The organism is Salinicoccus sp. Marseille-QA3875 (assembly GCF_054950095.1).
Map to the genome: position 1 here is coordinate 286,480 of NZ_CM143103.1, position 56,782 is coordinate 343,261.

At 42.8% G+C, this 56,782-nt stretch carries 65 protein-coding genes (2 of these 65 running past the window's edge); 22 read left to right on the forward strand and 43 right to left on the reverse strand.

Annotated elements, in window-relative coordinates; all coding sequences use genetic code 11:
* The 3 genes in view from map to ACY8DT_RS01610 are tightly spaced (at most 55 nt apart) and all read right to left on the reverse strand, a layout consistent with a single transcriptional unit that may run on beyond the window.
* Positions 1-521: the 5' portion of a type I methionyl aminopeptidase gene (map, locus tag ACY8DT_RS01600; RefSeq protein WP_462421198.1), read on the reverse strand. It extends 235 nt beyond the left edge of the window; 521 of the gene's 756 nt are visible here — the first part of the coding sequence; it begins with the start codon at positions 519-521; its stop codon lies beyond the left edge, outside the window.
* 43 nt (positions 522-564) lie between these two features.
* The gene (dinB, locus tag ACY8DT_RS01605) at positions 565-1,632 is read right to left on the reverse strand and encodes a DNA polymerase IV (RefSeq protein WP_462421199.1); all 1,068 of its coding nucleotides are present in this window, start codon (positions 1,630-1,632) and stop codon (positions 565-567) included.
* A 55-nt stretch (positions 1,633-1,687) separates the two neighbouring features.
* The gene (locus ACY8DT_RS01610) at positions 1,688-2,251 is read right to left on the reverse strand and encodes a DUF3267 domain-containing protein (protein ID WP_462421200.1); all 564 of its coding nucleotides are present in this window, start codon (positions 2,249-2,251) and stop codon (positions 1,688-1,690) included.
* Between the two features lie 74 nt (positions 2,252-2,325).
* Here ACY8DT_RS01610 and ACY8DT_RS01615 point away from each other — a divergent pair, with 74 nt between their 5' ends.
* Positions 2,326-3,372, forward strand: a complete 1,047-nt coding sequence (locus tag ACY8DT_RS01615; RefSeq protein WP_462421201.1) for an NAD(P)/FAD-dependent oxidoreductase — start codon at positions 2,326-2,328, stop codon at positions 3,370-3,372.
* Positions 3,373-3,417: 45 nt separating this feature from the next.
* Here ACY8DT_RS01615 and ACY8DT_RS01620 read toward each other — a convergent pair whose 3' ends face one another.
* The 8 genes from ACY8DT_RS01620 to ACY8DT_RS01655 form a co-directional block, all read right to left on the reverse strand.
* A complete protein-coding gene (locus ACY8DT_RS01620) occupies positions 3,418-3,645 on the reverse strand; it encodes a hypothetical protein (protein WP_462421202.1) in 228 nt (75 codons plus the stop codon).
* A gap of 86 nt (positions 3,646-3,731) precedes the next feature.
* On the reverse strand, positions 3,732-4,256 hold the full coding sequence (locus ACY8DT_RS01625; RefSeq protein WP_462421203.1) for a hypothetical protein: 525 nt from the start codon (positions 4,254-4,256) through the stop codon (positions 3,732-3,734).
* Positions 4,257-4,385: 129 nt separating this feature from the next.
* Positions 4,386-5,789, reverse strand: coding sequence for a 23S rRNA (uracil(1939)-C(5))-methyltransferase RlmD (gene rlmD, locus ACY8DT_RS01630; RefSeq protein ID WP_462421204.1), 1,404 nt, complete (start codon positions 5,787-5,789; stop codon positions 4,386-4,388).
* A gap of 18 nt (positions 5,790-5,807) precedes the next feature.
* On the reverse strand, positions 5,808-6,806 hold the full coding sequence (locus tag ACY8DT_RS01635; protein WP_462421205.1) for a FecCD family ABC transporter permease: 999 nt from the start codon (positions 6,804-6,806) through the stop codon (positions 5,808-5,810).
* Positions 6,796-7,782 carry a FecCD family ABC transporter permease gene (locus tag ACY8DT_RS01640; RefSeq protein ID WP_462421206.1) on the reverse strand — a complete coding sequence of 329 codons (987 nt, stop codon included), beginning with the start codon at positions 7,780-7,782 and terminating at the stop codon, positions 6,796-6,798. Before ACY8DT_RS01640 ends, ACY8DT_RS01635 begins: the two co-directional genes overlap by 11 nt.
* Positions 7,783-7,787: 5 nt before the next feature.
* Positions 7,788-8,573: an ABC transporter ATP-binding protein gene (locus ACY8DT_RS01645; RefSeq protein ID WP_462421207.1), complete on the reverse strand. Its 786-nt coding sequence runs from the start codon at positions 8,571-8,573 to the stop codon at positions 7,788-7,790.
* 5 nt (positions 8,574-8,578) lie between these two features.
* Positions 8,579-9,520: a VOC family protein gene (locus tag ACY8DT_RS01650; protein WP_462421208.1), complete on the reverse strand. Its 942-nt coding sequence runs from the start codon at positions 9,518-9,520 to the stop codon at positions 8,579-8,581.
* A gap of 18 nt (positions 9,521-9,538) precedes the next feature.
* On the reverse strand, positions 9,539-10,201 hold the full coding sequence (locus ACY8DT_RS01655; protein ID WP_462421209.1) for a copper homeostasis protein CutC: 663 nt from the start codon (positions 10,199-10,201) through the stop codon (positions 9,539-9,541).
* 102 nt (positions 10,202-10,303) lie between these two features.
* Here ACY8DT_RS01655 and ACY8DT_RS01660 point away from each other — a divergent pair, with 102 nt between their 5' ends.
* A complete protein-coding gene (locus ACY8DT_RS01660; RefSeq protein WP_462421210.1) occupies positions 10,304-11,185 on the forward strand; it encodes an EamA family transporter in 882 nt (293 codons plus the stop codon).
* A 111-nt stretch (positions 11,186-11,296) separates the two neighbouring features.
* Here the strand turns inward: ACY8DT_RS01660 and ACY8DT_RS01665 are convergent, their stop codons facing one another.
* The 5 genes from ACY8DT_RS01665 to ACY8DT_RS01685 form a co-directional block, all read right to left on the reverse strand.
* Entirely contained in the window at positions 11,297-12,277 is a 981-nt protein-coding gene (locus ACY8DT_RS01665; RefSeq protein ID WP_462421211.1) for a DUF4097 family beta strand repeat-containing protein, read from the reverse strand.
* A gap of 20 nt (positions 12,278-12,297) precedes the next feature.
* Positions 12,298-12,612, reverse strand: coding sequence for a PadR family transcriptional regulator (locus tag ACY8DT_RS01670; RefSeq protein ID WP_462421212.1), 315 nt, complete (start codon positions 12,610-12,612; stop codon positions 12,298-12,300).
* A gap of 215 nt (positions 12,613-12,827) precedes the next feature.
* Positions 12,828-13,424: an alpha/beta hydrolase gene (locus ACY8DT_RS01675; protein WP_462421213.1), complete on the reverse strand. Its 597-nt coding sequence runs from the start codon at positions 13,422-13,424 to the stop codon at positions 12,828-12,830.
* Positions 13,425-13,464: 40 nt separating this feature from the next.
* Positions 13,465-14,424 (reverse strand): VOC family protein, encoded by a 960-nt coding sequence (locus tag ACY8DT_RS01680; protein ID WP_462421214.1) that lies wholly within the window; start codon positions 14,422-14,424, stop codon positions 13,465-13,467.
* A 74-nt stretch (positions 14,425-14,498) separates the two neighbouring features.
* Positions 14,499-14,936: a MarR family winged helix-turn-helix transcriptional regulator gene (locus tag ACY8DT_RS01685; RefSeq protein ID WP_462421215.1), complete on the reverse strand. Its 438-nt coding sequence runs from the start codon at positions 14,934-14,936 to the stop codon at positions 14,499-14,501.
* Positions 14,937-15,049: 113 nt separating this feature from the next.
* Here ACY8DT_RS01685 and ACY8DT_RS01690 point away from each other — a divergent pair, with 113 nt between their 5' ends.
* The 6 genes from ACY8DT_RS01690 (at position 15,050) to ACY8DT_RS01715 (ending at position 19,365) form a co-directional block, all read left to right on the forward strand.
* Entirely contained in the window at positions 15,050-16,006 is a 957-nt protein-coding gene (locus ACY8DT_RS01690) for a threonine ammonia-lyase (protein WP_462421216.1), read from the forward strand.
* A 493-nt stretch (positions 16,007-16,499) separates the two neighbouring features.
* Positions 16,500-16,886 (forward strand): GntR family transcriptional regulator, encoded by a 387-nt coding sequence (locus tag ACY8DT_RS01695; RefSeq protein WP_462421217.1) that lies wholly within the window; start codon positions 16,500-16,502, stop codon positions 16,884-16,886.
* Positions 16,883-17,755 (forward strand): ABC transporter ATP-binding protein, encoded by an 873-nt coding sequence (locus ACY8DT_RS01700; protein WP_462421218.1) that lies wholly within the window; start codon positions 16,883-16,885, stop codon positions 17,753-17,755. The genes ACY8DT_RS01695 and ACY8DT_RS01700 overlap by 4 nt, the downstream gene beginning before the upstream one ends.
* Positions 17,748-18,404 (forward strand): ABC-2 transporter permease, encoded by a 657-nt coding sequence (locus ACY8DT_RS01705; RefSeq protein ID WP_462421219.1) that lies wholly within the window; start codon positions 17,748-17,750, stop codon positions 18,402-18,404. Before ACY8DT_RS01700 ends, ACY8DT_RS01705 begins: the two co-directional genes overlap by 8 nt.
* 99 nt (positions 18,405-18,503) lie before the next feature.
* On the forward strand, positions 18,504-19,001 hold the full coding sequence (locus tag ACY8DT_RS01710; protein ID WP_462421220.1) for a DUF1648 domain-containing protein: 498 nt from the start codon (positions 18,504-18,506) through the stop codon (positions 18,999-19,001).
* An 82-nt stretch (positions 19,002-19,083) separates the two neighbouring features.
* Positions 19,084-19,365 carry a hypothetical protein gene (locus ACY8DT_RS01715; protein ID WP_462421221.1) on the forward strand — a complete coding sequence of 94 codons (282 nt, stop codon included), beginning with the start codon at positions 19,084-19,086 and terminating at the stop codon, positions 19,363-19,365.
* A gap of 63 nt (positions 19,366-19,428) precedes the next feature.
* Here the strand turns inward: ACY8DT_RS01715 and ACY8DT_RS01720 are convergent, their stop codons facing one another.
* Together ACY8DT_RS01720 and ACY8DT_RS01725 are read right to left on the reverse strand one after the other, a co-directional pair.
* A complete protein-coding gene (locus ACY8DT_RS01720; RefSeq protein WP_462421222.1) occupies positions 19,429-21,564 on the reverse strand; it encodes an ATP-dependent Clp protease ATP-binding subunit in 2,136 nt (711 codons plus the stop codon).
* A 167-nt stretch (positions 21,565-21,731) separates the two neighbouring features.
* Positions 21,732-22,910, reverse strand: coding sequence for a hypothetical protein (locus ACY8DT_RS01725; RefSeq protein WP_462421223.1), 1,179 nt, complete (start codon positions 22,908-22,910; stop codon positions 21,732-21,734).
* A gap of 78 nt (positions 22,911-22,988) precedes the next feature.
* Between ACY8DT_RS01725 and ACY8DT_RS01730 the strand changes: the two genes are divergently transcribed.
* On the forward strand, positions 22,989-23,387 hold the full coding sequence (locus ACY8DT_RS01730; RefSeq protein ID WP_462421224.1) for a hypothetical protein: 399 nt from the start codon (positions 22,989-22,991) through the stop codon (positions 23,385-23,387).
* A gap of 56 nt (positions 23,388-23,443) precedes the next feature.
* Here ACY8DT_RS01730 and ACY8DT_RS01735 read toward each other — a convergent pair whose 3' ends face one another.
* The 14 genes from ACY8DT_RS01735 to ACY8DT_RS01800 form a co-directional block, all read right to left on the reverse strand.
* Positions 23,444-23,719, reverse strand: coding sequence for a hypothetical protein (locus tag ACY8DT_RS01735; RefSeq protein ID WP_462421225.1), 276 nt, complete (start codon positions 23,717-23,719; stop codon positions 23,444-23,446).
* Complete coding sequence (locus tag ACY8DT_RS01740; protein WP_462421226.1) at positions 23,719-23,946, reverse strand: hypothetical protein; 228 nt, start codon at positions 23,944-23,946, stop codon at positions 23,719-23,721. Before ACY8DT_RS01740 ends, ACY8DT_RS01735 begins: the two co-directional genes overlap by 1 nt.
* Positions 23,947-23,962: 16 nt before the next feature.
* Positions 23,963-25,081, reverse strand: coding sequence for a serine hydrolase domain-containing protein (locus tag ACY8DT_RS01745; RefSeq protein WP_462421227.1), 1,119 nt, complete (start codon positions 25,079-25,081; stop codon positions 23,963-23,965).
* A 12-nt stretch (positions 25,082-25,093) separates the two neighbouring features.
* Positions 25,094-25,318 (reverse strand): hypothetical protein, encoded by a 225-nt coding sequence (locus tag ACY8DT_RS01750; protein WP_462421228.1) that lies wholly within the window; start codon positions 25,316-25,318, stop codon positions 25,094-25,096.
* Positions 25,319-25,414: 96 nt separating this feature from the next.
* On the reverse strand, positions 25,415-26,872 hold the full coding sequence (abc-f, locus tag ACY8DT_RS01755; protein WP_462421229.1) for a ribosomal protection-like ABC-F family protein: 1,458 nt from the start codon (positions 26,870-26,872) through the stop codon (positions 25,415-25,417).
* A gap of 411 nt (positions 26,873-27,283) precedes the next feature.
* Positions 27,284-28,237 (reverse strand): hypothetical protein, encoded by a 954-nt coding sequence (locus ACY8DT_RS01760; RefSeq protein ID WP_462421230.1) that lies wholly within the window; start codon positions 28,235-28,237, stop codon positions 27,284-27,286.
* Between the two features lie 652 nt (positions 28,238-28,889).
* Positions 28,890-29,357, reverse strand: a complete 468-nt coding sequence (locus tag ACY8DT_RS01765) for an SRPBCC domain-containing protein (RefSeq protein ID WP_462421231.1) — start codon at positions 29,355-29,357, stop codon at positions 28,890-28,892.
* 40 nt (positions 29,358-29,397) lie between these two features.
* Entirely contained in the window at positions 29,398-29,997 is a 600-nt protein-coding gene (locus ACY8DT_RS01770; RefSeq protein WP_462421232.1) for a response regulator, read from the reverse strand.
* Between the two features lies 1 nt (position 29,998).
* Positions 29,999-31,123, reverse strand: coding sequence for a sensor histidine kinase (locus tag ACY8DT_RS01775; protein ID WP_462421233.1), 1,125 nt, complete (start codon positions 31,121-31,123; stop codon positions 29,999-30,001).
* Between the two features lie 273 nt (positions 31,124-31,396).
* On the reverse strand, positions 31,397-32,425 hold the full coding sequence (gene desA / locus ACY8DT_RS01780) for a Delta(5) desaturase DesA (RefSeq protein WP_462421234.1): 1,029 nt from the start codon (positions 32,423-32,425) through the stop codon (positions 31,397-31,399).
* A 111-nt stretch (positions 32,426-32,536) separates the two neighbouring features.
* Complete coding sequence (locus ACY8DT_RS01785) at positions 32,537-33,817, reverse strand: amidohydrolase (RefSeq protein ID WP_462421235.1); 1,281 nt, start codon at positions 33,815-33,817, stop codon at positions 32,537-32,539.
* A 24-nt stretch (positions 33,818-33,841) separates the two neighbouring features.
* The gene (locus ACY8DT_RS01790) at positions 33,842-35,032 is read right to left on the reverse strand and encodes a MalY/PatB family protein (protein WP_462421236.1); all 1,191 of its coding nucleotides are present in this window, start codon (positions 35,030-35,032) and stop codon (positions 33,842-33,844) included.
* Between the two features lie 478 nt (positions 35,033-35,510).
* Positions 35,511-35,939, reverse strand: a complete 429-nt coding sequence (locus ACY8DT_RS01795) for a hypothetical protein (protein WP_462421237.1) — start codon at positions 35,937-35,939, stop codon at positions 35,511-35,513.
* A gap of 14 nt (positions 35,940-35,953) precedes the next feature.
* Positions 35,954-36,400, reverse strand: coding sequence for a hypothetical protein (locus ACY8DT_RS01800; protein WP_462421238.1), 447 nt, complete (start codon positions 36,398-36,400; stop codon positions 35,954-35,956).
* Between the two features lie 196 nt (positions 36,401-36,596).
* Here ACY8DT_RS01800 and ACY8DT_RS01805 point away from each other — a divergent pair, with 196 nt between their 5' ends.
* On the forward strand, positions 36,597-37,628 hold the full coding sequence (locus ACY8DT_RS01805; RefSeq protein ID WP_462421239.1) for a S66 family peptidase: 1,032 nt from the start codon (positions 36,597-36,599) through the stop codon (positions 37,626-37,628).
* A gap of 35 nt (positions 37,629-37,663) precedes the next feature.
* On the opposite strand, the gene ACY8DT_RS01810 is transcribed toward ACY8DT_RS01805, so the two are convergent.
* From ACY8DT_RS01810 to ACY8DT_RS01820, 3 genes are all read right to left on the reverse strand, one after another.
* The gene (locus tag ACY8DT_RS01810; protein ID WP_462421240.1) at positions 37,664-38,245 is read right to left on the reverse strand and encodes a TetR/AcrR family transcriptional regulator; all 582 of its coding nucleotides are present in this window, start codon (positions 38,243-38,245) and stop codon (positions 37,664-37,666) included.
* A gap of 9 nt (positions 38,246-38,254) precedes the next feature.
* Entirely contained in the window at positions 38,255-38,653 is a 399-nt protein-coding gene (locus ACY8DT_RS01815) for a VOC family protein (protein ID WP_462421241.1), read from the reverse strand.
* Positions 38,654-38,989: 336 nt separating this feature from the next.
* Positions 38,990-39,535, reverse strand: a complete 546-nt coding sequence (locus ACY8DT_RS01820) for a hypothetical protein (protein ID WP_462421242.1) — start codon at positions 39,533-39,535, stop codon at positions 38,990-38,992.
* 203 nt (positions 39,536-39,738) lie between these two features.
* Between ACY8DT_RS01820 and ACY8DT_RS01825 the strand changes: the two genes are divergently transcribed.
* From ACY8DT_RS01825 to ACY8DT_RS01835, 3 genes are all read left to right on the forward strand, one after another.
* Positions 39,739-40,959 carry a M20 metallopeptidase family protein gene (locus ACY8DT_RS01825; protein WP_462421243.1) on the forward strand — a complete coding sequence of 407 codons (1,221 nt, stop codon included), beginning with the start codon at positions 39,739-39,741 and terminating at the stop codon, positions 40,957-40,959.
* A complete protein-coding gene (locus ACY8DT_RS01830; RefSeq protein WP_462421244.1) occupies positions 40,952-42,361 on the forward strand; it encodes a YfcC family protein in 1,410 nt (469 codons plus the stop codon). Before ACY8DT_RS01825 ends, ACY8DT_RS01830 begins: the two co-directional genes overlap by 8 nt.
* Positions 42,362-42,453: 92 nt before the next feature.
* Positions 42,454-42,783, forward strand: a complete 330-nt coding sequence (locus ACY8DT_RS01835) for a hypothetical protein (protein ID WP_462421245.1) — start codon at positions 42,454-42,456, stop codon at positions 42,781-42,783.
* 37 nt (positions 42,784-42,820) lie between these two features.
* On the opposite strand, the gene ACY8DT_RS01840 is transcribed toward ACY8DT_RS01835, so the two are convergent.
* Entirely contained in the window at positions 42,821-43,675 is an 855-nt protein-coding gene (locus ACY8DT_RS01840) for an alpha/beta fold hydrolase (RefSeq protein ID WP_462421246.1), read from the reverse strand.
* 361 nt (positions 43,676-44,036) lie between these two features.
* Between ACY8DT_RS01840 and ACY8DT_RS01845 the strand changes: the two genes are divergently transcribed.
* The 4 genes from ACY8DT_RS01845 to ACY8DT_RS01860 all read left to right on the forward strand — a co-directional run bounded on the left by ACY8DT_RS01845 (position 44,037) and on the right by ACY8DT_RS01860 (position 46,520).
* On the forward strand, positions 44,037-44,804 hold the full coding sequence (locus tag ACY8DT_RS01845; protein ID WP_462421247.1) for a glucose 1-dehydrogenase: 768 nt from the start codon (positions 44,037-44,039) through the stop codon (positions 44,802-44,804).
* A gap of 152 nt (positions 44,805-44,956) precedes the next feature.
* Positions 44,957-45,352: a hypothetical protein gene (locus tag ACY8DT_RS01850; RefSeq protein ID WP_462421248.1), complete on the forward strand. Its 396-nt coding sequence runs from the start codon at positions 44,957-44,959 to the stop codon at positions 45,350-45,352.
* 65 nt (positions 45,353-45,417) lie between these two features.
* A complete protein-coding gene (locus ACY8DT_RS01855; RefSeq protein ID WP_462421249.1) occupies positions 45,418-46,107 on the forward strand; it encodes a DUF998 domain-containing protein in 690 nt (229 codons plus the stop codon).
* An 83-nt stretch (positions 46,108-46,190) separates the two neighbouring features.
* A complete protein-coding gene (locus ACY8DT_RS01860) occupies positions 46,191-46,520 on the forward strand; it encodes a hypothetical protein (RefSeq protein WP_462421250.1) in 330 nt (109 codons plus the stop codon).
* An 81-nt stretch (positions 46,521-46,601) separates the two neighbouring features.
* Here the strand turns inward: ACY8DT_RS01860 and ACY8DT_RS01865 are convergent, their stop codons facing one another.
* From ACY8DT_RS01865 to ACY8DT_RS01880, 4 genes are all read right to left on the reverse strand, one after another.
* Complete coding sequence (locus ACY8DT_RS01865) at positions 46,602-46,772, reverse strand: hypothetical protein (protein WP_462421251.1); 171 nt, start codon at positions 46,770-46,772, stop codon at positions 46,602-46,604.
* A 4-nt stretch (positions 46,773-46,776) separates the two neighbouring features.
* Positions 46,777-47,730, reverse strand: coding sequence for a GAF domain-containing protein (locus ACY8DT_RS01870; protein ID WP_462421252.1), 954 nt, complete (start codon positions 47,728-47,730; stop codon positions 46,777-46,779).
* A gap of 172 nt (positions 47,731-47,902) precedes the next feature.
* The gene (locus ACY8DT_RS01875) at positions 47,903-48,247 is read right to left on the reverse strand and encodes an ASCH domain-containing protein (protein ID WP_462421253.1); all 345 of its coding nucleotides are present in this window, start codon (positions 48,245-48,247) and stop codon (positions 47,903-47,905) included.
* Positions 48,248-48,269: 22 nt separating this feature from the next.
* Complete coding sequence (locus ACY8DT_RS01880) at positions 48,270-48,830, reverse strand: DUF7010 family protein (RefSeq protein WP_462421254.1); 561 nt, start codon at positions 48,828-48,830, stop codon at positions 48,270-48,272.
* A gap of 167 nt (positions 48,831-48,997) precedes the next feature.
* Between ACY8DT_RS01880 and ACY8DT_RS01885 the strand changes: the two genes are divergently transcribed.
* From ACY8DT_RS01885 to ACY8DT_RS01895, 3 genes are all read left to right on the forward strand, one after another.
* On the forward strand, positions 48,998-49,624 hold the full coding sequence (locus tag ACY8DT_RS01885) for an SDR family oxidoreductase (RefSeq protein ID WP_462421255.1): 627 nt from the start codon (positions 48,998-49,000) through the stop codon (positions 49,622-49,624).
* Between the two features lie 222 nt (positions 49,625-49,846).
* Positions 49,847-50,824, forward strand: a complete 978-nt coding sequence (locus ACY8DT_RS01890) for a M23 family metallopeptidase (protein ID WP_462421256.1) — start codon at positions 49,847-49,849, stop codon at positions 50,822-50,824.
* A gap of 283 nt (positions 50,825-51,107) precedes the next feature.
* Positions 51,108-51,185: a putative holin-like toxin gene (locus ACY8DT_RS01895; protein WP_462422205.1), complete on the forward strand. Its 78-nt coding sequence runs from the start codon at positions 51,108-51,110 to the stop codon at positions 51,183-51,185.
* 152 nt (positions 51,186-51,337) lie between these two features.
* Here ACY8DT_RS01895 and ACY8DT_RS01900 read toward each other — a convergent pair whose 3' ends face one another.
* The 3 genes from ACY8DT_RS01900 to ACY8DT_RS01910 form a co-directional block, all read right to left on the reverse strand.
* Positions 51,338-51,481, reverse strand: coding sequence for a hypothetical protein (locus ACY8DT_RS01900; RefSeq protein WP_462421257.1), 144 nt, complete (start codon positions 51,479-51,481; stop codon positions 51,338-51,340).
* Between the two features lie 30 nt (positions 51,482-51,511).
* Positions 51,512-52,156, reverse strand: coding sequence for a putative periplasmic lipoprotein (locus ACY8DT_RS01905; protein ID WP_462421258.1), 645 nt, complete (start codon positions 52,154-52,156; stop codon positions 51,512-51,514).
* 119 nt (positions 52,157-52,275) lie between these two features.
* Entirely contained in the window at positions 52,276-52,617 is a 342-nt protein-coding gene (locus tag ACY8DT_RS01910) for a toxin-antitoxin system HicB family antitoxin (protein WP_462421259.1), read from the reverse strand.
* A 242-nt stretch (positions 52,618-52,859) separates the two neighbouring features.
* On the opposite strand from ACY8DT_RS01910, the gene ACY8DT_RS01915 reads away from it, so the two are divergent.
* Together ACY8DT_RS01915 and ACY8DT_RS01920 are read left to right on the forward strand one after the other, a co-directional pair.
* On the forward strand, positions 52,860-55,421 hold the full coding sequence (locus tag ACY8DT_RS01915; RefSeq protein ID WP_462421260.1) for a CBS domain-containing protein: 2,562 nt from the start codon (positions 52,860-52,862) through the stop codon (positions 55,419-55,421).
* A gap of 131 nt (positions 55,422-55,552) precedes the next feature.
* Positions 55,553-56,782: the 5' portion of a cation:proton antiporter gene (locus ACY8DT_RS01920; RefSeq protein ID WP_462421261.1), read on the forward strand. The gene runs 555 nt beyond the window's last position; only the first 1,230 of its 1,785 coding nucleotides appear in the window; the start codon lies at positions 55,553-55,555; its stop codon lies beyond the right edge, outside the window.

Genomic DNA, 56,782 nt, shown 5'->3' on the forward strand with positions numbered 1-56,782 from the left:
AGAGTTTCACCGATGCCGTGGCCGGTCAGGTTTTTGATGACTGTCAGTCCGTTTTGACGTGCGACGTTATGGACTGCGCGTCCTATCTGGCTGACTTTGCCGCCGACTTTGACTTTTTCCATTGCTGCATCGAATGCTTGTGCGCATACGTCGATGACTTTCTGTTTCAGCTCTTCATCTGTTTTTCCGATGACGAATGAAATACCCGTATCAGAAAAGTATCCATTTTTCTTGGCACTTACATCGATGTTGACGAGATCTCCGTCATTCAGAACACGCGTGCCCGGGATCCCGTGCGCAACCTCTTCATTGACACTGATACATGTGTACCCGGGAAAATCGTATTCGCTGATTGGTGCGCTTTCTGCACCGTATTCTTTAAGCAGACGTCCCGCTTCTTCGTCTATCTCTTTTGTCGTCATACCGACTTCCGCATATTCGACGACTGCATTTAAAACTTTCCCGCAAATTTGACCAATCTCTTCCAATGCTTTTAGTTCTTCATCTGTTTTAATTATCATAAGTCATTGTCTTCCTTTTAAAAAATTTATTAAATCCATACTATTATAAAAAATCATATATCGTCAAATTACGATAACTTCTTTCTTCCAGGTGTGATACTGTCACACCGATTAGACGTATCGGCTCTTCGGGTGATTTCACTTCGTGATATAAATTATATGCATAATGAAATATCTCTTCTCCGGAGAATATCGGGTTTGTCGTCATCATCTGCTTCGTATGTGTTTTAAAGTCATGTGTTTTCAATTTGACTGTGACGACCCTGCCTGCAAACTGGCGGCGTTCCATCCTCTCACTGACTTTATCACTTAAGTCTTCAAGAACCTTGAGTATGTACTCATCCTCATTGATATCATGGTCGAATGTCGTCTCTTTGCCGACAGACTTCCTGACCCGGTCGACACTCAGCTCGTTTGTGCCGATTCCACGCGCCTTCTTATAGAGAGACGTTCCTCTCTTGCCAAATTCGCGGGTCAGATCGAGTTCTGTCCATCCATAAAGATCGGCACCATCAAATATTTTCAAAGACTTCATCTTCTCTTCGGTAACGACGCCGACACCCGGAAACTTCCCGATCGGCATGGCCAGCAGTATATCCATCACATTGTTATAATGTATGACCGTAGTCCCTTTCGGCTTGTTCATGCCGGAGGCGATTTTCGCCAGGTACTTATTATATGAAATACCGCTTGAAGACGTCAATCTGGTTTTTTCAAAAATATCCCTCTGGATATTCAGCGCCACGGACTTTGCCGTTCGTTCCCTTGATACGAGATGCGTAATGTCCAAGTATGCCTCATCCAGACTGAGCGGTTCAACGACTTCAGAATACGACAGGAATATTTCCATGATCTCTTCTGATACTGATTTATACACTTCAAAACGCGGCCTGACATATATGCCGTCAGGGCAAAGCTTGTGTGCCGTTTTTGTAGGCATCGCAGAATGCACACCGTATTTACGCGCCTCGTAACTCGCTGTCGCAACGACACCCCTGCCGAAAGAACGCCCCCCGACGATCACTGGTCTGCCTCTGTACTCCGGATGGTCCCGCTGTTCAATCTGAGCATAAAAAGCGTCCATATCTATATGAATGATTCTTCTTTCCATAGTATCACCTATAACTTATCATTAAGTCCATCATATCATGATACGAACAAACGTTCTAATTTTCAGGAAGCTTTTCATACATCGTCATGCCCACATTTGTATCTTCGACATATTTCATATCAGGGTGTTTATTCAACAGATATAAATAATAAAAATCACCTGCACATGCGCCCGTATGAAGGGCCAGGAAGAATTTGATCGAAGCATGTGGTAAGATAAACCACATGATGAGCATAAATGAAGTGATGATGATAAACGGCATGATGATAATGATGCTGAACTGCTTACGGTCGAAAAACTCACCGGGAGAAGTCGCATAAAACATGCCTTTGCTATAACCGAATTTAACATTGCCGTCCGGTTTGAATATTTTAAAAAATAAGCCGTGAATCGCTTCATGTACTGTAATGATGAAGAATAGTATGACGATGATCAGCAGCACAGATAATAAGATCTCTGTCAATGACCATCCTAAAATTGCCGAACCGGAAGTATTTGTGAAAAACACTTCAAATAAGTAAAATACTATAAAAGAGCCCATCGTAATTAAAATGGACCATTTGTTTAAAGTTTTTAAAGCTTCCTGATCTTTGAATATATTCAAAACGTATTTTTCCATGAATAAAACTCCCCATCATTGATCAATAAACAGTTTATCACATTTTTTTATATATTAACGCTCGGAGGGATAGAATGTCACAATTCACAGTAATCGGCGGCGGCATCATCGGTGCATCGACCGCCTACCATCTGGTCAAGAAAGGCCATGACGTCACAGTCTATGACCGGAATGACAGAGGGAACGCTACCGGCGCATCAGCCGGAATCATCAACCCATGGGTATCGCAGAGAAGAAATAAGAAATGGTACCGTCTGGTGACACAGGCTGCCAGGTATTATCCAGCCTTCATAAAGCAGCTGGAAGATGAAACGGGGGCGGAAACCGGCTATATCAGACGCGGATCGATCTCTTTATTCAAAGATGATGATGTACAGGAACTCGCCTTCAACCGTATCAGTAAGAAAAAACCAGACGCACCGGAAATGGGAGAAGTAAAAATGGTGTCGCGGGAGGAAATTAAAAATTACCATCCTCATCTGAGTGACAAGTATTCCGGTGTCTATGTGGAAGGGGGCGCCCAGGTCAAAGGTGCCCTTCTGAGAAAAGCACTGAAGACTGCATTCATCAAGGCCGGCGGCACATGGCTGGAAGAAACTGCGCCGGAAAAGACCAACGGCATGACAATATATGCAACAGGCGCCTGGGGCTCGGAACAAGGTTACGATCCGGCAATTACACACCAGCGTTCAGAAGTTCTTCATTTTAAAGTCGAGGAATCCGAAGTCGTGAAAACACCTGTAGTGATGGCACTCGGCCCCATCTATATCGTTGAAATGGGGGATAATGAATTTGCGGTCGGCACAACGCACCAAAAAACCGACTCATATGATGTCACGCCTTCCGAGGAAAATTATCAGTATTTAAGAGGACTTGCCGAACGGTATTTCCCTGATTCCGAGCTTACAGACATCAGGATGATGGTCGGATTCAAGCCGTATACAAGAGATTTTCTTCCATTTATCGGCCATGTGGATGATAATACATTCGTCATCAACGGTGCCGGTGCGACCGGTCTCACAGCAGGACCGCTCATCGGACATGAAGTCGCAGAATTTTTAAGCGGTGAAGCGACCGGACTCGATCTGAACGACTACAGTTATATCGAACCGGAAAATTGAAGCACAAAAAAAGGGCTCTACAAGCCCTGACCCCTTTGTGCGCACTTATGAAAAGTGCAGTACGGTATATACTACTGTAAAGATGAACATTCCCAGATTCAGTGCGAGCAGCCCCCATGCTAATGGGTTTACTCTGAATTTCAGATTGATGAAACTGAATAAAAAACCCAGCAATCCAAATAATAATGAAATCAACCACAACAACGTATCATCAAATATTAAATGGAATACTAAAATTGCTACCGGTATCGCAATACATAACAACCTTAGCATATGATTCCCCCTTAATGTTTCAATAATTTGATTTTACACCTTCCCCCTTGAATTTTCAAAACTTTTTTACAAATCGCACAATTTTATCATAATGCCCGCTCTATGTACCAGTCTTCCCTCTTATATGTTTTATACATGAAGAACATCAGAACACCGATTATGAAACTGAGGGAATCCACTTCAAATTTTTCTCCAAGAAAGATTGTCGTCTCACCGCTGACAGGATCTTCAATGATGGTCACTACATGACTGGCGTGATAATAAACTTCCAGGTTCCCCTTCCAATCTTCTGCCAGAGTGATGTATCTATTATCGAATTTACCATCCACTTTGAAGTAAAGAAGGTTGCTGCCAGGACGCTCTTTCAATTTGAATTCATAGTTTTCCGACTGTACGATATAGCTCGCCACATTCAAATCCCGGAACCGTCTTTTCTTCATACCGACAACTACCTTATCGCCGGAATTGCTGATGAATTGGAAAGTGCTTCTTTTATCGCAGTTTCTCAGCACACTACGCTGAATGGACCCGTAAACTTTGTCGTCATCGTCGATAATTACAACATTTTGTTTTTTGTTCTGGATTTGAATCTTGTATGTAAATTGTTCCATTCTACACCCTCTTTTCTTACTTCCATTATATACATTTGTAAAGAATCTATAAAGATTAAAATACACAATCATCAAAAAATTAAGAGTTACTGCAGTATATTTCACCTGTGTGTAACTCTTAATACAATATTATTCCTTTTCCAATTCCAAGATCGAAACAATTTCGACGTGTGCGCTGTGCGGGAACAAGTCGACAGGCTGAACCTGCTTGAGTGTGTAGCCGAACGCTCTCAGCCATGTTATGTCATCAGCAAATGACTCCGGATTACATGAAACATAGACAACTCTGTCCGTCGCCAGTCTGCCGATACGACGCATCACTTTGCCGCCGGCACCTGAACGCGGCGGATCAAGCAGCAGCAGGTCCGGTATACCCCATGTTTCAAGAATTTCAGACATTCCGCGTCTTGCATCCCGCGCGAGGAAATACGTATTGTGTATATCATTATCCTCTGCATTCCTTTTTGCAGATTCAATTGAGGATTCAACGATTTCAATACCGGCCAGCGACTTCACCCTGCCTGCGAAGGGCAGTGAAAAAGTACCGACACCGCAGAATAGATCAATCATCGTTTCATGCTCTTTGACATCTGCCATCTCTGTTGCGAGTTCCACCAGCTTCTCGGCCTGCGTCGGATTCGTCTGGAAGAAAGTATCGTACCAGACACGGTAGCTGTAGCCGCTCATCTCTTCATGGATATATGTTCTGCCGTGAAGAAGATGGATGTCCTCGTCCTCTGCCTGGGCAACATCCGCAATTTCCCTGTTTTCCATCCACATCAGACTTTCCAGCGACTCAATCTCGGTTGTTAAGCGCACAACTAGTGCATTGACCGCTTCACTCAGCTCACCCTGCGGCGCCTCTGTTGCAAATAAAGCCATCATCAGCTCACCGGTGATCTGTGACTGTCTGACCATCAGATGGCGGAGCAGGCCGGTATGATTCTCTTTATCATATCCTGTGAGCTCAAAATCTTTCGCCCACCGGGATACGATTTTCATGACGCTTACCATATCCCTGCTCGAAATCAGGCACGTCTCCAGGTCGATGATATTTCTGAAATTGCCGAGCTCGTGAAGACCGAGATGCCCTTCTTTTGAAAATGTGAATTCCATCTTATTTCTGAATTCAAAAGGATTTTCCATACCGATTGTATCTTTGACCACTGAAGTATCAAAATCATGCTTTTTCAAAAATGATTTCACGAGATCAGTTTTATAATTCAACTGTCCATTATACTCCCAGTGCTGCCAGACACAGCCGCCACACATCTCAAAGTGCGGACACGGTGGAGTCACCCGTTCTGCGTGAGGGGTGAGTATTTTATTCGGCATGACTGTCGCACGCCTTCTGCCGTCTGCATTCGGCACATCGACTTCCACTTCTTCACCGATCAGCGTCTGTGGAATATTCAACTTCAACTTGCGCGGTTTATTGCCGCCGTGATCTCTGTATTCCAACGCCATGCCGGACCCTTTTTTATCAAGACTGTGAATCGTCGTCGTTAAATTAACACTTTTTTGTTCAAACAATTTATAACCTCCAAAATATCAATCTTCCGTACTCATCAACAGATATATAAAATACGGCGTACCGATGATTGCAACGATGACACCTGCCGGCAGTGCCGCCGGAAAAAATAAAGTCCGGCCGATCGTATCTGCAGCCAGGACGAGCAGCCCGCCGGAAAGTGCGCTGAGCGGCAGGACGAATTTATGATCGACACCGATGAGCCGGCGGCTCAGATGAGGCGCAATCAGACCAACAAATGCAATGCCGCCGCTGACGGAAACACTCACCGCACTGAGGCCGACCGCAGCAACAAGCAGTATCGTCCGTTCCTTTTTCAAGTCCACTCCCAGACTGACTGCATTCAAAGTATCCATGCTCAATATATCCAGTACTGAAATCTTTAAAAATACAATGGGCATGATAAGAAACAGCCCGACAGCAATGATCAATACGTGCGCCCATGAAGCGCCCCATACCGTCCCCGCCATAAAGCCGGCCGCAAACTGATATGTCTCATGCGACATCAAGAGTGAAAGGACAATCATCAGCGCACTGACCCCTGCCCCGACCGCAACACCATTCAATACAAGCCGTATTGGACGTGCTCCAAAACTGTTTCCATATGATAGGAAAAGCACCACAATCGCCACCAGCAGTCCGCCGGTAAATGCAGCCACCGGAATGATGAACAGACTGTAGTCAAAACCTTCCAGTAAAAATAAAACCAGTACAACGAAGAGTCCGGCGCCTGAATTGATGCCCATTATCCCCGAATCTGCGAGTGAATTCTGCATCACACTTTGCAGCAGCACACCGCTTACAGCAAGTGAAATACCTGAAAGAATGGCGACCAGAATACGCGGCAGCCGGATGCCGAACAGTATGTTTTCGGTCGCGCTGTCACCCTGCCCAAACAACACTCCCATTGTATCCGTCAGACTGATATACGTAAAGCCGCTGTGTAAACTGAATATGGATGCGCTCACGAGAAGTATTGAGGCAGCCGCAATGATGAATATCCGTCTTTTAAATATCATGACGCACCCTCCCCGCCAAATATAAAAAGAAAGGGACACCGATCAATGCAATCAGGGCTGCGACCGGTATTTCCACAGGTGCAAACAGTGTCTTTGCCGCGAGATCGCTGTAGACGACGAGCACTGCACCAAGGATACCGCTTAACGGCAGTATCATCTTATAATCCGCTCCGGCAATCTTCCGTGCAATATGCGGTGTAATCAGACCGACAAATGCAACAGCACCGATGACAGATACCGACAGACCCGCTAAAATCACCACAGCAGTCAGCCCAATGATACGGGTCTTTGTCATATGGACACCCAGACTGATTGCTGTCTCTTCATCGAAGCTGATGGCTGTGAGATCTGAAGATATCATCATCACCATGATCATACCGATGATGAACCAGGGTGTGAGAATCAAAAGATTATTCCAGTCAACATTTTGAATCGCGCCGGCAAACCAGAATGCGATATCCTGTCCAATGTTAAAGTAAAGCTGGAGTGCCGCGCTCAACGAGCTGAAAAACAGAGTCACTGCAACACCTGCCAAAATCAATTTGAGCGGCGTCATTCTGCTCTTTGAAAAGAAGACTGCAGAAAAGACGATCAGTGCACTGAACAATGCACCTGCAAATGACAGAAGGACCATATTTGGATAGGACAGGTGCGGGAAGAAGCTGAAAGCGATCGTCAGGAAAAAAAGCGCCCCGGCATTTATTCCAAGAAGCCCGGGTTCTGCCAGAGGATTTCTGGTCATCGCCTGCATGACTGCCCCGCTCACACTGAATGCCGCACCGACAATCGTTGCAGCAAGCACCCTCGGCAGACGTATTTCATTTATGATGACATGTTTATTGTTTGAAGCATCAAAGTTGAATAGAGCCGCCCGTATATCGCCTGCCGTTATATCTGCAGCCCCTGAATACATGCTGAGAAATATTCCGGATATCAGTACGGTGATCGAAATGGCGTATATTATGATATACCGCATGAGGACTATCCTTTCAGCTGATATGATGTGATGACCGGCCGCGATGTGAACGGACATTCATTGATGACTGCATCAATTTCAAATATCTCTTCCAATACACTTTCGGTCATGACCGCTTCAGGCGTACCGAGTTTCACGATGCTGCCTTCTTTCATCGCAATCATGTGATCTGAAAATCTTGAAGCATGGTTGATGTCGTGCAAAACCATGACGATGGTGCTGTCAGCAGTTTCATTCAGTTCTTTCAATAGATTCAATATCTCCATCTGAAATTTCATATCCAGATATGTTGTCGGTTCATCAAGCAGTATGATTTCCGTATTCTGAGCCAGTGCCATGGCGAGCCATACCCGCTGCTTCTGTCCGCCCGACAGTTCGCTTACCCGTCTGTCTGTGAACGCTTTGATACCGGTCACATCAACCGCCCGGTCAATATTGTCCAGGTCCTGCCGATTCATACCCTCGAGCGGCCCTTTATGCGGATGTCTGCCGTAACTGATGAGTTCACGGACCGTGAGGCCATCGGGTGCATTTGATGACTGTGGCAGCAGGCTCAGACGTTTGGCGACATCTTTAGTATTCATGGTGAATATGTCTTTCCCGTCCAAAAGAACCTTACCGCTCTTTACTTTCAGCACCCGGGATAAAGTATGCAGCAGTGTCGTTTTACCGCAGCCATTCGGACCGACGATGGAGATGATCTGCCCTCTTGGAAGCGTCATGTTGAAGTTCTCGAGCACCAGCTTCTTCCCATAGCCCGTCATCACGTCCTGCAGTTCGAATATGTCCATTCCGCCTACGTCCAATCGCTTATCCTCGTGAGCCTGCTTTCAATTTCAGCACGTTTTTCTTCAAGAGCCGGCGGCAGATCGAGTCGTGTGCCGAGTTCACTTTCATCTGCATCTACTGTAAAACCTTTGGCCTCCGGACCGACAATTTCAAACATCACACCGTTATCTTCACGGAAATAAAGACTCTCGAAATAATGCCGGTCGATGACCCCCGTCGTCTGGTAGCCCCGCTCCTTCAATATTTTATCCACTTCCTCCAGAACTGTATCTTCTGTCTGGATGGCCAGATGATGAATGGTGCCTCGTCCCTGAACTTCAATCCTGCCCTCTTTTTGACAGATGATGATTTCACCGGTCAGCCGGTTTTTATTTGCCCGGAGAATGGCATGGTCCGGTGTGTTTTCAATGACTGCATATTTAAAAATTTCCATCAGCATATCCAACATTTTCTCTTTGTCACGCACATTGATCTGAACAGGTCCCATGCCCTGGATCAGATGTTCCTCATCTATATCATTATCCGTCCACGATTCCCATTCCGGCGGGAGCGTTTCGCCCTCGGCACTGAAAAGTATAAGTTTTAATGTATCAGCATCTTCAAACTCCAGTACATTGCGCCCGAAATATTCTTTTTTTGTGCTGCCACAGCCGAATTTTTTCAAGCGTTCCTCCCAGTAGTCGAAGCTGCCCTCGGTTTTTACAAGCAACCCGAGCGCATGGTGCGCATTGGTGCCTTTTTTCCTGTCTGAGACAAATGGCATATCAAAATATGTGATATCGTTGCCTGCAGAACCGAGCCTATCGCCGTAAAATACATGATACATCGACGTATCGTTCTGGTTGACCGACACTTTGACACGTCTTAAACCAAGAATTTCTGTGTAGAAATGATTATTTTTTTTTAAGTTTTTTGTATACATTGAAATATGATGATGGCGTTTAATCATTGCACTTCATCCTTCCGATTATAAAAATGCATGAACCAGACGCTGCGACATCCCTGTTTTAAAAGTGCCGTCGAGACGCACGCCGCTTCCTACATGGATATACTCGAACTCATCCAAAAACTGCCTGACGTTATTTTCGTTGATTCCGCTTCCAGGCATGATGACTTTATTTTTCTCTTTGGCAAATTTGTTCATCTCTATTAGAAGCGGCAGATTTTCACTCGCATACCCTTCCCCTCCGGAAGTCAGGATCGTCTGTACTTCTTCATATTTCAATAAAGTCTGAAGCGCTTCAAACTGGATGCGTGCCGAGTCGAATGCGCGGTGGAATGTAATATTCAACCCTTCTGCATGTCCGATGACTTTCTTTAAGAAATACTCATCGACAACCCCTTCATATGTCAGCATCCCGATGACGATGCCTGTCGCATTAGTCTTTTTGATATAATTGATGTCACTCAGCATTTCCTGCTGGTCGAGTGCGTTATAGACAAAACCCCGATTGTGTGTTCTGACCATTACATGTATGGGTATGCGTGACAGTTTCGATGCTTCCTCGATCAGTCCGATGCTCGGCGTCAAACCATCTTCATCCATATTTGCACACAGTTCAATTCTGTCAGCTCCGTACTGATTGGCATCGATGACATCCTGTATGTTTGTTGCAATCACTTCTAACATAACACCCACTCCACTCAAGTCATTTTATTGTTATAATCTTTGAAATTACCTATATTATATCTTATATAGGGTTTGTATGTAATTATTTTAGGAGAGATTGAAATGAGACAAAGTTTAGCACCTTTCATGATTTTATTTGCAGCGATGCTCTGGGGGACTGCAGGGACGGCGAAGGCTTTCGCAAGTGAAGTCGACAGCATATCAATGGGTGTCGCAAGACTTGTGATCGGCGGAGTCATGCTGATGGCGATTGCCGTATTGACTAAAAAAATGACATTCAAAGACTGGCCGGTAAAACCTCTGATTATCGGGGGTATTGCGATGGCTCTATTCCAGCCGTTCTTTTTCAGTGCAGTAGAACTGACGGGAATTGCCGTCGGTACGGTCGTTTCAATAGGAAGCGCCCCTGTATTCTCCGGAATGATTGAATGGCTGGTTTTTAAAATCAGACCTGCCCGTGTATGGTGGTTGTCCACATTCCTCGCCATTACAGGCTGTATCATTTTAATGTTCAACACAAACGCTGTAACCGTGGACACTGCAGGCGTTCTGGCCGGACTCGGTGCAGGTATTTCATTCGCCAGCTTTACGATGTCGAACTCAAGACTGGTCCAATCACACGAACCCATTGCATCGGTTGCAATGATATTCTGTCTGAGTGCACTTCTTCTTTCGCCGTTCATATTCATCAATGATATGACATGGCTCGGTGAGACGAACGGACTTCTGGTTGCCTTACATATCGGAGTACTCGCAACCACTTTGGCATACTTTTTATTCTCAAACGGGTTGAGACACGTCAAATCTTCAACAGCAGTCACTTTATCCCTCGCAGAGCCGCTGACCGCCTCCCTGCTCGGCGTATTTCTCGTCGGCGAAACATTGGACAGCCTGTCATGGCTCGGCCTGATCATGCTGCTTGCAGGAATCGTCATACTCGTACTGCAGTCAAGAGGCGCCAGGAAACAGGCTGTGAATGTGTGACTTGGTGAAGTTCCTGGTGCCATGACCGTTCTCAAAACATATGACTTGCAGCAGCCATTCATATCAGTAAAAGCAGCAACTCAAATCCCGCAAGAGTTGCTGCTTATCTATTTAATGGACACTGACCGACCCCATTGAAGTCGTGAACCTTGCTGTATATTCCGGGTTTTCAACGATATAATTATCCATCTTATTTGCCACACTGCCCATTTTAGTCGTTGCAATAACTTGAGTGGCAGCCGGTTTATTTTTGTAAATGACATTGATTGAGCCCATATCGGTATGCGCTGTAATATTTGAATCCGGCTGTGCATTTTTAATATCGATTGCACCCATGTCTGTTGAATAGGATTGATAATTTGCGACGACATTATCCGCTTTTACTCTGCCCATGTCGGTTGACAGTTTAACGTCGTCAAAACCACTGTCTTTAACAGTTATAGATCCCATATCGCTGCTGAATTCACCTTTCACTGCGACGATGTTGTCTGAATTGACACCCCCTAGATCGGCTTCAACATTAAAAGTTTTGGCTGTGAGACCGCTCAGTTTCACCGCCCCTTTTTCTGTTTTGATTTTTAAATCAGTCAAAGTTTCCGGCCAGACGATTGTTAACTTGTCGCTTCGATAATTTCTGTTGCGCAGAAAACCCAATATATTGAAATGAACTTTCTTTGCATTTTTATTCTTATGTCTGAATATGAGTTTGTCACCATCGGTTTCATGTGAAAATTCACTCTGCTCACCAGGGCTCTCATAATTCATTTCGAACTTGGTGCCGCTTTTGATGTCGACTGTTAAAAAGTCGCCTTGTATATCGATGACATCTATCTCTATAGGGTTGATATCCTGCAGCAGGTTTGACTCCAGAGTCTTGTAATCTGCTTCTTCATCCACGTCTTCAACAGATAGGATCTCGTCAGCAATATCAGAAGGCTTGCCTAAAGACGCAACAACCGCCTCTTCACTTTCCCCTTCTTCCAACCCTTCATTGATATGGTTTTCATACTCGTTTAAAATATCGTTTCTGATTGTGCTTGAAAGTGACATCAATTCATTTTCAAGTGCCTTTAAAAATTCATTCCTTGTCATAATAAATTTCTCCCCTTTGTTTAATGTGTATCTTTCAGCAATTGATTGACCGCTTTAGTATAAATTTTCCATTCCTCATGAATATTCTCCAAATGCGCTTTCCCTTCAGCCGTCAAAGTATAGTATTTTCTTGCAGGACCGCCGGTCGACTCTTTGAAATATGTATCGACGTGGCCTTCCTTGACCAGCCGCCTGAGCAGCGGATACAAAGTGCCATCTGCAATATTGATATAATTCCCGATATTTTGTGCAAGCTGATAGCCGTACTGTTCCCCCTGGTTGATAAAAGACAGAACACAAAGTTCCAATGACCCCTTTTTAAACTGTGCATTCATCCGGTAACCCCCTTTACTGTCGCTGCTAATCTAAATTCACTACTGTTCATTGTTCAGTACTTATTTATAGTATATTACTCACTAGTGAATAATGCAAGGTATTTTGTCTTAACTATGAAATATAATACTGCCAGAATAATTTCTATTCCTGACAAACAGAAAAATCCCGCCTCAGCTCCATGAGCCAAGGCAGGATTCCAAAATGAAATATAAGATTATTGATTCAGCCATTCTCTCGCTTCTTGAGCAACTTCCTGAGGCAGGCTGTGACCGTTCACCCAGCTGTATTTCACATCTGCTCCGCGTTCCTTAAAGATTTCAACGACTTTTTCACTTTCAGCTTCAGGTACGATCGGGTCACCTTTACCAAGTGACAGGAACACTTTGGCATCGCTCAGATCTTTATTGTTATCAGAAAGATCTACCGGGTAGAGCGGTGCGAATAAAAGTGCTTTTTTGAAGTCTGCTTCATCTCTTAACATCATGTTGATCGCAATGTTTGAACCGTTGGAAAATCCGATCGGAATCGCATCTTCTGTTTTAAAATCATATTTTTCTGCCGATTCTTTAATGAAGTCAAGCAGCTCCTGCCCCCTGAATTCAAGGTCCTCCATATCATACTGTCCTTCTCCGTGACGTTTGAAATAACGGTTCATGCCGCCTTCCTGAACATTTCCGCGGATCGATAGTATGCTGTAGTCACTGTTCAGCAGCTCTGCAAGCGGGATTAGATCGTGTTCCGTACCTCCCGTTCCGTGCAATACTACAAATACCGGCGAACCTTTTTTACCTTCTTTAAAAATGTGCAACATAAAATAATTCCTCCTGATTTATCTTCTTAATTAATTGTAATTACTGACTGCGTGTTGTATCAAATGGTCTGATCTGTGATTCTATATACTCTCTCTCTGGTTCTAAAAATGGCGGCAGTGCCAGTGATTCACCCAGTGTTTCATAAGGTTCATCATCCATGAAGCCCGGACCGTCCGTCGACAGCTCGATCAATATGTGACCGACTCTCGAGTACAACGCTTCAAAATAGAAACGATCTACGTTCCCCGAGTGACTGAGACCCAGTTCATTATATTTCTCTTCCCATTTTTTTATCGATTCATGATCTTTTACTCTGAACGATACATGGTGGACTTCACCGTAGCCCTGCATCGCTGACTGCGAGCCATCTTTACGCACAATCACCCGGCCGCCGTTCCCGCCTTCGCCTACATCTAAAACAACCACGTCTTCCTCCTCGACAACCGGCTTCATGTTGTAGACACCGGTTAAGTTCTCCACAAATTTATCCAAATAAGATATTGTGATTTCAATCGGACCGAGCCCGTAAATGGCTTTGTCCGCAGGTACCGGGCCATTTTTCCATGGTGTCCCCGGGGCAACGCCTTCGTTGTTCTCATCCGAGAACAGCTGGTACCTCTGTCCGTCCGCTTCTTCAAAAGGCAGCACCTTTTTGCCAAACAGATCCTGGATACCTTCATGCTTGACATTAAATTCATCAAAACGCTTCTGATAATATTCCAATGCTGCATCATCCGGTACCCGGAGGCCGATACGGCTGATTGAATTCGAGCCTCTCTGTCCCTGTGGTATATTTGGAAAATCAAAGAATGTTAAATCCGTACCCGGACTGCCGACATCATCCGCAAAAAATGTATGGTATGTGTGAATGTCATCCTGGTTGACAGTTTTCTTAACGAGCCTCATTCCTAAAACCTCAGTAATGAAGTGATAGTTTCTTACTGCATCGTCTGTAATTGCAGTCACGTGGTGAATACCCAATAACTCATGATTTACCATTTTCAACACTCCTTTAGCCAATATAACCATATTATATTTCGAAATCGAGATTATTTTCAAAAAGTATGCTCAAACTAATTAGTCTGAGCTGTCTTTACCGATATTTTTTTCAATGTTTTTCTGAATGCAGCCAGCTCTTCATCCGTCAGTTCTTCAAATAACTCCTTGATGAGTTCCGCATGCGGCGGAAAAATTTCAACCATAAGTTCGCGGCCTTCTTCAGTCAGATAAGCATAGCTGATCCGTCTGTCATTCGTATCCGGACGTCTGTTTACATATCCTTTGTCAACGAGTTTATCAACAACATAGGTTGTACTGCTGCTAGCAATTAAAATGCGATTTTTAATATGCTGTATCGGCTGGTCACCTTTGTTGTATAATAGTTCCAGTACAGCAAATTCGGTAATGTTCAAACCGTAATGTGAAACATCCTTTTTAACATTGCTTTCCAAATACTCGTTTGTACGTTTTACGCCTACAAATGCCTTTAAAGATTCTTTTGTCCGATCCATTGTTTCACCTTCTATCTTAAACCGAATTCATTTCAGTTTCGAGATAATTCTAATATGATTTGTTGTTTTTGTCAAATTCTTTGTTTAATTTTAATAGAAAAGAGGTTTTATTTATGATATCCGTTAATAGTATATACCAAGCCAGAGAACAGATTAAACCTTATATTGTAAAGACGCCTTTGATCAGACTTCAAAATCTTGATGAGTATGCAGGATGTGAAGTATACGCAAAGCTCGAGAATATGCAAAATACTAAAGCCTTTAAACTCCGGGGCGCGATGAATAAAATTCTCAGTCTGACCGACGCGGAAAAAGATGCAGGAATCATCTGCTCAAGCTCAGGCAACCACGGACAGGCTGTAAGCTTCGCATCAAAGCTGCTTGGCATAAAAGCGACCATCGTCATCCCTGAAACCGCACCGGAGTTTAAAGTCGAAGCGATCAGACAGCACGGTGCCTCGACTGAATTTTGTACAGTGGATGACCGTTTCATCGTGACAGAGCAGTTGGCCGAAAAGCATGGATATACAATTGTCCCACCATTTGAGGATGATATGGTAATGGCAGGCCAGGGCACTGTCGGACTGGAAATCATTGAAGAAGAGATAACATTTGATCATGTGCTCGTTCCTGCAAGCGGCGGCGGACTGGTCGGCGGCATATCCACTGCATTAAAAGAATCCGGTTTTGCAGGCAAAGTCATCGGTGTCGAACCTGAGAGACTGCCGAGATACACTGAAAGTCTGGAAGCCGGAAAGCCTGTCCAGCTTGAATCACAGAAGACGATTGCCGATGCTTTAGTCGTCAACCGCCCGGGTACATTGAACTTCGAGGCCGTCCAAAGACATGTCGATGAATTTTTGACAGTATCTGATGAAACGATGTTGAAAGCTCAGAAAATGCTGTTGATGGAAGGCAAAGTGCTGGCAGAAGTATCTTCAGCCATCGGCCTCGGTGCCCTGATTGATAAAAAGTTGGATGTTAAAAAAGATGAGAAAGTATGTCTCGTCGTTTCGGGCGGAAACCTCGGTTTCAACCAGCTCGAGCTGCTTAAGGACATAGAATATTGATTATCTGAGTCTGGTAAACATTTTGTTTGCCGGACTTTTTTTGCATGATTGCGATTAAGTATATTATTTTGTTGAAGATAATCGGTTCTTTATTTTGGAAGCTGGTATAACTGGAATTTTAGGAGTCTTAATCGTTTTCCACAGTCAATTTCCGAGTATATCAAAACTTCTACTCGACTTACTCGTTTTCACACTCTCAATACCGAGCACCTCTACACTATTACACATCATGCTCGTTTTGTACTTCCCGAATACGAGCACATATATATTTTCGATTGATTTGCTCGTTTCCTCACCGGAAATTCGATTCTATTCCATTTTTCACCCTGCCTACTCGTTTTAAAGCAAACCTGGAATCTACTTCTACACTGATCACCGCCACCATTAAAAAGACCTCATTTTCCAGAACCTTTATATAATGGATTTTCTAAAAAAGGTTTGACACTTCCGGGCATAGTGTATATATTAAGTATACACACTATATAAAGTGGAGGTGTTCCAGCTGAACATTAAAATATCCAATACCATTGACGTCCCTATTTACGCGCAGGTCAAAGATGAGATTATACGGTTGATCATGAATGGCGAACTGAATCCAGGTGATTCACTCCTATCCATGAGGCAGCTGGCAAAGGAACTCGGCATCAGCATTATTACAACAAAGCGCGCATACCGTGATTTGGAAACAGCAGGATATGTCCATTCTGTTGTCGGCAAAGGCACATACGTCAGTGAACAAAATTCTGAACTCCAAAGAGAACGTGTTTTAACAGAGATCGAAGATTACATTGAAGCCATGCTGAAAGCTTCTTATAAAATAAATTTATCAAGAACCGAGCTGGATGACATGATTTCAATAATCGAGGAGGATTTGAAATGACAGCAATTCAACTGAAAAATATCAGCAAAGTACAGGGTGATTTCAAGTTAAACAATATTAACCTGAACATTGAAAAAGGGTTCATCACAGGGTTGATCGGTGAAAATGGTGCTGGTAAATCCTCTTTGATCAATCTGATTCTGGGGTTGAAGAAAGCCGACAGCGGAGTAATTTCCATTTTCAGCGAGCAGGATATTGAAACACACAGAGATGAAATTTTGAATCGTATCGGCTTCGTTTTCGCAGAAGACAGATTCCCTGAGAATAAAACCCTTAAGGAGCTCGCTAAGATTTTAAATCAATTTTATACGCATTTCGATGAAGAGGCATTCAGCCACTATATCAACAAATTTAAAATCAGACAGAATCAGGCGATCAGAAATTTTTCAACCGGTGAAAAGATGAAGTTATCACTGTCAATCGCAATGAGTCACCATGCGGAACTTTTAGTACTCGATGAACCGACTTCGAATCTCGATCCGAATTTTCGCATCGAATTTTTAGAGATACTTCAGGAATTGATGATGGACGACAATATGACCATCCTTTTCAGTACCCATATCACGACAGACCTTGAATCCATCGCCGACTACATCATCCTGATCGATGAAGGTGAGATCGTCTTTCACGAGGAGAAAGATCTTTTATTGGAAAAGTATAAGAAAATAAAAGGGCCCTCCGATATTTTAGATGATGAAACCCGGCCATTATTAACAGGAACGAAAAAAACATCAGTCGGTTTTGAGGCAATTTCAGCCGATCATCAGGCATTGACGGAATTATACGGTTCGCAAATTTTAGTTGAGCAATTACGTATTGACGAGCTTATGTACTACCTCAAAAAAGAAAGGGTGTCGCAAAATGAATAAACATTTTTATCTGAAACTGAATTACTCCAGATGGACATTGATCTTTACAGCAGTCGTCATCATATTGAATTTAGCAGCCGCATTGTTTTCAGGATTGGATCATCCCGCTTTCATATCGGTAATCAGCATTGCCAATTTGTTCATAGTGATGTATTTGACCGCAAACTATATAAATGTGCATATGCTGATGTCTTACAATAAAAGCCACGATTTCTATATGGCACTGCCCGGCAATAAAAAAGATATCATCAAGTCAGATTATATGTTTCATTTACTGATGACGTTGCTCTCAATCATCGTTATTTTCACTTACAGTCTGGCTGTCGGGGAATTCTACAACTTGTTCGGCATGGTTATGATCACCGGCGTCAACCTTCTTATTGCGAGTGTTTATTACGCATTATTCGCAAAAGAATGGTTTAAAAACGTCAATGTGAAAGTAGTATTGTATCTGGTACCGATGGGCTTCACGTATATGTTCTACTACATGCCGCTGATCAATGTGACGGAAGGGCATCTCCAGATGGGTACGATGTGGAACTTCATCCTCTATGTTCTGCCGTACATTATTCTAGGACTTGGCATACTGGCATATGGCATCACTTACTTTACTACGCAGAAGAGAGCTGTCAGACACGATGTGATATAATATTTAAAGAGCACAGGTTTTCTGTGCTCATTTTTGTGTGTAAAATTATATCGTATTATGGGATAATTAAATAAATAAAATTTATAAGAGGTAATCAAAATGCAATCACGACCAAAGCTGGATATTCCTAAAACAGCTGCAGAAAAACTCGCCAACATCATCGGCTACAGCATATTCACCGGAGCTCTTCTATATGTCATCATCACTTTCCCCTTTCTCGACCCGGAAGTGCCCATGCACTTTGGTTCGGGCGGTGAAGTAAACAGGTACGGGTCGAAGTATGAAATGATCATTTTAGTTGTCATACCTTTTTTTATGATTCCCATACTCGAAGCGCTTGAAAAACGCCCTGAAATGCATAACTATCCCCGTCGGCTGAACGAAACCAATATCGAAGCTTTTTATTTGAACAGCCGTAAGCTGATGAATTTTACTAAAAATGGCGTTTTGATCATCTTCGCTGTGATATTTATAGAAATCATCAACTATGGATTGCTTGAAACATCTACATTCTGTGTTTTTATGATACCTTTGATTCTGGTATTGGCCCTGGGTCCAATGGTCTGGATACTATTCGAACGCAGGAAAATAAAATGATGACTTTCAGACATGACTCACTAAAAATTCAGTGGATTATGTCTTTTTATATTTGCCGGTGGCACCAAATCAGAAAATCCATATGGTTCGTGCCATTTTTCATGTGCCAGTGGCACCAATTCAGAAAATTCATATGGTTCGTGTCATTTTTCATGTATCTGTGGCACCAAACAAGATAATCCATATGGCTCGTGCCATTTTTCATGTGCCGGTGACACCAAACCAGATAATCCATATGGTTCGTGCCATTTTTCATGTGCCAGTGGCACCAATTCAGAAAATTCATATGGTTCGTGTCATTTTTCATGTATCTGTGGCACCAATTCAGAAAATCCATATGGTTCATGCCACCCAGACAGAATAGTATGCTGAAAATCTTCATAGAAAAAGCACAACCCGCCCCCTGGGTTGTGCTTTCAAACTCAGTTTATACTTTTTCAACTACAATAGCGTCGCCTACGACTTTCGCAATGACTTCGTCTACAGTATCTTCTTCAAGAATCAAGTCTGTCAACTGATCTTCAATTTTATCCTGGATGACGCGTCTCAGTGGTCTTGCACCGAAGCGTTTGTCATAACCCATTTTGACCAGTTTCTTTTTCGCTGCATCAGTTACCTTCATTTCAATGTCATTCTCTTTGACCATTTCATTCAGTTCCTCAAGCATCAGGTCAATGATCAGAAGCAGATTGTCTTCTGACAATTCATTGAAGTTGATGATTGCGTCAAATCTGTTCAAGAATTCCGGTTTGAAGAAGTCACTCAGATTTTCTAACGTCGACACTGCGTCACTTTCATCCTTGCCGAATCCTACACTGTTGTTGTTGACGCCGGTTCCAGCGTTACTTGTCATAATGATGACAGTTTCTTTGAAGCTGACTGTTCTGCCGTGGGAATCTGTCAGGTGTCCATCTTCCATGATCTGCAGGAACATGTTCTGCACATCAGGGTGTGCTTTTTCGATTTCATCCAGCAGGACGATGTTATAAGGGTTGTGTCTCACTGTTTCAGTAAGTTGTCCTGCGTCATCATGGCCGACATATCCCGGCGGTGAACCGATGATCTTGGACACACTGTGACTTTCCATGTACTCACTCATATCGAGACGGATCAGTGATTCACGTGTACCGAACAGTTCTTCAGCCAGTGCCTTTGTCAGTTCTGTCTTACCGACACCTGTCGGGCCGACAAAGAGGAATGAGCCGATTGGACGGTATTTGGACTTGAGTCCTGCTCTCGATCTGCGGACCGCTTTCGCGACTTTTTCAACCGCTTCTTCCTGGCCGATGACTTTTGAGCTGAGATTACTTTGGATTTCACGCATTTTTTCCTGCTCATCAGTCTGGAGTTTAGTTACAGGGATACCTGTTTTTTCTTCGACGATCAACTGCACGTCAGAGATATCTACATCAATGATTTGCTCGATATCCTCAGACTGTGATTTCTCAAGCTGCTTTTCAAGCTGCATTTCCTGATATCTCAAGTTTGCCGCTTTTTCATAGTCTTCTTCTTCCGCTGCCGCTTTTTTATCGATTCTGACTTTTTCAAGCTGCATTTCAATGGAGCCTGAATCTTTTTCAGCATTCGCAAGGTTCAGCCTTGAACCGACCTCATCCATCAGGTCAATCGCTTTATCCGGCAGGAATCTGTCCTGGATGTAACGGTGCGATAGATTGACGAATGATTTTACCACTTCATCCGAGTACTTCACTTCATGGAACTTTTCATATCTGTCTTTAATTCCGTTAAGGATCTGTTCCGCTTCTTCAAGCGTCGGCTCCTTGACGGTAATTGGCTGCAGACGGCGTTCCAGCGCTGCATCTTTTTCGATTTGACGGTACTCTTTTAATGTTGTTGCACCAATCAGCTGCATCTCACCGCGTGCGAGTGCAGGTTTTAATATGTTACCTGCGTCCATTTGTGAACTTTCCGCACTGCCGGCACCGACAATCAGATGAATTTCATCGACGAATAAAATAACATCATCGCGCTGCTTAAGCTCTTCAATCAGCTGCTTCATGCGCTCTTCGAACTGTCCTCTGATGCCCGTGTTTGCAACAAGTGAAGCCACATCCAAAATGTACACTTCTTTATTCATCAATTTTGCCGGTACGTTGCCCTCGATGATCTTCACCGCAAGCCCTTCAGCAATTGCTGTTTTACCGACACCGGGCTCACCGATGAGTACGGGGTTATTTTTATTGCGTCTGTTAAGTGTTTCTATTACACGCTTGACTTCCTGATCACGGCCGATAACCGGATCGATCTGATTTCCGCGTGCTTTATCTGATAGGTTGGTACCCAGTTCATCCAGTAGACCATCTTTGCCGGGTTCTTTCACCTGTGTTCTCGTACCTGCTTTTTGGCCGCCATTTGCCTGGTTGAAGTTATGATTTTCCTGTCCGCCAAATCCGCCTCCATTGAAGAAGTTATTTGGGTTCATTGATTGTGATTTTATTTCCTGGAAGCATGCATTACATAAATGTACTTGCATTTTCTGGTTATTTATATTCATTGCTAAATTGACATTTGCATCATTTACACCACAATTTTGACATTTCATGATTAAATGCCTCCTCTTTTTTATTAATACAAAGCAAGTCTTTTTTGACTTTGACTATCTTTGACTATAGTTATATTATAATGCCCCCCGGCCATAAAATCAACACTGATGCTCACAATGAAAAAAGCCTTTACTGAGGTGTGTCAGTAAAGGCTTTTGAGGCATTTCTACTCTGCCGGTCCGTCATTTAATTCTTCAAAATCCATCACTTTAAAACCTTTTGCCGTACTGTATATTTCATATTGGACAACCGTTTCACGCACGCCGGCTGATGTTGCATGAGAGTACTCGCGGGACACGGTAACATAATATACGGAATCCTCTTCTTCCATACTCAATACTTCTATATTATGGTTCTCGTGATCACTGAAGTTGCCGCTTTCTTTATTATCGATGATTATTGACCCGTTCTCCGATGAAGGGTCCGTATAATCAAACACCGACTCGTTCTCATCATTAAAGTAATCTTCCAGACTCGATAAATATGCTTCCATTGTCGCAGTGAGTGTCTCTGCCGTATAATCATCCACCCCGCCGAGCGATTCATTATACGCTTCTACATCAATCGGCTGCTCATTTTTCGTCATGACATCCGCCATCAATTGCCCGTTTTCATCCTCATGCATCCAGAACACGCCGGCCAGTTCCATATCCTGACCTTGATCAAGCACGTACTCCATAAAGTGATATCCGGACGCCGGGCCTTCTTCCGGATCGTATGCATCCACATCCGGCTCCCCGAGCGCTGCCACCACTTCATCGTAGGAAACACCTGCATAATACATCACATTTTCAACAACGACTTCATCGGAATCCACATCCGTCGTTGCCAGCTCATCTTCTCCGTAAGGGCCGGGCACCGAGTACACAACACCTAAATTATCGTATATCGTCACAGCTCTACCATGCCCGGGGTAAATAAAGTCATATTGCCCGTGAAGGTCCTCGACTTCTTCCTGTGTCATCCCTTCTGTGATTACGTCCTGTTCAAAACTCAGACCCTCTTCCGGATACGTCGGTGCCATAAGACGCTGCTGTGTATCAGTGTCGTTGATATCAAATTCTGTCGCTATTGACTCTGACTCTGCTGCACTTTCCGTAGTTTCCTCTGCCTGTTCCTCTTCTGAACTGTTGTTACCACTCTCAGCATCTTCATTCTCTGCCCCTTCCCGCGATGCTTCTTCTGACGGCTCCTGTTCGATTGACTCCTGATTTGAACTTTCGCTTTCACTATCCGCTTCTTCACTCTCCGTTTCGTTTTCAACCGGTGCCTCAGCTTCCTGTTCATTACTGCACCCTGTGACAATCATAAATGACCCCATCATCAGCATAATAATTCTCAGCATGATTCCACTCCTTTGTTTTCGTCTTTTTTTCATTGTATAATAGATAAGATATTAGAGAAAATGATTAAGGAGACTGTTATGTCGTTTAAATTGACTAGAAAAACCAGCTGGTTCGGCAGCGCGACCGGTATGGAAGTACATATAAATGGTAAAGAAGATGAAAAGATCTACAGGCTTGAAGAAAAAACTTATGAACTGCCCAAGGAGCCATCCACATTGAAAGTGACCCAGCAGGGCATGAAAAGTAACGAGCTGAAAGTTTATCATAATGACAATATAAAGTTGACGACGAGTAAGAGATACAGCAGAATCTTCACGTCATTCTTCATATTGCTCATGGCAGTCATATTTTTTGTAAATGATTTTGTGACATCCGCCGCCATCATCGTATTTTTAAGTATTGCGGTGTTTTATTACTTATCAAAAATTGATGCATTCGTGCTTGAATTGGTGATGGATCAAAAAGATGAGGAATGACTCCAGTTAAAAAATCCCGGACCCCAATATATTTTTGGAATCCGGGAATTTTTATTTTAATATCCGACTAACGTGACATAGGCGAATGCAATGACTGCCATTACACTGAAGCAGATAATATAGTACTTGTTCGGAGACTTTTCATCCTCGTCGGGCAGCCTCTGCAGTATAGAACCGATTGCTCCACCGCCGACCAGTGCAAGGAGTACAGAACCGATCATTCTCGGGAATGTATAGAAAGTGATGACTTCCATTATCAAGTATAAAAAGACGAACAATGCGACGCCCAGCAGACTGGCAATGACATATTTCTTAGTATTTGGATTTGGCATCATTTCCTCCTGTTTTGATTCTTATGATATTTCTTATTGATAAAATCCACTTTGAATACTTGATTGAATAGTATCCTGATTACGATGACACCGCCGATGATTGTGACAGGAATGACCCAGATCGGCTGGGCATAAAACCAGTCGGACATTACGGTCGTTATTAAAAGATACGATGCAATTACCCATATCAAACCCAGTACCATCGAAGTGATATTTAACCTTTCCATTTAAAAATCCTTTCTGTTACTCTTTTGCAATATCGATGAACTGCTGAATCAGTTCATAATTCAACATCGGATTGCTCGCCTGGTTCGTCGTCCCTGTTATATAAAGATCCAGTTCGCTGTTATAGAAGGCGAAGCTGCCGTTTATCCCTGCATGCCCGGCCAGCGGATGCATGTCAAACACTGGCACCTCAGCCGTCACATCAAAATTCATAAACCCGTTGCCGTACTGATGGAAATAAAACTGAATGTCCTCCAGGTTATCGGCGTCGATGAATGAATCATCGAACATTCCGCCGCCAAAAAACGACTTCAAAAATGTCATCAAGTCCTCGGATGTACTGATGACACCCCCGCTCGCACGCATATTTGCCAAAATCGGAGTGATATCCCTCTCTTCACCGTTAACAGCTACAGGAGGCACTTCACTTTCTTCATCCGCAAGTGATGTGCCCGACAGTTCCAGCGGCTCAAAAATGTACTGCGAGTATTGGGATTCCAAAGTGTTTTCACTCACACGCTCAATGATCTCCCCCAATATATCGTAATTGATATCCGCATAATATGCACTCTCGCCGTTTATGAACCATGCACCTTTATCTTTGGCACTGCTCAATTTCGATGTGAATGTGAATGCGTCACCGTTATCGATCGATTCCTCGACCAAAGTAAGTCCTTCCGCCTCGCTTTCAGCATATGCCGGCAGACCCGTCGTCTGACTGACGAGCTGGCGTATTGTGATGGAGTCGCTGTAATCCACACCTTCATATACATGCAGGCCGGAATATTCCTCAGGCGTCAAATACATATCTATCGTATCTTCCATCCTAAGGAGACCGGATTCCGCCATCTGGAATATCACACTTGCAGTAAACATCTTAGTCACACTCGCAATGCTGAACGGCTGGTCCTCTTCCAGATCGCCGGCAGCGGCTTGAATGACTTCATCTCCCTGTTCAATATGAAATATCGCACCGTACAATTCTTCATTATCGATACGGTCAAAAAGCAGGTTTTCAATCTGTCCATCTTTATCCAGAGATTCAAACGCAATGTAGTCTGTCACTTCCTGATGAGGCAGAAACCCTATGATTAAAGCGCTTATAAAAACATTCAATTTACCCATCAACAAGTCCACTCGCTACACCTCTTACTTTTTCTTTCTCATCGAAACTGCCTGATCGATCACATCGGTGATCTGTCTGCCGAGAAAATAAGCGACACCTAAAGCCACCAGCAGCAGCACTCCCAAAATGACCATGTTCGGGCGTTCGGCAAATATCGTATCTATCAGAGCATTGCCGACGATATAAAAAATCACTGCAAGCACGCTGAATATTCCCAGATGGGTCAACTCTCTATGAAATTCCTTCATTAAGATCATCCTCAAGTATTTATTTCTTTCCTTCATTATAAAGGAATGTCCGGAATTCATCATCAAAATTCCGGACATTCATACTTTTCATTCAATCTAAGGTTGTCTGATCAATTTCCGGTCTGCAATTTTAAACACTTCATCCGCGACCCGGGAGATGAATTCATGGTCATGTGAGGTGACAATCACCATGCCCTGATATGCATTGATGAAAGTTTCCAATGCTTCTATCGTTTTTAAATCGATGAAGTTCGTCGGTTCATCCAGTACGATCACGTTGGACGGCTTCACAAACAGCAGCGCCAGTGAAATTCTCGTCGCTTCTCCCCCGCTGACTTTATTCATGGGTTTCATCACTTCCGATTGTGCAAACCCTATGCGGAATAAAATGCTCCGGACCATCGGTTCTTCAAACTCCGTATGCTTCATCAAATATTTGATGATCGGTGTTTCATCATGAAATTTATAATCCATCTGTTCATATGTTGCGATATTGATTTTTGGTGAAATCTCCAGTGCATCGTTGCAGTTGATGATTTCTGTCAGCAGACTCGACTTGCCGCTGCCGTTATCTCCTGTAATGGCGATTGTTTTACCAAACTCAAACTGAAAGCTGATATCATCCAACAGCAGCTTATCACCGCTCCTGACCGTCAGCCCCTGGGTGATGATTGGAAATTTGTTATGAATGATATCGGTCTTAGCGACCGGAAATTTCAAGTTCATCTGTTCGTCCGGCATATCGACCTGATCCAATTGATTCATACGATTTTCAATCGCTTTTACTTTTTTAAATGCATTCTTTTGGACGATATCTTTCGGTTTCGACTGACCGCGGTGACCGGGATCATTTGTTTTCGCTTTCTTTTTATCATACTGACCTACTTTCTCTGCATAGGCCTGTTGTTTCTTTGCCGCATTTTCAAGCCGCTTCTTTTCATCGGTAATACTTTTATGACGGTTTTCAAGCGTCAGTTTTTCTAGTTCTTTCTGCGATTTGTAATCATCATAATTGCCATCGTAAACCTTGATTTCACCGTTATCCATTTCCCATATTTTAGTCGCTGTCTTATTGATGAAATAACGGTTATGGCTGATGAAAATCAATGTTCCGTAGTAGTATTCAAGCTCTTCCAGAAGAAGGCCGATACTAGTCTGGTCGAGATGCGTCGTCGGTTCATCGAGAAGCAACCCGGGCTTATAGTTCGATAGTGTATCCGTTAAACGCAGTTTAGTCTCTTCACCACCGCTTAAATTGTCATTGTCAGGCACTCTGAAATGACTGAGCAGTTTAAAGTCCATTTCATCAGAAAAAAATTCAGCCGGACTCTTTATCTGGGCAAAATAATTAAATTCAGTTTCTCTCTGTACCCGACCGTTATCCGGCAGCAGTTCACCTTTTATAATTTTGAGCAAAGTGGATTTCCCTGTGCCGTTCGGGCCGATGATTGCGATTTTATCGCCGATATATGCCGACAACTCTTCAATTTCGAAAAGATCTTTATTGCCATAACTTTTAGTGATATTTGTTAATCTTACTGTCAGTTCGTTCATTTAGTTTGCACTCCTTAACGCCTGCAAACTAAGTTTTCCCATAAAAAAGAGACAGTCTATGGACGATCTCGTCATTCAAGTATTAAAAAAGGGCATACTTATCCATATGAGAAAATAGTTTTCCAGACTTTTGAATTTCATATTTAATTATAGATTCAAAAGTCCATTCCATATTCTTGGTATCATAATGGATAAAGCCTCCGTTCATTGAATAGTGTATATTTACAGTAACACATTTTACTCATTTCAAAAAGGGAGAGTTTCTGATGGATGCTCCATTACTGTTTGAAGATGGGCTGGTGGTGCGGAGTTTATTTAAAAACATGAAGATGGTTTGAGCAGGCTGAGCATGCAGGAGACAGTAAATATATATAAAATAAAGCTCTCATAATAAACAGGAGAGCTTTCGAACTACATTTGCGTGTATGCTTCGATCAGATCGAGGTAGTATATATATGAATGTGTTGGGAAATCCACACTGACAGTGAAAAACAAGTCGCCATTGCTATAGACGATGTCGTCACCCAGCGCATAGACATAAACGCCGAGCGTGTTATCTCCGGCATCCACCGGTATCATCGTCTGTGTGATGGTCGCTTCGTTGATTTTCATTTCACCGATGGTGAACACCTGCGGATCATGAGTCTCCCAGAGGTCCGTCAATGAGTTGATACCCTCGAGCTCCTCTGAATTTATCGTCTCATTCAGTGCCAGTTCATGAAAACCAGGTGCGATAGATGATTGGATGAGTTCATCATCTTCGTCAAAAAAGTATGTAATGTCCGCCATGATGAACGGCTCACCATTTTCATGCGCCAGCTCATCATCCGGTACATGGTAGATGATGAGAGACAGGCCGTCATCCAGTTCAAGTGCCTCCAGCGCCACTTCCATATCCGACATCATCTCTTCAATTTCCGCTTTGGTTGAAGCGGGACTTTCCGGGTCGAAGATATCCTTCAATTCATATTCTTCGGTCATCTCCTGGTACTTTTCCCAGGCACTCTGTCCGATTTCATTGGTAAATGTCTCTTCTTTGACCATGTCAAAGCCCGGTTTATCCTGACTGGCACCGGCGACATCAATTTCCTCTTCCTCGGAACCTGGTTCTGCATCAACTGCTTCGTCCTCCTCTGACGTTTTTTCTTCTGCTGATACTATATCGGACGCTTCGGTCGCATCCACTTCTCTCCAAGATCCACCTTCTTCAGGAATTTCTTCTTCAGGACCTTCTTCTTTTTCTGGTGATCTCCAGATTTCTTCATTTTCTGATTCCTCTACAGGAGTTTCCTCTTCTTCAACAACTTCATCACCACAAGCGGCGAGTAATATTATGCTCAGCGGCAGCATAAATCTCTTCAACATAGACGATTCTCCCATCCGAAATTTTTTTATTCAACTTTACCACCATTATACATATCTCTATTATATTAATGTAAAATATTCCAAATTAAATAAAAATTTATGGAGTGCTTTGAAAATATATCTTTTTGATTGTGAGCAAGTTTGTTGGTAATGGCGATGTGCTCGGATTTTTCACTTTAAAACGAGCACATCTGTCATAATCTAAAATGTACTCGGATTCTGTATTGATGAAACGAGTATACCTATAGTATTTCCAATTATGCTCGGATTCTGTACTTTAAAAACGAGCAAGTCTGTGTGAATTACAAATGTACTCGGATTCTGTACTGATAAAACGAGTATACCTATAGTATTTCCAATTATGCTCGGATTCTGTACTTTAAAAACGAGCAAGTCTGTGTGAATTACAAATGTACTCGGATTTTTCACTTTAAAACGAGCACATCTGTCATAATCTAAAATGTAATCGGATTCTGTACTGATAAAACGAGTATACCTATAGTATTTCCAATTATGCTCGGATTCTGTACTTTAAAACGAGCAAGTCTGTCTGAATTCCAAATGTACTCGGATCCACATCTCTGAAACGATAGAAGCTGCCGGAAAACATATTGTTTTCGGCAGCTTCTATTCTTATACTTCAAATTTTAATCTATTCTGTTGCTCCGACGTAGTCGGCGAGTCGATATAAATTGAGTATTAACGCCCGTTCATGAACTGCCTGATCAATCTCTTCCGGAACGTTTCTGCAGACTACGCTCACTTCCGTGTCGCTGCCCCTGTCAATCAGAGTCCATTCCTGCTCCATGATTTCTTTGTACCTTTCTTCTTCTGTGTCAAAATCGATATCAAAGACGATTCTGTTATATGGATTCAACTCTTTGAAAGTTCCGGTAAAACGGTCAACATTGCCCACCGTCTTACCTGCTTTTTCTTCATCGTCATAAATTAGATTGACTACGAATTTACCGCCTTCTGTCGGCTCAAAAGATTCGATTTCATTCGTCATATCATTCGGTGTAAACCAGGTTTTGAATGCATCTTCTTTTAAAAATGCTTGATATAAAGTCTCCTGCGGTGCACTGATCAACAAGTTTGCTTTATCAACTCTTTCAGACATTAGTCAACCTCCTAGTTAATATATCTAATTTATCTCTACCCTATTTTAACCAGCCTTTATCAATCGCTTTCGAAATGGCTTCAATTCTATTTTTGGCATCCATTTTATCGAGCACGATTGAAACATAATTCCTTACTGTACCGTTGGACAGATTGAGTTTTTCTGCAATCTTCTTCGTCGGTTCGCCGTCCGCCAGATGCTGGACGATTTCCTGTTCCCGTTTCGTAAGCGGGTTATCCAGCTCAAAAGCGACTTCGATCAGTTCCGGTGAGTAGACTCTTTTGCCCTTCATAATCTGCCGGATGGATTGAGCAAGAGTTTCACTCGGACTGTCTTTTAACAAGTAGCCGCGGACATTGGCTTTTTTTGCTCTTTCAAAATAACCCGGACGTAAAAATGTGGTTAAGATGATTACTTTGCACTCGTGAGCCATCAAATGTTCAGCCGCTTCCAGTCCGGTCATCACCGGCATTTCAATATCCATCAGACAAATATCAGGATTCAGATCCTCAACCAGTTTCAATGCCTCTTCACCGTTAGCAGCCTTACCCACCACTTCTATGTCTTCTTCCATATCGAGCAATGAGCCTAAAGCACCGAGCAGCATATTCTGGTCTTCAGCCAGTACAACTTTAATCATATTAACCCTCCTCAATCTCTTTCAACACTTTTGGCACAGCGATGTTTATTTCAAAACCATCAGATGAACGGCCTGCCTGGAACTCACCATTGATGAATGACAGCCTCTCCTTCATACCCTCCAGACCATTTCCGTAAATAAAGTTCATATCATCAGTTTTTCCATCATCACTCACTTTGAGCAGAATGTCCCCCTTCGTCTCGGTTAAATCTATACAGCAGTTGGAAGCTTTCGAGTGCTTCACTACGTTATTCACCGATTCCCGGAGACACATGCTTAAAATGTTTTCAATCAGCACCGGAATATCTTCGACATCCACATTCATATTAATTTCACTGTTGATGCCGGTCATATTCAAAATGTTTTCAACCACCTGCAGCTCATCCTTTAAACGGACGTGTTTCATGTTGCTGATCATTTCACGCACTTCTTTCAAAGCATGTCTTGAAGTATTTTGGATATCCACCAACTCTTCTTTCGCCTTGGCCGGATTTTTATCTATAAGTTTCAATGCCAGCTCACTCTTCAGGCCGACCATCGATAATTTCTGTCCCAGTGTATCGTGGAGGTCCCTGGCAATTCTGTGCCGCTCATTGACAATCGCAAGCTCCGCTATCCTTTGATGTGCGATTTCAAGTTCCCCTTCAAGCGCTTCAGTCTGAATACGGCTGCGTTTACCGATTGGAATCAGGATTACGCCGAGCACCGTCATAATCAAAAAAGGCAGATGATTCAGGAACAGAGAATAATTATCGATAAAGCCGATAACCATCGCACCGACCGTCGTCACCAGATGTATCACGTACATTGAGATGAACCCCGCCCTGCTCTTGATGATGCCGACATAAAATGCGATGAATAAGGCGAAGTACACATAGCCGAATAAAAACGTCATGACAATATTGATTGCGAACTCCACACTGAGGCCGATATATATTCTGGGGCCTTTTTCATTGTACGTCAGCCAAAATATCGCAAAGAAGAGCAGAGTAGCGACCACTCCAAACACAATCTCTAAAGACGATGTGGACCGGAATATGAAATAAAATGGCAGTACACAGAAAATAATCCATATATATAAACTGAGTCCCGTGTTTTTGGCGAAAATATGATACCAGTCTCTCATTCAAAATGCCTTCCTTCATTGATTTGTTTAATTGTAACAGTTCGGATGTATAATAAACATCGATTCCCCCTGCAGCACTGCTACTTAGAAGCATTTTATTGTCGTATTCGATTTAAGCGCACCAAAAATTCTTCCCAAATCGAATTCACATCCAAAAATCGATTTGAACACATTGAAAATACATCTCAAATCGAATTCACGTCGTTAAATCTCTGCCAATCAAAATAAGACCACCAAAATCCTAAGATTTTAAGTGGTCCCGCTGTATTTATATCAGTGTGTCGTCGGTTGTGACATTTTAGTTTTTGCCAGCTGTTCTTTCATCTGTTTGAAAGTGATGAACACTTTGTTATCTTCATCATACAATCTGAATTTTATCGACTCCAGACTTGTCTTCAGAGTGATTGTCGTTGCCTTATGAAGGGGCGGTGTATTGGTGTGCGCTTCTTCCAAAAGATAGTTCGGTACTCTCGGTGCCAGATGATGGACGTGGTGGTAACCGATACTGCCCGTCATCCACTCAAGCCATTTCGGCAATTTGTAATAGGAACTGCCGTCGACTGCCGCCTTGACAAAGTCCCATTCTGATTCATTTTCAAAATAAGAGTCTTCAAACTGGTGTTGGACATAGAACAGCCATATGCCGGCCACCCCTGCGATATACGCGATCGGCAGCTGCACCATCAATAATACGTGCCAGCCTAAAGTAAAGCCGATCAATAAGTAAGCGCTGATCAAAATTAATGTAATCAGATGGGTGTTCAGTCGTTCTTTCCTTTTTGCTCCTTTACGGTTGAAACGATTTGCATTAAGGAATAAATGCAGCGGTCCGAGACCAAACATAACGATTGGATTTCTGTACAGACGGTACTGTAACTTTTTCCATTTGCCTGCTTCTTCGTATTCTTTTACTGTCATGACCCAGATATCGCCGATTCCGCGCTTATCCAGATTACCGCTCGTTGCATGGTGCATTGCGTGTTCCGTTTTCCATCTGTCATAGGCGAAATGTGTGATTACACCTGTAAATGTGCCAAAGAAATTGTTGAGCTTTTTATTTTTGAAAAATGATCCATGTGCACAATCATGGAAAATTATAAATGTACGTATCATAAAACCCGCTGCTAAAATACTGAATGGCAAGCTCAGCCAGAACGAAATGCTGAGAGACTGATATGCCAGAATCCATAGTGCGAAAAAAGGCAGTATTGTATTGAGCAGCTGGATGATGCTCGTCTTAGTCCGGGACTTTGCATATGGCATTACTGCTTTTCTTAGCTGTGCCTGTTTTTGTTTAGTCATTTGCTTCCCTCTCCCTGTAATCTTATCAAATATAATTATGGGAGAAGGCGCAGATATGCAACAGACTGATTTGTCAGGACTTATATATGACATTTGTCATGTTTGTGATCTTTATGGCCATTCCACCTGGAATCCGGCGGTTTTCGCAAATGTTTTCACTTCTGTCTCTTCAGGTTTAAATGAGATCTCCTTATCAATGTCAAGAAAATAAAGTGCATATTGAACGGTTGATGCCACGCCGAGCTTCAATACATCTTCATCGATATCAAATTTCGAGTTATGATGATCCGCACCCGTCCCCTTCTCTTCATTTTCAATCCCTAAAAATGCGAACACTCCCGGCAGATATTTTTGATAAAGCGCAAAAGGTTCTGATGCCATCCAGGCAGGATAATTATAAAGACACTCCTCACCAATCGACTCCTTCACGGCTTCCGATGCGATTGCTGCACAGTCCTCCTGATTATAGACGGATAAATCCATCGCTTTCGGCGGAATGATATATTCGTATGTACAGTCATGCAGTGCTGCGATTTTATCCAGCTTATCTTTGAATTCCTTTTCGGCCTTTACCCCCTGATCATAATGTAGGAAGCGGTAAGTGCCCTTGAAGTTCAGACTTTCCGGAATGACATTATGGTTCGAACCACCATTTACACTGCCGATTGAAAATGTAATGGCCTTGAATGGATCGAGGGAATTCATCCGGCTGGATTTCAAGTGATTATAAAAATCGGTAAAGACATCGACAGGCGTACTTGCCAGGTCCGGCCTTGACCCGTGGCCGCCGCTTCCATCTATTCTGACATCAAACATGAAAGCTCCCGCCATCCTCGGTCCCGGATCGACTGATATTTTCCCTGACGGAATATCTGATTTCAAATGGATGCCCCATACGCCGTCTGCGCCGATTTCCAAAATTCTTGACAATATCCCGACAATGCCCCGGCCATTTTCCTCACCCTGTTCAAACGCGAGTATTATACGTCCGTTCAATCGGTCTTTATTTTCAGAAAGAATTTTAGCCGCCCCGAGCAGCATCGCAGTATGCCCGTCATGGCCGCACATATGTGCAGCCTCGTCATTTTTAGAAACAACCGTCTTCTCACCTTTAAGGTTATTATTATTTTCAGTCATGGGAAGCGCGTCCATATCAGCCCTTAAAACCAATGTTTTTCCGGGGTTCTTCCCTTCTATAATAGATAACACACCGCCGTTATGGATCACTTCGGAAGAAAGCCCCATACCCTCAAGCTCGGAAGTCACCAGTCTGATCGTCCTGTCCTCCCCGCCGCTCACTTCCGGATGTTCATGCAGATCTCTTCTTATACCAATCACGTAATCTTCTACCGCTTCGGCATATTTTAAACTGTTCCTTTCCGACAAAGACATGTAGACACTCCTTTCATTTTAAATTTACTTCAAGTCTTCAAACTCACTGCTGATCCTTTCAAGTGCCTCTTTAATCATCGGTCTCGGGGACGGCAGACAGATTCTCTGGAAATCCGCACCTTCTTCGCCGAACATGTCCCCGTCTTCCAATAGAACATTCGCCTTATTATAAATCCGGTCATGCACTGCTTCCGGGCTGATATTATATCCACTGAAGTCGAGCCACATGACATATGTCCCCTCGGGAATATGAAAGTCAACTTTCGGCATATTCTCTTTTAAAAATGAGGTCGTGAATTCAATTGTTTCATCAAGATAGTCATTCAACTGTTCCAGCCACTCATCCCCTTCATTATAGGCAGCGATCAGTGCTGCGATTGTAAACGGTGACGGCATCTGCATACCCAGTTCATTTTTGAACGTCTCTCTTTTATCCGGGTCGGTAATGATGATATTTGAACAGTGAAGTCCAGCTACGTTGAATGTTTTGTTTATCGCAGTTAAAGTGATGATATGTTCAGTATCATCAACCAGCGCTGCAACTGGGGAAAATGACTGGTCTCTACGTATAATATCCCCATGAATCTCATCAGCGATGAGCAGCACATCATTATCTTTGCAAATATCAGAGAGACGAAGCAGATCCTCATCACTGAAAACCCTCCCCGTCGGGTTATGAGGATTGCACAAAATAAACATCTTCGTCGTATCCAGTTTTGCTTTTTCCTCAAAGTCATCAAAATCAATCTGGTATTTTCCATCGTCATCCTGTTTCAAAGGATTGTTGAGAAGTGTTCTTTCATTACCCTCCACGGCACCCGCAAACGGCGGATAGGACGGTCTTTGAATGATGATGCCGTCGCCCGCTTCGGTAAATGCAGTCACGGCCTTGTTCACAGCGAGCACCGTTCCCGGGCAGTAAACAATCTCTTCTTTTAAGATTTTCCAGTCATGCTTTCTTAGAAACCAGTTTTGAATGGCATTATCATATTCCTCCGGGAAGATGGAATAGCCGAAAATTCTATGATCCACCGTGGCATACAATGCATCAATGACCGGCTGAGGTGCCGGCAGATCCATATCGGCTGTAAATAAAGGAATCGTTTCCTCATCATATCTCTCAGTCAATCCCATCTCTTTGATCAACTCTCCCCCGTCCCATTTGACGGAGTATGTACCGCGTCTGTCGACCGGTTCATCAAAATTATAAATCATACATGTTCTCCCCTTTCAGTTCATTCTACAGCTACTTCTGATTTTAGCATCAGACGGCCTATTATCAATATTTTGAACCGCTGCATTTAAATTGATGCTAATTGTTATCCGCCCGGAATTTTTGGGTATTATATGAATAACAACATAAAGCGAATATAATTTCAGGAGGTCATTCAAATGAAGTATGGCATATCGATTACGATGATAATCGTAATTATTTTTGTGTTGATCATTTTATTTAATAACTGAAAAATCGGCAGACTGCTTTTTAACAGCAGTCTGCCGATCGTTGTCATTTCTACTATTTATCTGCTTTCGATTTGCCGACGCCTTTAAAAATCAACCCTATTATTACAGCGATCAATATTGTGCCGCCACCGAAAATGATGAGTGCATTCATAAACTTCGCACGTCCTTCCGACATTCATTTTTATTATGATTTACCTTTTCATGAATGTTTTGAAACATTTTTCGTCTGTTATAATGATGTGTCGTTTTGACTTTCTTCCACCTTCTTGCGTCCCGGTCTCATGACCTTTAATTGAAGCGGCTTGACAAACATTAACACTACGATGATAACAGCAGTCAGGACTGTCAATATCCACAAGTTCAACAGTTTAAAATATGAAAATACAGTCATTAGAAGAATCATAACCGGTATCAGATAAATGGAATATTTGACGACAGGATGGGTCGAAACTTCTACTGTATCGCCACTGTCAACCTGTTTCCGCACCGACTTGGACATGAAATTCTTCACTTTCAATTCCCCAGAGTCTTTTTCTAATTGAACTTCAGATGAACCATTGCCCATTATCGAAAGCTTTTTTTCTCCATCTATATAAACCTCCAGCTCTGTCCATTCACTGTTGACTCGTTCTTTTTTCCTGATGACTGTTACAGACATGATTCAATTCTCCTTTAAGTATGATTATTGAACTTGGCTTGATTTTCAAATTTCTGTTTATCATTTTCACTGTCACCGATGACTTCGACCTGATAGGTCTTAATGATAAAATCGATGATGAATACTATTCCTACGGCAATGATGAAAAAAATGAGATATGGCCAGTATTCAATATTGACAGCCATCATGACACCCGGTGAGAGCGCAAGAAATAACGCAATGAACTGCAGGACATAATGAATCGTCCGTCGGCTGATCATCACGATATCGCCGTCTTTCACAGGAACTGCCTCCACTTTTTCAAATAAAGGCGACAGCCTGAACTCGGCACTTTCATCCGGCAGCTCGACAGTTTTTTCTTCACCGCTTTTTATATCCCCGACCTGCTCATCATTAATTTGAATGATTGTAGGTGTGATTGAATCGAGTCTGTTATATTTCCTTTTCACTTTAATGTGCATTACCGTCTCTCCTCCTTGATACTATGTATCTCTTAAATTTCATTACCAGAGGTTCGCCCGATTGTAATACAGGACAGTTCAGTAATTATTACAACACCGCTCTTATAGAGTCGATACCCGCTTATAGCGGATATACACTTTTATGAATTACTTTAATGATGGTATAATTGCACAAAACAACCAGAGGGGGAATTTCATGATCAAACCACAGCGTCTACATGAAGGCGACACGGTCGCAATCGTTTCACTGTCCAGCGGGCTGGCCGGGGAACCGGGGATCCGCTGGCGTGCGGACCAGGGCATCAAACACATCGAGGAAACTTTCAACTTGAAAGTCAAGGTGATGCCGCACGCTTTCAAAGGTATCGAGTTCTTATATGAACATCCAGAAAAACGTGCCGAAGATTTAAACGATGCTCTGAAAGATCCGGAAGTCAAAGCGATCATATGTGCAATCGGTGGCAAAGAAAGCATCCGACTGCTGCCGTACATCGATTTTGATGCACTAAAAAACAACCCTAAAATTTTCTCGGGTTATTCCGACACCACTTCCAATCATCTGATGTTCTATAATAACAGGATATCCACAAGTTACGGTCCTGCTCTGCTCACGGACTTTGCAGAAAATATCGAGATGGATGAATACACTGTTGAATCAATCAGGAAGACATGGTTCAGTACAGAACCCATCGGAGAAATAAAACCCGCCGCCAAATTGCGCGAATTCGGTTTACAATGGGATATTGAGAATAAAGATAAAAGACGGCCATTGATGGATAACAGCGGCTACGAAAGTATTAATGGCGATGGTATTGCCGAGGGTCATCTGATCGGTGGATGTTTTGAAGTGTTTAACAACATTCGAGGCACGGAACTATTTCCGGATTTGAATCGGTTTGACGATGGGATTTTATTTCTCGAGAATGCCGAATCAAATATTTCCCCTGAAGCGCTTGAAGATAATTTAAGATCTTTATCTGTGATGGGGATATTCGATAGAATCAACGGTGCCGTCATCGGCCGTCCGGAGTCAGGAATATATTATGATGAGTATAAAGAAGTCTGGCAGAAAATCTTAAGAGAAGCCGGTAGAGAAGATTTGCCTGTACTGTATAACCTCAGCTTCGGCCACAATGAACCGAAATTCATCGTTCCTTACGGCCTGAAGGCAAAAGTTGATACTGAAAACCTCACTTTTGAAATTTTGGAAAGTGCCGTCATAGAATAAAAAAGAGAAAGTGGCTTTGAATAAGTCACTTTCTCTTATTTCTTCAAACCTTCAAAGTAGTTTTCCAGCACATCCATTGCCGCATCGACGGAGGCGCTCTCCTGGTTTGATGCGATGAACAGCGCACTTTCATTCATTGCGCCCGAAAGTGAATGCGTCAGCATCTCAAGTGACAAATCTTTGATCTCACCATTTTCCTTCATTAAAGACAAAAGATGCTTTAAATTTTTCATAGAGTATTCCGAATCCAGTTTTCTCCACTCATTCCAACCGAGTACCGACGGCGCATCAATTAAAATGATCTGACGATGTGTGTCGCTGACAGAAGCCTCTATAAATGTCCGGCAGCCGTAATATAATCTATCCCAGTTGTCTTCCCACTTATCAGAGGCAGCGACAACTTCATCGGACACCTCAGCTTGAAGGACCTCAAGAACCTTTATGAACAAGCCCTTTTTATTTTTAAAATGATGATAAAGCGCACCTCTCGTCATACTCACTTCACTGGCAATCGTCTCGAGACTCGTTTCTCCATATCCATATTTTGAAAAGTGCCTGGCAGCAACTGTCATCAATTCATTCTTTGTCTCTTCAGCTTCAGATTCTGTTCTTCTCATATTGTCTCCTTACATAAAATGTTTTTTAAATTCTTCTGATGGCTCAATTTCTTCAATGACATCAATCATGATGCCATTTAAATCTTCGATAATGAAATGCCTCTGCCCAAAATCTTCATCTTTAAGCTCCAGCAATGGCGGTAATTTTTGATCAATAACTAATTCTTCGTATAAAAGTTTAGCATCATCCACTTCAAAATTTAAAATTACATCAGACGTCTTTCTGCCCCTTTTATGCCTGGGTACAGTGTCATGATTACAATCCAGAACTGCCAGCTCATGATACCCCTTTTTCAAATTGACATACCAGTCCATCTCAAAAGTCTTTTCAAAATCAAATTTACCAACGTAAAACTCTGCAGTTTCAGAAACTTTGTCCGTCATGATCACCGGATAAAAACTTTTCATAATCCCTTCCTCCCTTTTGTTTACTTATTACCCATTATACATACAAACAGTATGTATGTAAATAATTTTAATAAAAGAACGCCTGTTATAATGTTCATCCGGCATTCTTAAAAGGATTATCTTATTATTTCATTAACTAGCAGGTGTATATGGTGACCTCCCGACGTCGTTTTCGCGCCTTGTCGGGAAAATACCACTGCCCCGACATCGTTTTCGCACCTTGTCGGGAAAATACCACTGCCCCGACATCGTTTTCGCACCATGTCGGGAAAACACCACTGCCCCGACATCGTTTCAATTCGATGTCGGGACAGCTAAAATAACTTTCTCAAAACACTAAGTCTCTTCCAGATTCCTGCTCTGCCGTCTAAGATCCTCCTCGCGTAACTCCGAAGTTTTCTTGTAATTGATGACGCCGCCCTCGTACTCCTCTTTCACCGCTTCTCTTGAGATTGCTTCTCTACTTTTCTCACGTGCGTACATATTTTCAAGCACTTCCACTTTGAATGTATTTGAGTATCTAGCCGTAATCAACACAGCTAAAACCAGCGGAATAAATGCCCACAACCCGAAATTTTCATAGATTGGGAACATGGCCGGCAATATCAGCAATGATACCAGCAGGCCATACAGCAAATAATTGGCTATCGTGTGCCGGATCAACACTACATCTCCATTTTTGACGGTGACTTTGTTGCTGAGATCAAAAATTTCATTATAGTTGATCTGAAAAAGAGCACCCTGCCTGTGCAGATCGACTGTAAGTTCTTCTTCATTATTAATGGCTCCATGCTTTTCATCATCCAATTTAAAATTGACCGATTTCCAAAATCCGAAAACACCTGTCTTTCTCAACACCCTTATATTCATCTTCCGATCCATTTTCCTCAACAACCTTCTTTGCAAGTTACTACCATTTTAAAGTTTTCCGCGCCATTCATAAAGCATTTATACTTTTATTCATAAAATGTTGAACTCCGTCAACAAACGCTTTTTTAAGTTTTATCCATTCCTACACTGTGTTTACTTTTGCATTTTAATGTATTATTATGAATATCATAATATTGATAAAAGAGGTCTTATTAATGACGTATATTACTGATTCCAAAGAAATATTAGTCCAGATGGTTGACAGTCTGGAGTCGATCTATCCGGATATGATCGAAGTAAGAAGGGATTTTCACATGCATCCGGAACTCTCTTTTAAGGAAGTGCGCACACCGATGATCATAGCTGATCATTTAAAAACTCTGGGCATAGAGACTCATGAAAATGTGGGTACAAGCGGTGTCGTCGGTATACTCCGTGGCAGTTTCCCCGGGCCGACAGTGGCACTCCGTGCAGATTTTGATGCTCTGCCGATGCAGGATGAAAAAGATGTGCCCTATAAATCTACAGTCGATGGTGTGACACATGCATGCGGTCACGATATACATACAACTGCTCTGATGATGGTTGAAAAAATTTTGGTCCAGTACAAAGATCAACTCCACGGCAATATCATTTTTATACATCAGCATGCAGAAGAAGAACCCCCTGGCGGTGCCTCGGAGATTATCGCTTCCGGTCTGCTTGAAGATGTCGATCATATATACGGGGCCCACGTATGGGACGAGGGATCGCTTGGAGAAATCGGTTTTACCGAAGGCTACGCCATGGGCGCCGGTGATAATTTTGAAATCAATTTATACGGCGACGGCGGCCACGGGGCGATGCCTCATTCTTCTGTCGATACACTGGTCGCCGGCTGTCAGCTGGTCGGCAATCTGCAAAATATCATCAGCCGCAGGCTCAATCCGCGTGAATCCGGAGTGGTTACGATCGGGACAATCCGTTCAGGTGATTCATATAACGTGATTCCATCCAAAGCCTATATTGCAGGCACTTCACGTTGTTTCAACCCTAAGACGAAGCAGCAGATCCGCGGCTGGATCGAGCATATTTCAAAAACGACTGCCGAACAGTTCGGAGCCTCCGCCGAAGTGAATTTTGCGCAAGGCTATGATGCAGTTTATAATCATATTCCCGAGACCAGGAATTTAAGAGCACTTGTCGACACTCATCTGCCAGAAATGAGCACGGTGGATAAAGAACCTGCGCTCACTGCCGAAGACTTTGCTGACTACTTAAAAGAATTTCCTGGCACATTCTTCTTCGTCGGAGCACACAGTGATGAAACAAAGCCCAGATACTCCCTCCACCACCCGAAATTCAACCCGGATGAGCGTTCGATGGTCAACATCGGTAAAGTACTTTTAACGGCGGTGGCTCATCACCTCTTCGGACTGGAGGCATCGCATGACTGACATTGACAATAAAAACCAAAGTCCCAAAAAGAAAAAGTGGGAGATGCCGGACACTTACGTCATCGTATTTCTCGTTCTGCTCTTTGTAACGGTTGCTACATATTTTGTGCCTGCGGGTCTTTTCGACCGTGAAGAGGTCGATGGTGTGGAACGTGTAATATCCGGTTCCTTCAGTTCTGCCGAAGCGAACCCTGCCGGTATCATGGACTTATTCCTTGCGATTCAGACCGGCATGGTGGAATCCGGCGGTTTGATCTTTCTGGTGTTATTTGCCGGAGGCATGTTTGAAGTGATAGAAAGAACCGGTGCAATCAGAGCAGGAATACTGTCGACCATCTCAAACATGCGAGGAAAAGAATTTTTATTGATTGCGGTCATTACGACGCTCTTTGCACTCGGTGGAGCGGTTGGTGCACTTGCCAACTCGGTGATTCCGTTTGTCGCAATCGGTGTCGTGCTTGCCCGTGCATTAAAGCTCGATGCGATTGTTGCTGTTGCAATCACATTCAATGCGGCATTCATCGGGTTTACAGCCGGCTTCCTGAATCCTTACACGGTTGGAATCGCCCACAATATTGCTGATGTTCCTTTATTTTCAGGTATGATGTTCAGAATTATAACTTTTGTCATTCTGGTCGGCATCTCAATCTGGTACACATGGAGATACTGTAAGACGATCATGAATGATCCGGCCCGCAGTTTAATGGGCGTACTTGAGGCAGATGACGAAGATCCTGAGCTGGATGAGAAATTCACCTTAAGACATAAACTCATTTTGACATGGACGGCTTTGGCGCTGCTATTTTTTGTCTTTGCAGTCGTTCAATTCGAGTGGACCACCGATCACATGGCTGCATTCTTCATCATCATCGGGCTCGTTGCCGGAATCATCGCCGGGATGAACTACAATACACTCACTTTGACTTTCCTGGAAGGTTGTAAGAAGCTGGTCTATGGCGCATTAATTATCGGACTGGCAAGAGCTGTACTCGTAATCATGGAAAATGCAAACATTCTGGATACTCTCGTCAACGGTCTCTCTGCCCCGCTTGAGCTGTTTCCGCCGGTACTGACTGCGATCGGGATGTTCATCATCAACTCGGTATTCAATTTCTTTGTGCCGTCAGGCAGCGGTCAGGCGGCAATCATGATGCCGATTCAAGTACCGCTTGCTGATATGATCGGCATCAACAGACAGATTTCAGTACTCGCTTTCCAGTTAGGTGACGGATTATCAAATTCACTTTATCCGACCTCCGGACCATTGATGGCAAGCCTTGCAGTGGCAGCAGTCCCGTGGTTGAAGTGGGCCAGATGGTTCCTGCCGTTATTTTTACTTTTATCACTCGCATCCATGGTCCTGCTTGCGATCGCAGTAGTCATCAACCTGGGGCCACTTTAAACGAAAGTGTTATGTCCTTTAATTGTAGTTTTCATGCGTTTATCATATATTATATTTAAAGAACGACATCATATACTTTTGGAGGAAGCTTTATGAACAGACAAGAAGAAAAGATTATGGAACTTGCTGAAGCCAAAGATGAAATTATTGTTTTGCAGCCAAGAAAGGACCAGTCTTTCGCAAGAATGGCCATTACAGAATTCATGAACCTCCCTTTTACTTCTAAAAGTGCACTTGAGGAGAGAGTCAAAGTAAACTCGTACTTTTTAATCAGAAATGCTGATAAAAACACACTGTACTCAATGAATGAAGATTTAAAATATGATTCGTATGATGTGTCTGAGGCAGTCAAAGAATCAAATGACCAAAATTCATTTGTTTTTATGGGTTATAAATTCAAGTACATTGAAGTAATAGAGTAGATGAAACGCCACCGTGTGCTTACACGATGGCGTTTTTTCATTCTTCCAGAAACCGTATTATGTGTCTGTTCACCATTCCCGGCTGTTCATGGTTGACCCAGTGCGTCGCATTTTCAATCCATGCAATATTGCCGGATTCAAGGAGCTTGAAACTTGCTTCAGCCAGTTCTTTGGATAAAAACTGATCGCCGACACCCCAGATGATCTGGACCGGTACTTTGACTTTTCTCTCAAGACTGTTTAAACTGACCGGCGCCGTCCGATACCAGTTCAACATGCCGGTGAGTGCGCCCTCCCTCGACCAGGCATTCTGATATTCTTTAAAATCTGCTTCGCTGAAAGTATTTTTATTACTGGATTGTTTTAAGGCACGCTCCATATATTTATAGCTACCGATGCTTAAAAGCTTTTCTGGCAGCTTGGGTATTTGGAAAAATAATATATACAGGCTTTTGAATATTTGTTTTGGATGCCGCTTCATGACTTCAGGCATGACTGCCGGATGCGGGATGTTAATTGCTATGAATTTCTTAACAGCTTCAGGCTCTGTACTTGCCAAATGCCAGCCTACCGCCCCGCCCCAGTCATGACCGATGATGATTGCACTGTCCTGGTTGAAATGATGGATGATGTCCACCACATCACGTCCCAGTTTATCGATGTGGTATTCACTCACACCCTCAGGCTTATCACTTTTGTTATAGCCGCGCTGGTCAGGCACCACCACTCTGTATCCTTTATCAGCAAGTACATCAATCTGATTCTTCCAGCCATACCAGAACTCTGGGAATCCGTGCAGAAGAACGACCAGTTCCCCGCCTTCACTGCCGGCCACTTTGACATGAAAATTGAGTCCGTTCACTTCTATATATTGCGATTCGTATTTGCTCATTGAATCACCTCATTTTATTATTTAGATACTATACCCTTGGTATTGATTAAGAAATCCGGATAAGAATAAAAACCGTAATAACAGTCGTAAGCTTTGATGAATTTTTAGTGAAGCTTACGATTTACTGCTTCGGATTCGTAAGCTTCTGTTAATTTCAAGATAAGCTTACGTTTATAGCCTTTGATTTCGTAAGCTTTTGAAGATTTTTGTTTAAGCTTACGATTCTCGACAGTGATTTCGTAAGCTTTCGAGGATTTCAGCACATGCTTACGATTCCCCCTCCCAGCGCTAAAATTTGCCTATCTCGAATTCAAGATATAAAATAGAGTTGAACACAATAACATAAAAAGGGGTTTTATGAATGGCAAAGTTGGATGGTAAGGTCGCTGTTGTTACAGGGGCAGCTTCAGGAATGGGTAAGGAGATCGCTGTTCTTTACGGCAAAGAAGGTGCAAAGGTCATTGTTGCAGATTTTAATTTTGAAGGTGCCGAATCTGTAGCAAAAGAAATTACTGATGCCGGCGGTTCTGCACAGGCAATCAGCGTCAATGTTACAGACCAGAAACAGATTGAAGATATGATCGATACCGCAATTGATTCATTCGGTGATCTGAACATTCTCGTCAATAACGCCGGGATCATGGATGGATTTGAACCTGTCGGTGAAATCACTGATGAAAAATGGGATCAGATTTTCGATGTAAATACTAAAGGTGTTATGCGTGCAATGCGCAAGGCTGTCAATTACTGGGTGGAAAATGAAAAAGAAGGCACGGTTGTCAATACTATTTCAACCGGCGGCCTGAACGGCGCACATGCTGGTGTCGCCTACGGTGCATCAAAGCATGCGGTCGTTGCACTCACTAAAAATACCGGCTGGATGTATGCTAAAAAAGGCATCCGTGTGAATGGCATCGCACCGGGCTCCATCGAAACGAACATCGGTTCAAGCATTAAAGATGTCAGCGAGCTCGGCATGGAACGTGCCGGGACGACACACGCCCTGTCGCCAAGAGTCGGCCAGGCCAAAGAAGTCGCAGAAGCTGCACTGTTCCTCGGTTCTGATGCAGCAAGTTTTGTAAACGGTACAGTCCTCACTGTTGATGGCGGCTGGACTGCAGGTTTCTAAAATAAAAACCGATTTTCCGTTGTGCGGGGCCATCCCTGCACAGCGGAATTTTATTGTCATGAAATAAACAGATTCATTTTTTATATGCTTTTCACATGTTATTATGAGTAGCACTAGAAATTAAAGGGAATTGTCATATAAAGGGTGATTTTATGAATGATAATAAGATTTCTTTTATCGTCTACGGTGCATTTTTCTCGGTGCTGCCGGTGATTTATTTGATAAATTTCATCATCAATCAGACACCTCCCCCGCTTCTCACCTTCTATAGTCTGATCATCGTTGCTGTGATGAGCTTTTCATTCTCATATTTATCTGTAAATTTCCGCAAAAATAACAAGGTGGAAAAACGATCGATAATCAAAAAAGGGATCATCACAGGTTTCATCGTCATGTTCATCTCCATTGCGGTTACATTGCCGGTTGTCGCATTAAACCTTTTCGATATTCATCTTTTGCATCTGTTTATGATATTATTCACCATCTTGATTTCCAGCGCTTTCATTTCAACTGTTGTGTATACGAAAAAATCATTGGGCACCCGGTAGCTGTTCGTCATTTTAAATCCCTTTAGGTATACTTTGCCTAAAGGGATTTTTAAGGGGATGAACCAATGTTTGAATACTATATCGTCACCGCTATATTAATTATAATTTCAGTCATTTTATACACCTGCCACAACACCTCACAATATCCTGCCAGAATCGGCTTATTATCCTGGATGGCACTTCTGTTATATTTCCCGATTGAGATACTCATCATCAGCCGGACAACGAAACCGTACAGTATAATGGATCAGGCAATGAGTGACCTCGGTGTGCTGTCATGCGGCAGTAACACTTACCCGCTCGCTCTATATGAAATCTGTTCGCCCATGGCGCATGAAATGAATATCATATTCATACTGACCGGCATACTGATTGCCTCAGGTGCTGTATTGCTCCACCACTTTTGGGGCAGCAGTAAATGGACAATCGCTGCGACCGTACTTCTCATCATTTACGGGCTCGGCTATACAGTATCGGGAATTTATCCAGCGGACGTCAACTTCTGGGCTCATACACTGCCGTCTATGCCTTCAATGATTTTGCAAATACCTGCAATGTTCTTGATCGCCAGATCCATCAGACACAAGTGGCCCGCCCTTGCCCGCTTCACGATCATCTGCATGGTCATTTCCACTTTGAGCCTGATTATGATAATCATCGGCTTTCCGGCTGGCCTGATGCAGAGACTTCTCTACTTTTCAGTGTGGTTCTGGATGGGTATCACAGCGATTATTTTGTGGAGAAAACATAAATGAAGATGCGTTTTCGAACAGAATTATATTCATATATCATATAATTGAGTCATTAGGATAATCTTTTCACCAGGAGGCATGTAAATTTGGAGAAAACAGAAGAAAAGATTCTTATGCTGGCAAAAACAGATACTAAAATCATCGAGCTTCAGCCGCAAAAAGCCAGGCGGACCGTGAAGGATATACTGGACTTGTTTTTATTCATCCCGTTGAACTATAAAACTGCAGTGAGAGATTTGGTACAAAGAAACACTTACTATTTAATCACTGACGATGAACAATATTTCCTCTATGAAATTGATCCTGGTCTGGAATCAAGGCGCGAAGATATCAGCGATATAGTGCTGAAACATATCAACCATACTTCATTTGTCTATAATGGATATGAATATAAGCTAAGTAAAAGGATACGATGATCAGACTGCCGGAGACACCTTTGATCCGGCAGTCTTTTATGCAAAAAAGCACCACGCAGAAACGCGCAGTGCCATATATATTTACTTATCATTTTTACTTTTTTGATTGTCTGACGGTTTTTTCCTGGATTTGAAACCCAGCTCTTCAGCTTTTTTGTATAGTGCTTCTGAACGCTTTTTAGAGGCTTTTATACTTTCCCGCTGACTGTTCAGAATATCATTTTCAGATTCTTTAAATGAAGCACTCACCATACAATCACCCCGTATCACTATTTACGTTAATATTATCATAATGATATGCAAGCGCACAAACGTCTGCATAAAATTTCAACGTATTAATGTCCGCTTCTATGAAGCCGTCGATGCCTTCACTTTGAATGCACAGTACACCGACGACGGTGTGATTAATTTTGACGGGCAATCCTATGATGGAGCCGTAGTTATGATTTGGTGAGAAATCTCCTTTAAAATAAGTGCTCGTGCAAATATTTGAAACCAGTTCCACTTCGCCTGTCTTCCATATGTTACCGGCAAACCCTTCCCCGTATTCAAATTCCCTTGATCTTGTCGACGTGAAATTAACTCTGTGGTAAGCAGTCATTTTAAGTACATCATCTTCAATGATATACAGCGTCGACGACTTGTCAGAGCGGTCCTGGTGCAGAACAGTGATACATTCATCCAGAACATTATTATAAAATTCCATTGTCCATCCTGAATGATTTTCATCAATCAGACTCGTCAGGGACCGGATCAGCCGGCTGCTGTTTTTATGATGCCGGATAAAAGTTTCACTGACATACTGGACATTTTCAAGCTCAACATCCTTCACTGCCAATTCATCCAGCAATGAACCCGTAAAACTTTCAAGCTTCTGATTATCTTCTTTTATTTTCATGTTTTCTTCCTGAATACTTTTCATTTCTTCGAGGCTGATATCTTCAAAATAAGGGTCATACACCGGGTTGTGGAACCTTAATCCAAATATTGATATTTTTTCCGCAGAAGATCTGAAACCCTTCGCCACCTCTACCGTGAGTGAAAATAGCCCGGCAATCGAACATATGGCTAAAATGATGTGAATATAAGTGATGCCGGCTGCCAAGTCGGCCTGTTCCAATATTCTCGAAGAACTGCCGGCGACAATGATTAAAGCAATCGCCACAAAAATAAGACCGATTACATAACTGAAAAAGTGTTTTTTAGACATAATAAACCTCCTGCCCATCTAAAAACAGAACGTATGTTCGTATTAAATATAATACAAATCAGCACATAATTCAATCAGTAATTACTCGTGACTCTCAGGATACAAATATAAAAGAATCCATTTTGATCAGCTTTCACCAAAATGGATTCCTTATAATAACCGGCTGTTTCACTCAATCGAGGTATTTTATTCTGATCGCAAGCGTGCCGTACGTCCGCTCCTGCTCCGGTGTATAGATTTCATATGTGTTATTTACCATCTTTTCAATAGTATCACCACGAGCACCCATCTCTATCGCCGAAACATTTTCGTACATATCTTTAAACGTTGGAAAGGCTGTCAGCTCCTTCACTTCTGCGCGAATCTCTTCTGCTTCGTCCGGTACTTGTATAAACCGGATTGTATCCCCGACTTCGATCTTTCTCCGTTTCTCATCATTCAATCTGACTTCAATGACTTTATTGCCACTTTTAATATTATTCAAATGTTCTTTGAACAACCCCATCGTATGTTCCAAAATTACATCTCCCAATCAATAATTATAAAAATAAAAACACGGTTCCCGCTGCCATCAGCACCGCACCGGTAAAGTAGCAGCATGCTGCAGCCGACTTTCCTGTGGGACTGGTTTTATTTTCACTCTGACCCATGGCATATATGACAGCGCCGCCTGCAGCAATGGCGACTGACATCGCAATATATATCCATGTCTGATACAGCCAGAAATAGAGCACGAAGTGTATCGTCAACGAGGCACTGAAAACAAATGGAATGAATGTATGCTGTTTTTTCGCCTGCATGACGATGATCAAAGGTAAAATCAACATCTGGCTCATTGCGATTGTCATCACCAGCTGTGTAAAAATATCCCCGCCCGGTCGTTCGGTCAGCGCACCCATAAAATATGAAATCAGCAGTGCGGCCGGCAGAGCGACCAATCCTTGGAACAGGGTCGCATACCCGGCTGTATTTTCCGTAGTTTTCTGCCAGAAAACACCACAGGCGATCCATGTCACACCAAAAGACATCAGAAACGCGACACCATACTGGTTCAGCTCTGCCAGACTCTCCAAAATCAATACGATTTCATTTGCTTCCATAACTGCCTCCTCTGCTGCGCTTTTAGTTACATTATAAACTGCATGGAAGCAATTTCAAAATTTAGTTGTAAATTTATCCATGAATGTTGATTCTCCGGTTTTAGACGTTTAAGACCCCCGACATTTAAGGTATAGATAGGAGATTAATCAAGGAGGGTATTTTATTCATGAAAGTACTTGTAGTTGGGGCAAACGGACAGATTGGCCATCAGGTCGTTGAAAAATTGAAAGATAAAGGACACGACCCGGTCGCAATGGTGCGTAAAGAAGAACAGACTAAGCAGTTCAAAGATAAAGGAATCAACACTGTGCTGGGTGACCTTGAAAAAGATTTCTCACACGCATTCGAAGGTGTCGACACAGTGGTATTTGCTGCAGGTTCAGGCGGCAGCACAGGCCCTGATATGACGCTTGTCATCGACCAGGAAGGTGCGATTGAAACCGTCGATAACGCGAAAAATGCCGGTGTGAAGCACTTTGTCATTGTCAGTTCGATGGGTGCAGATTCACCTAAAGAACAAAAAGACATCAAGCATTATATGTATGCCAAACACCGTGCCGACGAATATTTGAAAGCATCCGGTCTTAATTATACAATCATCCGTCCGGGCATGCTGCAAAATGAAGGCGGCACCGGTAAGGTCAGCCTGTCGGAAGAGAACCAGGAATTCGGTAACGTTCAACGTGAAGATGTGGCATCAGTAATCGTTCAGTCTGTTGACTCGAACAAAGCTGAGAATAAAGTGTACACACTGCTCGAAGGTGATACACCGGTTGAAGATCTATTCAAATAAAATTTTCTATGTTCGCACGATACCTCCTGACTTTAGGATGTCGTGCGAATTTTTATTTTAATAACTCAGGTTAAGAAGGCTGCCGGTCAACCAGACACGCCAGTGACCAATAAAACTCTCCACTTTAACCAGCCTGATATTGAATATTCCAATTCGTCTTTTTTATTCCATCATGGACAAGTATAATGATATATAAATTATTTATAGGGGGAATGTATTAATATGAAAGGGAATCAAAAGATAAAGCCTGATAATTTTGGGAAAGCTTTTTTAAAAAAGCCGCCCAAAAATATTTACAGTCAATTCATCGATGATCTTAAGGGGGTCATCACTCTCGATAAATTTGAAAAGATGGTCGAAAATTTCAATAAAGATATCAATCAGTTTCATTTAAAACATATTTCCCATCTGGGAAACCATACACATTATTTATGGCTGGATGACAGGAGAAAGAAAGCTCTGAGTGTCTACTTCGGGCCGGATGATATGATACATATGCTGACGATAAAGCCATTTACCGTTTTTCAGGATTATGGTAAAAGTGTTTCTGACATTTCCTACTCCATGCCGATCAATGAAGAATGGATGGTCTTCTGGGGCGGGGATAATGAGTTCATCAACTACCATTATGTGTATGGTTCTCAAAGATATGCGTATGATCTCCTAATCATCAAAGACGGTACAACACATCAGGGTGATCCGACACAAAATGAAAGTTATTATGCCTTCGACAAAGAAGTCACCGCTCCTGCCGGCGGCAAGGTGGTCAAAGTGGTCAATCATATCAGAGATAACGAGCCCGGTAAGATGAATGAAAAAAGGCCGACCGGAAATCATGTCATCATTCAGCATGCACCGAAGGAATACAGTGTCATCGCCCATTTAAAAAAAGAATCCATCAAAGTCGATGAAGGCGATATTGTCCAGCAGGGTCAGGTCATCGGGAGAAGCGGGAATTCCGGCAACTCTTCAGAACCCCATATCCATTTTCAGGTGATGGACAAAGCAAGACTCGTCAGAGCAAAATCATTCAGAATCAGATTTGAGGACGGCAGTGAACCCTCTCAAGGAGACCTGGTAAACAAAACATCAGGTAATAAAAAATTCTATCCTGGTGATTTGGAAGCACCTAAAATATCTGATGATACATCCATAATGACTGCGATTTCAGATTCAGTCAGCAAGTGGTTTAAGAGGTGAAATAGCACTCCATCATTAAAATAAAACCCGTAGATCGAACCGACAGTAAGAGGTTCAATCATACGGGTTATCTGTGGTATATCTATTATTTATCTTAAATACAGTTTTTCAAAATCTATAAACTTACATATTTATGTGCCGTCAGGTGGTATAATTAAAAAGGCAGAAAAGTGAATGTGATGGTGGCAAATCCTTCATGAAAGAGGTGGTGCTTATGATAGTGCCCGTAAAATCTTTAGAAAGGAAAGCCGATGTGATGAGTTTTGTGGAATCATTGCAGTTGATGTTGAGTTTTGGAATTTTCATTCTCACATTAATTACTGTAGTGATTGCCATAATTAAATTATCGCAAAATAAATAGCCATCCACACTTTTGATATGATGGCTATTTAAATAGCAACATGTCACCGTCTAAAACGGTTCTGCCAAGAGTCCATGTGTCAGCATGGGCTCTTTTCACTTATATTATACCCGATTTCAAGAAAATAAACATCAATTGAAAATAAGAGTACTTTAACTTTTCAAATCTAAATAATTTTCCAGCCTATATGCCATAAAAACAAGTGCTGCAGCGCCTGCTCCCATCATAACGCCATCGAAAACAAACCCTAACAACCCTCCCACTAAAACGAATGTGGTCAACTGTGACTTCAACATCGAAACCATCCCTTCTTTGTCATTAACAAACTAAATTTCATCAGTGAACTGGATCTTCATAATATACAACAGATCCACGTCACCAGCTATTTCATTTATATGCTCATCTAAATCAATATTTGATGGCATGTCCGGTTCCAGTTCGAATACCGGCATTCGTGAAGCATCATTAAGAGCGACCATTGCCGCCACAACTTCCTCATCTTCCGTTAAAGTATATCCATCTTCACTCAATAGAGGGCCATAGGCGATAGCGTATTCCGGATCGATTGCAACATCAGTACCGGTAAGCGATGAATCGACTGTATCTTCATTTTGATTGATGGCTAATTGAAAATCAATACTTTCTCCCTCACTATGTTCAGGAACGATATTATTTAAAAAGAATGCAAGCTCCCCTTCATCTTCTTCAATATCTGCCAGGTTTTGTGTCAATGATAGGACTGTCCCCTCTTTTTCACCATTGACATATTGATCGATATAAATATTCAAATTGGTAAATTCATCATCATTCGCTTCATACTCAAAATCGTAAACAAGATTTCCCAAATCATTCTGTATTACCACTACTTCTTCGTCTTCTTCCTGATCTATCAGAGTAACCTTGTTATCATTGCCAAAACTGCATGCAGTAAGAGAAATTGTTGTCATCAATAAAATGCTGATTTTCTTCATTCTGCTCCCCTTTTGTTTCAGAAATCAATTCATATGATGATGCAATTGTAACATTATGTAAAATTGAAAACAGCCACCTTCCACTTGAAGATGACTGTCCTAAATAATAATCCTCATCATTATTTACTTAATTTATGAATGATATATTGGTTTAAAGATACACCTTCGAGCTTAGCTGCCTGGCTCAAATTTTTATGCAGACTTTTAGGCATGCGCACACGGAGGTTGCCGCTGAAATCACCGTCACTTATCGGTTCAGGCATTTCTTCCGCTTCTTCTATCATATCTTCTATAAATCCTTCTAATACTTCATAGATATTATTATGTGCTTCTTCCTTAGTCTCGCCGGTTGCTATACAACCATCGAATTCTAATACTCTTGCTGCAAAATAATTACCAGCCTCATCCGATACAGGTTTAATGATAATATTGTAAGGTTTCTTAAGATATTCTTCTAACACACTCTTTTCAGCTGTATTCATAATATTCATGGCTAAACAGTTTCTACACTAATGCCATGATGCACCCCCTATCATTTATCTAATGGTACCACATAAGGTACTTATATAGAATTTTAAAATTCTTTTAAATAAAATTCAGAAATAATTATGTATCATCATAAAATCCCCACTCTTTTGTTGTATCATTAACATAAATGATTCATCATTGATATACAGAAATAATTTAAACGAGGATGGTTACTTTGCAGATCATTATGTCCCATGTAAATACTGATTTTGATGCGCTCGCTTCTTTGATAGCGGCGAAAAAGCTGTATCCTGATGCAAGGGTTGTCATTCCGAATGAACAGACTGCACCTGTCAGACAGTTTTTAACGATATACAGAGATACTTTTGATTTCGCCGAGGATCATCAGGTCGACTGGGAAGAGGTAAGCGATCTGATTCTTGTCGATACCGCTTCACTTTCAAGACTCGGCAACTATAAGAAGAAGCTGGACCCGGCCAAATTGAATATTACAGTGTATGACCACCACCCGCCGGGAAGCAATGATGCCGACGCAGATGCAAGGATCGTGGAACCGGTCGGTGCGACAGTGACTTTATTCATCGAGGAAATGATTGAACAGAGAATCCCGGTCTCATCATTTGAAGCGACGCTTTTCGGACTCGGCATATACACGGATACCGGGTCTTTCACATTTCCGAACACGACGGACCGGGATTTTCAGGCGGCGAGTTTTCTGATGAAAAACAATATGAACCTGGAAATCATCCAGCGTTTTGCGGATTACAAACTCACTCCGGATCAGCAAAACCTTCTGAATCAGCTGTTCCGTGAGGCAAAGACCTACTATAAAGACGGTTTGAAATTTATTGTCAGTTCATATCAGATCGATGTGTATTTGAGGGAGCTTTCAACCATTACGGATAAACTTCTTGATATCAGCGGTGCCGACACTGTAGTAACGGTCGTCAAAATGGAAAAGAATGTTCACATCGTCGGCCGCGGCAATTCAGAGAGGATCGATCTCACTCCTCTGCTCCATAAATTTGACGGCGGCGGACATCCGCAGGCGGGATCTGCGACTGTCCGTAAAAGCGGACTTGATGAGATCGTCGAACAAGTTAAAAGTCACCTCGACCTGATTTTAAAACCTGCAATTACCGCAGAGGATATTATGACCAGTCCGGTGAAAATAATCCCGCCGGATACGAAAATCGAAGAAGCCGGCCGGTTGATGTACCGTTACGGTCATTCCGGGTATCCTGTCGTCGAGGATGACAGACTGATCGGCATCATTACAAGACGTGACCTGGACAAGGCCAACCATCACGGTCTCGGCCATGCGCCCATCAAGGCATATATGAGCCGCAACCCTGTCACAATCAAACTTGAAACAACGATTGAAGAGATGCAGAAGCTGATTATAGATAACAATATCGGACGGCTGCCTGTCATGGAAAAAGGACAGCCGGTCGGCATCGTCACAAGGACGAATATCATCGAAGTTCTGCACAGTCAGAAATTGAGTGATGGACTTCGGCAGCCGGAAGTGAAAAATTTGAAGAATGAGATGAAAAAACAGTTGCCTGCCCGTACTTACGCCATGCTGGACGATATCAGCAGAACAGCAGAACGTGCACATGTACCTGTCTACCTGATCGGCGGTATCGTGAGAGATTTGTTCCTGGAACGGCCGAATGAAGATATCGATATCGTCGTTGAAGGTAACGGCATCGAATTTGCCAACAATCTTCAGGCGGATTACGGTGGCAGTGTTAAAATCCATGAAAATTTCGGCACGGCCACTTGGAACCATCCATCAAAATTATCCATAGATGTCACGTCAGCGAGAGTCGAATATTACGACCGCCCCGCTTCACTGCCTGACGTTGAACTGTCCACTTTGAATGAAGATTTATACAGGCGGGATTTCACCATCAACTCGATGGCGCTCTGTCTGAATCCTGAGATTTTCGGTGATCTCGTGGATCCTTTCAAAGGACAGGCAGATCTCCGGAGCAAAACGATCAAAGTGCTGCACAACTTAAGTTTTATCGAAGACCCGACAAGAATTCTCCGCGCGGTGCGCTTTGAGACACGGTTCAACTTTCTGATGGATAAGCAGACGGAAAGTCTGGCACTGAACTCCATGGCGAGGATGAAAGACTTATCGGCCCATCGTATCGTTGAAGAGATGAAGCGGATGTTCAAAGATGAAAAACCGCCGGAGACGATAAGAAGATTGTTCGAACTGCATTTCTGGCAGCAGTTCGGCACTGATGACGCCAGCCGTGAAGCAAGTTTCATCCACGCCAACCAGCTGGATATGCTCTATGAAACGCACTCACAGTTCCGCAGCAATAAAATCAGCTGGTTCGACTATTTCGTCATCCCCTTCTATCACAGCGGGAATACGAATCTTGCCAGAACATTCGCCCTGACAAGGCACAATTTAAAGTTCCTCCAGGACATCGGTGATCTGTCACAGATTGACGGCTGGGAACAGATATCGTCTGTAGGTGATTTTCAGCGTTTCTTGAAAGATTATACGGATGATGCGATTTTATTTTTCATATCAAAAGAAAATTTTAAAAATGAAGAAATGATCATTTCCTACTTGGAAAAGCGACATGATATTTCACCGCTTCTGACCGGGGAAGATCTCATTCAGCAGGGATTCAAGCCGGGCAGACATTTTAAAGATATATTGATGGCACTTGACGTCGCCATATTGAATGAAGAGATAAAAACAAAAGAAGCGGCTGTCGACTGGCTGCACAAACATTTTGATTCATAATTTCAAAAGCAAGGTGATGATGTAAATTCATCCCTTGCTTTTTTCTTGATAAGACTTTAACATACGGATTTGGCTTATATAAATTAAAAGTACATAATATTAATCAACTAGATAAAAGTGAGGTGTGCGCTATGGATTTTACTTTACCGACTTTACTCGTTGTTGCGATTTTCATCAGTCTCGGTATTCTCAGCCAATGGGTGGCAGGACTGGTCAAGTTTCCCCCAATAGTAATAATGTCCATTGTCGGCCTGTTGATCGGCCCGATATTCGGCTGGACGAACCCGGAGGAACTGCTTGGCAGTGAATTGTTCAGCACTGTCACCTCTCTTGCGGTCGCCATCATTTTATTTGAAGGCAGCAGCAATTTGAATGCCCGTGAACTTAAAGGGATATCAATCGCAATGCGCAGAATCCTCACCTTGAATGCACTGCTCGGATGGGGGCTCGGTACACTGGCGATGTATTTCATCATCGGTTTCCCGCTGTCCATTTCACTGGTTTTGTCCGGTCTCTTCATCGTTACAGGACCGACAGTCATCCAACCGTTATTGAAACAGGCAAAAGTGAAGCGTTCCGTTGATTCGATACTGCGCTGGGAAAGTATCATTCTGGACCCTGTCGGTCCGATGCTTGCTCTGCTCGCATTTTATGTATTCCAGTTTGCAGCGGACGGTTTCCAGATGGAACTCGTCATGGACTATGTCATCGGATTTGCCGCTGCTGCCATTCTTGGTTACGGCGGTGCATTGTTGTTCAGAGTTTTGCTGACGACGGATATACTGCCTCAGCATCTGATGACACCGATGCAGTTTGTTTTCATCATTATCATATTCAGTCTCAGCGACGCGATACTCCATGAATCGGGGCTCTTAGCCATTACGATCTTCGGTTTCGTCATGGCACAGCTGAAAAATCAGCATCTTATCTTCCAGGAGTCCAACCACTTCATTGATGATCTGTCGATGATCAGTGTATCGACTGTATTCATCCTGATCACTTCATCACTGACGATGGATATGCTGAGTGTCGTCATCGCCTGGGAAGTGCTTTTATTCTGCCTGGCCATGATCCTGGTCGTCCGTCCGATTGCCGTGCTGTTATCGACGATAAATACCGAGCTCACAATCCGCGAAAAATTGTTCGTCAGTGGTGTCGCACCGCGGGGTATCGTCGCACTGACTGTTGCAGGATTTTTCGGCGGTCTGTTCAATGAGATGAATACCGACATGGCAGAAATGATTGTTCCCGTCACTTTCGCACTCGTGTTCATCACAGTGGTCGTCTACGGTTTCAGCTTCAAGCCGCTCAGTAAAGCACTCGACCTTTCAAGCAGGAAGCCGCCGGGTGTCATCATTGTC

Excerpts from the sequence above, each read along its gene's own strand:
- desA (WP_462421234.1), bottom strand. The coding sequence starts at position 32,425 with ATGACTAAACAAAAACAGGCACAGCTAAGAAAAGCAGTAATGCCATAT.
- ACY8DT_RS01900 (WP_462421257.1), bottom strand. The coding sequence starts at position 51,481 with ATGTTGAAGTCACAGTTGACCACATTCGTTTTAGTGGGAGGGTTGTTA.
- ACY8DT_RS01690 (WP_462421216.1), top strand. The coding sequence starts at position 15,050 with ATGATATCCGTTAATAGTATATACCAAGCCAGAGAACAGATTAAACCT.
- ACY8DT_RS01740 (WP_462421226.1), bottom strand. The coding sequence starts at position 23,946 with ATGGAAAGGTTAAATATCACTTCGATGGTACTGGGTTTGATATGGGTA.
- ACY8DT_RS01880 (WP_462421254.1), bottom strand. The coding sequence starts at position 48,830 with ATGGAAGCAAATGAAATCGTATTGATTTTGGAGAGTCTGGCAGAGCTG.
- ACY8DT_RS01885 (WP_462421255.1), top strand. The coding sequence starts at position 48,998 with ATGAAAGTACTTGTAGTTGGGGCAAACGGACAGATTGGCCATCAGGTC.
- ACY8DT_RS01725 (WP_462421223.1), bottom strand. The coding sequence starts at position 22,910 with ATGCTGAGAATTATTATGCTGATGATGGGGTCATTTATGATTGTCACA.
- ACY8DT_RS01830 (WP_462421244.1), top strand. The coding sequence starts at position 40,952 with ATGACTGACATTGACAATAAAAACCAAAGTCCCAAAAAGAAAAAGTGG.
- ACY8DT_RS01805 (WP_462421239.1), top strand. The coding sequence starts at position 36,597 with ATGATCAAACCACAGCGTCTACATGAAGGCGACACGGTCGCAATCGTT.
- ACY8DT_RS01675 (WP_462421213.1), bottom strand. The coding sequence starts at position 13,424 with ATGTTGCACATTTTTAAAGAAGGTAAAAAAGGTTCGCCGGTATTTGTA.
- ACY8DT_RS01720 (WP_462421222.1), bottom strand. The coding sequence starts at position 21,564 with ATGAAATGTCAAAATTGTGGTGTAAATGATGCAAATGTCAATTTAGCA.
- ACY8DT_RS01670 (WP_462421212.1), bottom strand. The coding sequence starts at position 12,612 with ATGAATGCACAGTTTAAAAAGGGGTCATTGGAACTTTGTGTTCTGTCT.
- ACY8DT_RS01700 (WP_462421218.1), top strand. The coding sequence starts at position 16,883 with ATGACAGCAATTCAACTGAAAAATATCAGCAAAGTACAGGGTGATTTC.
- ACY8DT_RS01775 (WP_462421233.1), bottom strand. The coding sequence starts at position 31,123 with ATGAGAGACTGGTATCATATTTTCGCCAAAAACACGGGACTCAGTTTA.
- ACY8DT_RS01840 (WP_462421246.1), bottom strand. The coding sequence starts at position 43,675 with ATGAGCAAATACGAATCGCAATATATAGAAGTGAACGGACTCAATTTT.
- ACY8DT_RS01835 (WP_462421245.1), top strand. The coding sequence starts at position 42,454 with ATGAACAGACAAGAAGAAAAGATTATGGAACTTGCTGAAGCCAAAGAT.
- ACY8DT_RS01625 (WP_462421203.1), bottom strand. The coding sequence starts at position 4,256 with ATGGAACAATTTACATACAAGATTCAAATCCAGAACAAAAAACAAAAT.
- ACY8DT_RS01855 (WP_462421249.1), top strand. The coding sequence starts at position 45,418 with ATGTTTGAATACTATATCGTCACCGCTATATTAATTATAATTTCAGTC.
- ACY8DT_RS01810 (WP_462421240.1), bottom strand. The coding sequence starts at position 38,245 with ATGAGAAGAACAGAATCTGAAGCTGAAGAGACAAAGAATGAATTGATG.
- ACY8DT_RS01870 (WP_462421252.1), bottom strand. The coding sequence starts at position 47,730 with ATGTCTAAAAAACACTTTTTCAGTTATGTAATCGGTCTTATTTTTGTG.
- ACY8DT_RS01795 (WP_462421237.1), bottom strand. The coding sequence starts at position 35,939 with ATGTCTGTAACAGTCATCAGGAAAAAAGAACGAGTCAACAGTGAATGG.
- ACY8DT_RS01790 (WP_462421236.1), bottom strand. The coding sequence starts at position 35,032 with ATGATTTATAATTTTGATGAACCGGTCGACAGACGCGGTACATACTCC.
- ACY8DT_RS01610 (WP_462421200.1), bottom strand. The coding sequence starts at position 2,251 with ATGGAAAAATACGTTTTGAATATATTCAAAGATCAGGAAGCTTTAAAA.
- abc-f (WP_462421229.1), bottom strand. The coding sequence starts at position 26,872 with ATGAACGAACTGACAGTAAGATTAACAAATATCACTAAAAGTTATGGC.
- ACY8DT_RS01820 (WP_462421242.1), bottom strand. The coding sequence starts at position 39,535 with ATGGATCGGAAGATGAATATAAGGGTGTTGAGAAAGACAGGTGTTTTC.
- ACY8DT_RS01640 (WP_462421206.1), bottom strand. The coding sequence starts at position 7,782 with ATGCGGTATATCATAATATACGCCATTTCGATCACCGTACTGATATCC.
- ACY8DT_RS01845 (WP_462421247.1), top strand. The coding sequence starts at position 44,037 with ATGGCAAAGTTGGATGGTAAGGTCGCTGTTGTTACAGGGGCAGCTTCA.
- ACY8DT_RS01895 (WP_462422205.1), top strand. The coding sequence starts at position 51,108 with ATGTTGAGTTTTGGAATTTTCATTCTCACATTAATTACTGTAGTGATT.
- ACY8DT_RS01800 (WP_462421238.1), bottom strand. The coding sequence starts at position 36,400 with ATGCACATTAAAGTGAAAAGGAAATATAACAGACTCGATTCAATCACA.
- ACY8DT_RS01765 (WP_462421231.1), bottom strand. The coding sequence starts at position 29,357 with ATGTCTGAAAGAGTTGATAAAGCAAACTTGTTGATCAGTGCACCGCAG.
- ACY8DT_RS01665 (WP_462421211.1), bottom strand. The coding sequence starts at position 12,277 with ATGACAAGGAATGAATTTTTAAAGGCACTTGAAAATGAATTGATGTCA.
- ACY8DT_RS01715 (WP_462421221.1), top strand. The coding sequence starts at position 19,084 with ATGGTTCGTGCCATTTTTCATGTGCCAGTGGCACCAATTCAGAAAATT.
- ACY8DT_RS01615 (WP_462421201.1), top strand. The coding sequence starts at position 2,326 with ATGTCACAATTCACAGTAATCGGCGGCGGCATCATCGGTGCATCGACC.
- ACY8DT_RS01865 (WP_462421251.1), bottom strand. The coding sequence starts at position 46,772 with ATGGTGAGTGCTTCATTTAAAGAATCTGAAAATGATATTCTGAACAGT.
- ACY8DT_RS01620 (WP_462421202.1), bottom strand. The coding sequence starts at position 3,645 with ATGCTAAGGTTGTTATGTATTGCGATACCGGTAGCAATTTTAGTATTC.
- ACY8DT_RS01770 (WP_462421232.1), bottom strand. The coding sequence starts at position 29,997 with ATGATTAAAGTTGTACTGGCTGAAGACCAGAATATGCTGCTCGGTGCT.
- ACY8DT_RS01825 (WP_462421243.1), top strand. The coding sequence starts at position 39,739 with ATGACGTATATTACTGATTCCAAAGAAATATTAGTCCAGATGGTTGAC.
- ACY8DT_RS01785 (WP_462421235.1), bottom strand. The coding sequence starts at position 33,817 with ATGTCTTTGTCGGAAAGGAACAGTTTAAAATATGCCGAAGCGGTAGAA.
- ACY8DT_RS01680 (WP_462421214.1), bottom strand. The coding sequence starts at position 14,424 with ATGGTAAATCATGAGTTATTGGGTATTCACCACGTGACTGCAATTACA.
- ACY8DT_RS01730 (WP_462421224.1), top strand. The coding sequence starts at position 22,989 with ATGTCGTTTAAATTGACTAGAAAAACCAGCTGGTTCGGCAGCGCGACC.
- ACY8DT_RS01705 (WP_462421219.1), top strand. The coding sequence starts at position 17,748 with ATGAATAAACATTTTTATCTGAAACTGAATTACTCCAGATGGACATTG.
- ACY8DT_RS01710 (WP_462421220.1), top strand. The coding sequence starts at position 18,504 with ATGCAATCACGACCAAAGCTGGATATTCCTAAAACAGCTGCAGAAAAA.
- ACY8DT_RS01760 (WP_462421230.1), bottom strand. The coding sequence starts at position 28,237 with ATGTTGAAGAGATTTATGCTGCCGCTGAGCATAATATTACTCGCCGCT.
- ACY8DT_RS01635 (WP_462421205.1), bottom strand. The coding sequence starts at position 6,806 with ATGATATTTAAAAGACGGATATTCATCATTGCGGCTGCCTCAATACTT.
- ACY8DT_RS01750 (WP_462421228.1), bottom strand. The coding sequence starts at position 25,318 with ATGAAGGAATTTCATAGAGAGTTGACCCATCTGGGAATATTCAGCGTG.
- ACY8DT_RS01815 (WP_462421241.1), bottom strand. The coding sequence starts at position 38,653 with ATGAAAAGTTTTTATCCGGTGATCATGACGGACAAAGTTTCTGAAACT.
- ACY8DT_RS01905 (WP_462421258.1), bottom strand. The coding sequence starts at position 52,156 with ATGAAGAAAATCAGCATTTTATTGATGACAACAATTTCTCTTACTGCA.
- ACY8DT_RS01850 (WP_462421248.1), top strand. The coding sequence starts at position 44,957 with ATGAATGATAATAAGATTTCTTTTATCGTCTACGGTGCATTTTTCTCG.
- ACY8DT_RS01735 (WP_462421225.1), bottom strand. The coding sequence starts at position 23,719 with ATGCCAAATCCAAATACTAAGAAATATGTCATTGCCAGTCTGCTGGGC.
- ACY8DT_RS01890 (WP_462421256.1), top strand. The coding sequence starts at position 49,847 with ATGAAAGGGAATCAAAAGATAAAGCCTGATAATTTTGGGAAAGCTTTT.
- ACY8DT_RS01685 (WP_462421215.1), bottom strand. The coding sequence starts at position 14,936 with ATGGATCGGACAAAAGAATCTTTAAAGGCATTTGTAGGCGTAAAACGT.
- dinB (WP_462421199.1), bottom strand. The coding sequence starts at position 1,632 with ATGGAAAGAAGAATCATTCATATAGATATGGACGCTTTTTATGCTCAG.
- ACY8DT_RS01650 (WP_462421208.1), bottom strand. The coding sequence starts at position 9,520 with ATGATTAAACGCCATCATCATATTTCAATGTATACAAAAAACTTAAAA.
- ACY8DT_RS01645 (WP_462421207.1), bottom strand. The coding sequence starts at position 8,573 with ATGGACATATTCGAACTGCAGGACGTGATGACGGGCTATGGGAAGAAG.
- ACY8DT_RS01660 (WP_462421210.1), top strand. The coding sequence starts at position 10,304 with ATGAGACAAAGTTTAGCACCTTTCATGATTTTATTTGCAGCGATGCTC.
- ACY8DT_RS01655 (WP_462421209.1), bottom strand. The coding sequence starts at position 10,201 with ATGTTAGAAGTGATTGCAACAAACATACAGGATGTCATCGATGCCAAT.